Below are 57,671 nucleotides of genomic sequence, written 5' to 3'. Positions count from 1 at the left end.
AATGCCCAGGTTCGGCAGGGTGAGCACCGTGCCGGGCTGGGTGCCGGCGGGGATCTCCAGCTCCTTGCTGCCATCAACGGTTTCCACCTCAATGGTGTCGCCAAGAATCGCCTGGAGGTAGCTGACCTTGACCTCCGAGAAGATGTTCAGTCCATCCCGCTGCAAGCGCGGGTGATTGCGAACGGTGAGGAACACGTAAAGGTCACCGGACGGGCCTCCCCGGGGTCCGGCGTTGCCTTCGCCGGTCACACGCAGCCGTGTTCCGGTGTCCACCCCGGCAGGGATGTTGATCCGCAGCTTCTTGCGCACCTGTTTGACACCCTGGCCACCACAGGACCCGCAGGGATCCGAAATCACCTGGCCCGTGCCTCCACAGTTGGGGCACTCGGCGACCTGAGTGAAACTGCCGAAGGGAGTTCGGGTGGCACGGCGCACCTGCCCGGCGCCGCCACAGGTGCCGCAGGTGGTGGGTCCACTGCCCGCTTTGGCACCGCTGCCGCCGCAGGTGTCGCAGGTCTCCAGATGCGGGATCTTGATCTCCTGCTCCTGACCGAACACCGCCTGCTCGAAATCAATCGTCAGGTCGTAACGAAGGTCATCCCCCTGCTGAGGGCCCTGACGCCGCGGCCGAGCAGCTCCAGCACCCCCGGGTCCACCAAAGCCCTGGAAAAACGTCTCGAACAGATCCGCGAATCCGCCCATGTCCCCCATGTCGGGGGCACCGGCCGCACCACCAAGTCCGGCTTCGCCGAACTGGTCATAACGGGCCCTGGTCTGGGGATCACTGAGCACCTCGTAGGCGCGGCCGATTTCCTTGAAACGGTCTTCAGCTCCCGGATCCTTGTTGATGTCGGGGTGGTACTGACGCGCCATGCGCCGATAAGCCCGCTTGAGGCTGTCGGGATCGACATCCCGGCTGACACCGAGCAGGTCGTAGAAGTCGGCCATCAGGCCTCCTCCGCCGTCTGATCCGGTGCCGCTGCGGTCTCAGCGGGCGCTGACGCCGGATCGGATGGTCCTGGACCCATCGACACCTTCACCATGGCGTGGCGCAGCACACGCCCGTCGCGGTGGTAGCCGCGCTGGAGCTCCTCGCAGACCACATCCTCAGCGAACTCGCTGCTTTCCTCCCGGAGCACGGCCTCATGCAGGTTGGGATCGAACTCCTGGCCAACCACTTCCATGCGGGCCACCCCCTGCTGCTTGAGCACCTCCACCAATTGCTTATAAAGACCCTGGTAACTGCGGTGCAGCGCCTGGGCCTCCTCACCTTCAGGATTCAGCTGCTGACGGGCCCGCTCGAAGTTGTCGACGACGGGCAGGATCTCCGTGAGGGTCGAGCAGACCAGCTGCTGACGCATGTCGTCCTGGTCGCGGCTCTGGCGCTTGCGGAAGTTGTCGAAATCCGCCGCAATGCGCATGTATTGGCTGTTGAGCGTCTCGTGCTCCTGCTTCAACGCGCTCAACTCCTGCTCGAGCTGCTGCATCCGATCCGCCGGATCCACCGCTGCAGGAGCCTGTTCAGACGTCACCTCGGGCGCATCAGAAGCGGACTCCGGCGTGGCTGGAACAGCACCGGACTCAACGGTCTGGTCCTGCTCTGGGGTGGAGGCTTCGCCGCTCATGCTGACCGCTCAGGGATTGCTGTCTAGACATGTTGAAGGGCAACGCTGACCTCCCACAAGCTGCGGAAGCCCGCACCTCGTTCGCCATCTATGACTCTGACGCTGCCCACCCCCGATGCCGGCGACACGGCACGGCAGCGTTTCGCCCTTGAATTGCTGTTGCAGCAACCGGTTCCGGGCCCAGAGCAACTGCTGGCAAGCCGCATCTGCTCAGCGACGCCCTCCCGGACGTCAGCCCGGATCAATGGCAGGCACTGCAGGCCATGCCGATCGCCATCGGTGCAGACCACCTGGACATCGCGATCCCCAGCCAGTGGCGAGACCAGGAATGGCAATACCTGATCGATCAGCTGCCGGACCAACACCGCACGATCCGCCTGCACCCCGCCATCGAGGCGGATCTGCAGCGGGCCTTGGCCACAAAAACAGAGCAACCAACGACGGAACCAAACCCGCCAACCGCAGAACAAGCCAAAGAAGAGTCGAGCAACCCTGCTCCAGCAGAGACAGCAATCACTCTCGATCTGAATGCTGAGTCGTTTCTTCACGACTTCAGCCCCGATGAGGTGTTGGAGAGCGAGGAAGACAGCGACGCCCAACTGGCCAGGGATGCCCTTGACCTTGAGGCCAGCCTCAACGATGCAGAAGCCTCACCCGTGGTGACGCTAGTGGACCGAATCCTGCTGCAGGCGATGTCAGTGGGAGCCAGTGACATCCACGTGGAGCCACAGCAGAAGGGGTTGCGTCTGCGTTTCCGCCAGGACGGTGTGCCGATCCTGATGTCGATGGAGATCTCGAGCGAAACCGCCGGCAACGCGATCATTTCCGATGCCATCCTTGCCTCGCGGGGCATGGTTCAGGAGGGGGTGCTCCTGAGCAATGCGCTGATCCGTCAAAAGGTGCTGCCCGACATGGCCCTGAACATGCTGGCCATCGGCGAGGAAACCGGCGAGATGGACAAAATGCTCAGCAAGGTGGCGGACTTCTACGAAGACGAAGTCGGCGCCATGGTCAAGGCGCTCACCTCGATGCTGGAGCCCGCGATGATTGTGGCGGTGGGCGGAATCGTGGGATCCATCCTGCTGGCGATGTACCTGCCGATGTTCACCGTGTTTGATCAGATCCAGTGAGCACTGCAGCAATGGCCTGGCCCGCCAACCAACCACCGCTCCAGCAAGCCTGAAAGTTGAAACCGCCGGTCACCCCATCCACATCCAGCAGTTCACCCGCCAGGTAAAGACCGGGACAGCGCCGGCTCTCCATCGTGGCCAGGTTGACCTCCCCCAAGGCGACACCGCCGGCGGTGACGAACTCCTCCCCAAAGGGTCCACGTCCCTGGATCGGCACACGCTGCGCACAGAGCAGCTCCACGAATCGACGCTCCGCCTTGATTGGCAGATCCGCCCAACGGCGCTCTGGCTCCACCCCAGCCATGGTCAAAAAGGCTTGCCACAACCGCCGCGGCAAATGTTCGAAGGGCTTCGCGGCTGCAAGGGTTCGCCGGGCATGCTCCTGTCGCCATTGCTGAAACCGCTCGGTCAGCCCCGACCGTCCCAACCCTGCGCTCCAATCCAACTTCAGCTCACCCCTGTAGCGGTTCTGATGCAGGGCCCTGGCGGCAAAGGCTGAGAGGCGCAACGTGGCGGGTCCACTCAGACCACGGTGGGTGATCAGGACCCGCCCGGTCTGGCGGAAGCGCTGATCGCCCAGCTTGAGATCAAGACCCACATCGTCGATGGCAATGCCACTGCAGGCCGAAAGGGCCGGTGCCTGCAGGGCAAGGCTGAACAGCGATGGCACCGGCGGCACCACCTGGTGGCCGAGGGCTGCCGCCAGGTTTCGGCCACTGGGATGCCCACCCGTGGCCAGCATCAAGCAGCCCCCATGCAAAGGCTCGAGGCCGCGGCCCTCGAGCACAAACCCCCCCTCAGGGTGAACGCGCACCTGCTGAACCATGGCCTTCGTGCGCAGCTGAACACCCGACGCCCTTGCCGCTTTCTGCAGGCACTGAATCACAGCCTCGGAACGGTTCTGCTGCGGGAACATCCGTCCATCGGGTTCCTCCACCAGCGTGAGCCCATGCTCGTCAAACCAGGCGATCGCATCGCCGCAGGCGAAGCGACTGAAGGGACCCCGCAGAGGTCGACTGCCACGGGGGTAATGGGTTGCCAATTCACGGGGGTCCCAGCAGGCATGGGTCACATTGCAGCGACCGCCGCCGCTGATGCGCACCTTCTGGAGAGGCTCAGGGGTGCCTTCCAGCACCAGCACCCGCCGAACCCCCCGCTCGGCTGCAGTGATCGCCGCCATATAGCCGGCAGGACCACCGCCAACAACGATCAGATCAAGCGGGCTGGAAGCGGAGGGCGACACCGTTGTTGCAATAGCGCTTGCCGGTGGGTCGCGGTCCGTCATTGAACACGTGGCCCTGATGCCCACCACAACGGCTGCAGTGGTATTCCGTGCGCGGCAGTATCAGTTTGAAATCTACTTTCGTGGCGATGGCTCCATCCAGGGGCTGCCAGAAGCTGGGCCAGCCGGTGCCGCTGTCGAATTTGGCCTCCGACGAAAACAAGGCTGCATCACAACCAGCGCAGTGATACGTGCCGGAACGCTTCTCCCCATTGAGCGGACTGGTGAAGGGGCGCTCCGTTCCCTCATTGCGCAACACGTCATAGGCCTGGGGAGACAACCGCTCACGCCACTGGTCAGCCTTGAGATCCCACGAGGGATCGCCAGCTTTGGATGCGGCCAGCACAGGCTGAGGTCTCCATAGACTGCCAAAGACCCCTGCCATTGCCGCCAACAGCAACGATCGACGGGACAGAACGGCGACACTCAAGCTCATCGGTGCTGAAGCGGGAATCTCGGGCGGTTCTAATGGATTGATGACTGCCTCCGGATCCACCGCTGCCTACCGCTTCAGTGTGGCCCCGATGCTGGATTGCACCGACCGCCACTTCCGGGTGCTGATGCGGCAGATCAGCCGCAGGGCCCTGCTCTACAGCGAAATGGTGGTGGCCCAGGCGCTGCACCACAGCAAGCGACGCAACAAGCTGCTGGACTTCGATCCTGTGGAGCATCCCATCGCCCTGCAGGTGGGGGGGGACGACCCAGCCCTGCTGGCCGAAGCGGCACGACTGGCGCAGGACTGGGGCTACGACGAGATCAACCTCAATGTGGGTTGCCCCAGCCAGAAGGTGCAGGCCGGAAATTTCGGAGCCTGCCTGATGGCGGAACCGGATCTGGTCGCCCGCTGCGTGGAAGCCATGGTGGACGCAGGGGGACTCCCCGTGACCGTGAAGCATCGGATCGGCATTGACGATCTCGACAGCGATGCGCTGCTGACGAACTTCGTGGATCGGGTGGCGCTGGCGGGGGCCAGCCGCTTCGCTGTTCATGCCCGTAAGGCCTGGCTGGAGGGCCTCGATCCCAAGCAGAACCGGACGATTCCTCCGCTACAGCATGAGCGCGTGGTGGCGCTGAAGCAACGCCGCCCCGACCTGGTGATTGAACTCAACGGGGGGCTGGAATCCCCTGAAGACTGCCTTCAGGCACTGGAAGGGTGCGATGGCGCCATGGTGGGCCGAGCGGCTTACAGCCATCCACTGCGCTGGACCAGCGTCGATGCCCTCATTTTCGGGGAGGAATCACGCCAGATCCTGGCGTCAGACGTTGTGAACGGACTGCTTCCCCATGCGGCCGCCCATCTGGAGCGAGGAGGCCGAATCTGGGACCTCTGCCGTCACCTGGTGCAACTGGTGGAAGGCGTCCGAGGAGCGCGGCACTGGCGCCGGGAGCTGGGAGAGAAAGCCCAGCGCCCCGGGGCAGATCTGGATGTGCTGCTCAATGCCGGGCAGCAGCTCAAGAACGCAGGGCTCTGATCAACGGCTGAGGTCAGCCCTCAGCTCCGCCGTAACCGGAATAGTCATCGCCACCGCCACTGGACGATCCACGGCGACGACGGCTGCGACCTTCGTCGTAAGCATTACCCTCACCAGCGTTATCGCGGGCGCCATAGCTGCGGTCTTCCCAGCCCCGTGCACCGGAGGGACGATCGCCACCGCCACCGCCGTAGCCACCGCCGCCGTAGCCACCACCACCACCGCGATAACCGCCACCACCGCCGCCGTAGCCACCGCCGCCGCCACCGCCATAGCCGCCGCCACGACGGGGGGCGCTGCCGCGGGGCTCCGCTTTGTTGATCCGCAGAGGACGGCCCATCAGTTCGGCACCCTGCAGCCCCTCAATCGCTGCCTCTTCGGTGGACTCATCGGCCATCTCAATGAAGGCAAAACCACGCTTGCGGCCTGTATCCCGCTCGAGGGGCAGCGCGCAGTTGGTCACTTCACCGAACTGGGCAAACAGTTCGATCACATCTTCCTGCTCAGCGCGGAAGGGAAGGTTGCCGACAAAAATGCTCACGTTTTGCGTGGACCGGGTACGAAACAGTGGACCGATAAGGCCTTGAACATTGCCATCGGGCCATGACTCCGGAACGAAGTGACATACCTCTGGCTGATCAAGCGTAGACCCGGTTATGGGTGAGAGTCATCCCACCGGCTGAGTTCCGTTGAAACGCTGTAACCAGCGCTGAAGCTGTTCATCAACACGCTCAAATCCTGTCCCCCCTTCACTGCGACGGGCGGCCACAACAGCACGGGGAGCCAAGGCGTCGTGCAGATCTGCCTCAAAGGCAGGGTGGAGTTTCTTCCAGGCACTCAGATCAAGGTCCCGCAACAGACATCCCTGCTCGAGACAGCGCCGGACGACAGCACCGACCAATTGATAAGCCTCGCGAAATGGAACACCGCGAGACACCAGATAGTCAGCAACATCCGTTGCGTTGGAGAAATCCTGCTCCACCGCTTCATTGAGGCGCTCGACCCTGAAATCAAGGCCTTCCTCAAACAAAATCGCCATCGCCTCAACACAATCACGGGTTGTGCGGAAGGCATCAAACAGCGCCTCCTTGTCTTCCTGAAAATCCTTGTTGTAAGCCAGAGGAAGACCCTTGATCATGGTCAGCAATCCCTGGAGATGTCCGAAGACCCGTCCGGTCTTGCCCCGAACCAACTCAGGCACATCGGGATTCTTCTTCTGGGGCATCAGGCTGCTGCCCGTGGCACAGCGGTCGCTGAGCCGCACGAAGCCGAATTCCTCGGATGCCCAGGCGATCACCTCTTCCGCCAGACGGCTGAGGTGCACCATCACCAAGGAGGCGGCAGCGGAGAACTCAACGCAGAAATCGCGGTCACTGACCGCATCGAGGCTGTTGGCATAAACCGCTGAAAAACCGAGCTCCTTCGCGGTGCGCTGGCGATCAATCGGGACCGGCGTGCCCGCCAGGGCGGCAGCGCCAAGCGGGCAGATGTTCACGCGTTTCCGCACATCCTGAAGTCGCTCACGGTCGCGCTCCAGCATCTCGACATAGGCGAGCAGGTGATGGGCGAGACAGAGCGGCTGGGCCCGCTGCAGGTGGGTGTACCCAGGAATCATGGTGCGGCGATGGCGATCCGCCTGGGTCAACAACGCCCCCTGCAACCGCTGCAGATCCTGATCCAGGCCATCCAGCCGTCGCCGCAGCCAGAGGCGGAGGTCAGTCCCAACCTGATCGTTGCGGCTGCGTCCGGTGTGCAACTTCTTGCCCACGGGACCGAGCAAGGCAATCAGCCGGCGTTCCACGGCGAAATGAACGTCCTCATCTGCCAGGCCGGGCTGGAAACTGCCGGATGCCGCCTCAGCACGAACGGTCTCCAGACCCTCCACCAGCTGCTCAGCCTCCGCTTCCGTGATCACTCCCACGCTGGCGAGCATCCGGGCATGGGCGATCGACCCATCAAGATCCTCCTGAAGAAGGGTCAGGTCAAAACCGATAGAGGCGTTGAACGCCTCGATGAAGGGATGCAGACCCTGCTCAAAACGATCGCTCCAGGTGCCTGCTGCACCACCGGTCACCCCACCAGCCATCAATTCATCCGTCGATTTCCTCAGCTTGTCAGGCGATTGACCGTCCCTGCACACTCGGCAACGTGACCGCCTCCGGAACTTTCAGCACCACAAGCGACGCGTCGTCCTCCAGCTGACGATCCGGACCAACAAAACGGTCCAAGCGTTCAAACAGGCTTTCAAGAATTCCCTGCGCTCCCTGACCACTGCGACAGGCCGTTTCAAGGGCATGAATCAGCCGCGCTTCGTCGAAACGATCGCCCGTGATCCCCGGTGCTTCGGTGACGCCATCGGTGTAGTAGAGCAACACGTCTCCCGGTTCAAGGCGAATCTCGCCAAGGGCGAACTCAGCTTCGGGTTGGAGACCGATCAGCAGCCCAGCCGCATCGAGCCGCATGATCAACCGTCGCTCGGCACGCCAAAGCAGGGGCGGGTTGTGGGCCGCATTGGCATAACGCAGCCGCAGCGTGCGCGGATCCAGGTCGGAATAAAACAGCGTCACAAACCGGTGCGACTGCGCAAGGTCTTCCTGCGCCAGCTGGTTGAGGTCGTGAAGAATCCGATCCGGTGGCAGACCGCTGAGAACCTCCGCGCGCAGCATCCCGCGCAACATCGTCATCAACAGACCAGCAGGCACGCCCTTGCCCATGACATCACCCATCACCAGGGCCCAGCGACCCCGCTCACGGCGTCGACCGATGAGTTCCGGACGGGTGGGGATGAAGTCGTAGTAGTCACCGCCCACCTGAAATGCAGGCCGACAGCGCGCGGCCAGATCAACACCCTCGATCACGGGGCAACGGTCCGGCAACAACTGGGCCTGAATCTCTGCACCGATGCTGAGTTGTCGATCCACCCGCTCATGGCGGCGGGCGTCCTGCAGCATCTGATCGTTTTCGATCGCAACGCCAGCAAGATCCGCCACCAACTGAACGTGCCGACGGTGCACCTCGGTCCAGACCATCGAGCCGTTGCGGGCGTACACGTAAAGGCGGCCCCGCGTCAGACCACGAGCCGTCAGAGACGTGGCAAACAAAGCCGCTTTGGGAAGGCAGCGTTGCACCAGCCGGTCGAGCGCCAGCTGCTGCTGATCGTCGCTGCCGAAGCCCACGGCAGAGCCGGGTTCAAAGGCTGCCAAACGCCGCAGCAGATCCTGGGACGGCTCTGCTGGACTCCCCTGCAGCTGATCACGCCAGAGGCGACCATCCGACTGAAACGGAACAAGCAAGGACCCCTCTACACCCACCAGACGCGATGCCACCACAGGCACAAGCTCAAGAAAGCGCTGGAGGTTGGTGAAGCTGCGGAGGGCAAACCCCAGGGAGACCAACAGATCCTGATTGCGGCGCTGTTCGCTGCTGAGGCTGTCAAACAGCTGACGCAACGAGGCCATCGCCTCTGGCGAGGGGTTCCCGGTCCGCTGCGCAGAGCTGGGATGACGTCCGGGCGGCTTGCTGCTCAACCTCGCACCCCCAGGGTCCGCAAGGTAGCAACGCTTCAGCGTCCAGCCAGCAGAGCCTCAACGAATTCAAAACTGTTGAAGGGGCGCAAATCGCGAATCCCTTCCCCAGCACCGATAAAACGAATCGGCAATCCAGCCTCAGACGACACCGCCAGCGCGACGCCGCCACGGGCCGTGCCATCGAGTTTGGTGATCACAACGCCGGTAAGACCGGCCGCCTGGGCAAAGGCCATGGCCTGGCGAAGCCCGTTCTGACCCTGACTGGCATCAAGAACCAGCAGGGATTCAACCTTCGCCTCCGGCGCCAAACGGTCGATGATCTTTCTGACTTTTTGGAGTTCCTCCATCAGGTTGTGCTTGGTCTGCAAGCGTCCGGCGGTGTCCACCAACAGCAGATCAGACTTGCGCGAGCGAGCGGCACCAATCGCGTCGAAGACAACGGCAGCGGGGTCAGCATTACTGCTGGGGTTGGACACCACTGGAACATCACTGCGCTCTCCCCAGACCTCAACCTGCTGGACAGCTGCAGCCCGGAAGGTGTCGGCGGCCGCGATCAGAGCTGAATAGCCGCTGCGAACAGCAAGGTTGGCAAGTTTTCCAAGGGTGGTGGTCTTACCAACCCCATTCACCCCCACCATCAACCATATGTTGAGGCGATCCCGTTCGGGCGCCAGAAGAGGAACACCACTGGCCTGGATCGGGGCATCCAGCAGGCCACGCAGTTGATCCTTGAGGAAGCGAATACCCTCCGCAGGATCCACCACCTCCTCATTCATCCGCTGTCGCAAGGCATCCAGCACCTGATCGGTGGCCTGGACGCCAGCGTCCGCCCTCAGCAGGAGGGTTTCGAGATCATCGAGAACCTCCGGCGTCAGCGGGTCGTCACCGAGATTCTCCAGAAGGCTGGTAACAAAGCCCTGACGGGTCTTTTCAAGACCGCGGCGAAGCCGACCCAACCAATCGATTTCCTCGAGGGAAACTTGATCGACGCGACGGCCCTGGGCTGCAAGCACTTCGGCAGACCAGGTGAAATCCTGATCAAAGTCACCCAACTGCGGCTCTTCTGAGTCGACAGCTGGCGCAGGGGTGGGAGCCGGCGTGGGTGCAGGGGGAGCCTCGAGAGCCCGTTCATCCAGATCCTGCTGACGCTGCTGGCGTTGAGCCGCGGCCTGCTCCAACAGCGACAGTCCAGGGGCTGGTGCTGGAGACAGCGTGGGTAGAGGTAATGGAGACGGCGTTGCTAACGGTGCCGGTCCTGGAGTTGGGGTTGGTGAAGGTGTAGGCGCTGGTTCTGGACTGGGCTGGGGGGCCGCTTCGGCGAGAGAGGACGCGGCCTGTTGTTGAGCCTTCAGCCGGGCATAGGCCTCACGGGCCCAAACCAGAGCCTCATCCTCTTCCTCACTGGCTGCAGGAGCTGGAGTCGGCTCCGGCGCCGCTGAAACGGGGGCATCAGTCCCACCAGCCATCGGTTCCGGCGTCGGCACGGGGGTGGGCGTCGGCTCCGGCGTCGGTGACTCCTCAGCCTGTCGTTCGAACCAGTTGAACACCATCAGGCCGATGCTTTCGATTGAGCGTCATGGAAGCGACGCAACACACCATTGATCATCCGGCGACCCTGCTCATCGCTGTAACGGTTGGCCAGCTCAACCGCCTCGTTGAACGCCACCGGAGCGGGAGTACGCAGGCTTTCCAAGTCAACGACAGCCAACCGGAGGATGTCTCGATCGATCCGCGGAAGCCGGGTCAGTCTCCAGCCCTCCATCACGTGATCCAACCGTTTGTCGATGCCCTCGCGCTGGGTGAGCACCTTCTGAACCCGCTCCATGGCGCCGCGGCGAATCTGCTCCTGGTCGCCAAGCAGCAACAGCCGAGGCAACTCAAGACTGGCGGACAAACCATTCAGCACTTGTTCAGCGGAACTCAAAGAGGCGCGCAGATGGGTGCGGACGGTGTCATGGGTTCCTGGTTCGCCCTGCTGTAGCTCGCTGTCCAGCAGGGACTGCTGCGCCTGATCGAGCTCTGCAGCACTGGCATCAAGCGACTCACGCCAGTGCTGGGTGAGGGTGTCGAGGGCCTGGTCCAGGATCGAATCAAGGGCCAGGTCAGCGACTGAGGCTGACTTCTGTTCCGGCACCTGACCAAGCACCAGCAAGGCCAGCTCGCGTGTAAGGGATCGTGTGGCCATGACTCAGCTGGAAGGAGATGCAGAAGCCCGTAACTGGGCTATGAGGCTGGAGAAACTCCGATTCACAGGAGCTTCACGATCATCGGGGTTGACGATGCCGGCCGAAATAATCGTTCGGAAAGCTTCTTCAACGCTGATCTCAAGCTCTCGGACGGATCCAGCTGGAACAAGGGTGTACCAACCGGTGGTGGGATTCGGAGCGGTGGGAATGAAAACACTCAACAGGGGCTCCTTCAGATCGGATTGAAGGGAAGGCCCCACCTCCCCGGTGACAAAACCAACGCTGAACAATCCCTCCCGTGGGTACTCAACGAGAACAACACGACGGAAGCGGGAGGAGTTGTCGCGGAAAAAGGTCTCAAGCAGCTGCTTCAGCGTCTTGTAAACCGATCCAGCCAGGGGAATCCGGCTCAAGGTGCCTTCACCGAACTCCAACAGCCAGCGACCAACGATGTTTCGGGCCATCAGGCCGATCAGAAGGATGCCCATCAGAGGCACCGTGAGACCGAGAGCCAGATTGATCAGATCCTGAAGCAGTGGATTCAGGGTGATGAACGGATTGAACTGCTTCGGTATCGAGGTCAGGAACGCCAGAACAAAGCGACTGACGATCGTTGACAGCCAAATCGTTGTCGCCAGCGGGATGACCACCAGCAACCCTGCAATCAGGTCGTTTTTCAGATCCTGCCGAAGCCTTGCGGACAGCGGCAGATCAGGTCTGGGATTGGACTGGACCAAGGAGCTACTGCGCCCAGCTTTGAGTGAAGTCTGCCTAACCTAACCAGCGGTCAGAGCACTGCCGTGAACGCAAGGAGCGCAAAGGCAATCGCAAGAACCACAGCCGTGATGGTTCCACCGATGAACCTCTGCTGGGATTCACGGGCCTGGCCAGCCTCAACGGTCTTGAGCTGGGTCTCCATCTGGGCGATCTGATCGTCCACCATCTTTTGTGCCGCCCGCAGCTTGTCGTCCTCGGTGGCATCGGCAGCGAGTTGACCGGCCTGGGCCAGCTGCTCACCAAGGGAGGTGACCTGCGCTGCATCGGCTCGGAAGGCTCGAGCATCCTTCAGCGCTTCGCGGCCCTGATCCAGATTGCGCTGACGGGCCACGTCACCCGCACCCCCATCCAGGGACATGGGCACGGCAATCACCATGCCGAGGGCCAACAGCGCTGAAAGGACGGCGATCAGCAGACGCAAAGGAGTGCGCTGCTGATGGGGGTGATCCAGCCGTGATCCGATCAGGCAGATCAACAAACCGGCAAATCCCAGAGGAGCAAGGGCCACAAGCGGTCCGGTGACCTGCGGGCGTGGAGCATCCGCACCCCAGTCGACACCGACAAGAACAGCCAGCATCTGCAGGACGAGGATCACCACGAGGGTCAAACCAAGCCAGCGCAGCAAGGGAGCAAGCCGTCCTGTCTCAGTGCCGGTCACAGAGAAGATGCTGATAAGCGCCCAACCTTAAGGTCGATGCAAGGGCATGTCACCGATCAACAAACTCGTTTAAGCAAGGCTCTGAAGCGCCGCGCCGCTGAGGAAGGGTTCAATCCCGTTGGCATTGCCAGAATCCCGGGAAGTCCTCGGCTGCAGCTGCGCACCAAAGCTCTGCAGCGCTGGTTGGACAATGGTCATCAAGCTGACATGGCCTGGATGGCCGCCCCCCGTCGGCGAGACCCCAGGCTGCTGTTGGACGGAGCCAACAGCCTTCTCGCCGTTGGCCTCAACTATTACGTCGACGCTGAACCCTCCCCCGGCTCCCTCAAAGTCGCCCGTTACGGCTGGGGGCGTGACTATCACCGGGTTGTGGATCAACGGCTGCGACGGATCGGTCGCTGGCTTTCGGAACAACGGCCCGACTGCGGTTGGCGCGCCTGTGTTGACGCCACACCGCTGCTGGACAAGGCCTGGGCTGAGGAAGCCGGCCTGGGCTGGATCGGCAAACACAGCAACCTGATTCACCCCGAACGGGGCTCCTGGATGGTGATCGGCCATCTGCTGACAACGGAGCCCTTGAACGCCGACCCACCAGCCCGCAGCCTCTGTGGACGCTGCAGCGCCTGCATCGATGCCTGCCCCACGCATGCGATCCGTGAACCTTTTGTGGTGGATGCAAGGCGTTGCTTGGCCTTTCACACGATCGAAAATCGTGAGGACGACTTACCGGAAAACATTCGCGCCGCCCTTGGAGCGTGGGTGGCGGGCTGTGACATCTGCCAGGACGTCTGCCCCTGGAACCACCGAAGCTTGCCCCAAAGCAGTGATCCCGAGGTGCAGCCACGCCCATGGCTACTGAATCTGCAAAAGGAGCAGATCCAGAGCTGGGACGACAGCGTCTGGGACCAAAACCTGCGGGGATCTGCGTTGCGACGGATCAAACCCTGGATGTGGCGTCGCAACGCCGCTGCAGCACAACCGGATCCCACGCCTACGCTTTAGCGACTCCACCCTCGCTCCAGTGCTGCGTCGAATTGGCTTGCGTCGAACGCTGGCGGCTGCACTGGTCGTTCTGGGGGGTTGGTTCGGCGCCCCGGCAGCCAACGCCCTGATCCCCTACGTCTATCTGCCCACCGAAGCGGAACTCAAGGGCTCATCGATCGGCATCGGTCGGACCGCTGCACAGCTGCTTCAGCTGGGGCAGGCCAAGGACGCAGCACGACTGGCGGCTCTGGCGGTGCGGCTCAACCCCAATGACGAACGGTTCTGGTCGATCCTTGCGGAAGCTCAACTGCGCAACAACGACCTCAAGGACGCAAGCCGATCTCTGGCCCGGGCCAAGCAGCTGAATCCTGAAAAAGCCGGCTTGTGGTTCGCCGAAGCAGCGATCGCCCTGCGGGCAGAGCGACCGGACGATGCCGTTCCCTTGATTACCCGCGGACTCCAATTGGATCCGAACAACGCTTCGGCCTATTTCGACCTCGGCAACGCCAGGATCATGCAGGGCGAACTCCCTCTGGCCCTGAAGTCGTTCGAACAAGCCACGGCCCTGAAGCCGGAGTTCTGGGAAGCCCTGAACAACCAGGCCCTGGTGCTTTTTGAGATGGGCCAGCGGCAGGAAGCCGTGCGGCGTTGGCGCCGGGTGTTGAAGCTGGAGACCAACGCAGAACCGATGCTGGCCCTGGCCGCAGCGCTGCATCAACAGGGTGAGCAGACCGAGGCGATCCAGCTGGCATCCACAGCATTGGCCAAGAACCCCAACTACGTTCTGCCCCTGCATCAAGCCGAACAGCTTTGGGGTGTGCGCATCCGTGAGGCGACGGCAGAATTGCTGAGCGAGCCGCAGCTCACCAACAGCGTGGAACGAGCCCAAGCCAACGCAACGTGGAAGAAAAGCCAGTGATCATCTGTAGGCTGAGCGCCTTCCGGTCGGAGAGCGACAGACCGAATGGCTGAGGAGCGCGTTGAACCGATCGCCCTGCATCAGGAGATGCAGCGCTCCTACCTCGAATACGCGATGAGCGTGATCGTGGGTCGGGCGTTGCCCGATGCCCGCGATGGTCTCAAACCCGTCCAGCGGCGGATTCTGTACGCGATGCAGGAACTGGGGCTCACCCCAGACCGTCCCTATCGGAAATGCGCGAGGGTTGTCGGTGACGTCCTCGGCAAATATCACCCCCACGGTGATCAGGCCGTTTACGACGCCTTGGTGCGGCTTGTTCAGAGCTTCTCCAGCCGTCATCCACTGCTCGACGGCCATGGCAATTTCGGCTCGGTGGATGACGACCCACCGGCGGCCATGCGGTACACCGAAACCCGCCTGGCGCCGATCTCTCACCAGGCGATGCTGGAGGAGATCGGTGAGGACACGGTTGATTTCGCACCGAACTTCGATGGGTCCCAACAGGAACCCACCGTTCTTCCAGCCCAGCTTCCCTTCCTGCTGCTGAACGGCTGCTCCGGCATCGCCGTTGGCATGGCCACCAGCATTCCCCCGCACAACCTGGGAGAGGTGGTGGATGGCCTGATCGCCCTGATCCGCAAACCGGAGCTGAGTGACGAAAAACTGCTGGAGCTGATCCCAGGTCCCGACTTCCCCACAGGCGGTGAAGTGCTGATCAGCTCGGGCCTGCGGGACACCTACCTGCATGGACGCGGCAGCATCCCGATGCGCGGCGTAGCCCACACCGAAGAGGTGCAACCGGGCAAAGGACGCCACAAACGCAATGCCGTGGTCGTCACCGAATTGCCGTACCAGCTCAGCAAGGCCGGCTGGATCGAAAAACTGGCGGAGTCCGTCAACGACGGAAAAATCGGCGGAATTGCAGACATCCGCGATGAAAGCGATCGCGAAGGCATGCGTGTGGTGGTGGAGCTGCGTCGCGATGCAGATCCGGAGAAGGTGCTGAAGGATCTGCAACGGCGAACGGCACTGCAGAGCAACTTCGGAGCCATCCTTCTCGCCCTGGTGGATGGACAACCCCAGCAACTGTCGCTGCGCCAACTGCTGCAGACCTTCCTCGATTTCAGGGAACTGACCCTGATCCGGCGCACCAGTCATGCCCTGCGCAAGACCGAAGACCGGCTTGAGGTGGTGGAAGGACTGATCACAGCCCTGAACAATCTTCAGGCTGTGATCGCCATGATCCAGGAGGCGAATGACGCCGCCTCAGCCCGCGCCAGCCTGATGGTGCGCCTCGACCTCAGCGAACGGCAGGCGGATGCGGTGTTAGCCATGCCCCTGAGGCGCCTGACCGGACTCGAACAGGAAAGCCTGCGCCAGGAGCTGGATGAGCTTCGAGCGGAACGTCAACGCCTGAAGTTGCTCCTAGACAACCGGGATCAGCTGCTGGACGCGATGGTGACAGAGCTCAAGGCGTTGAAAAAACGCTTCAGCACACCGCGTCGAACCCGTCTGGTGGAGGGCGGTGATGCCCTGATGGCCGAACGGGCGGCCAGCCAACGGCCGAACACGGAACTGCTGCGTCAGCAGGCCCTGGCTGCACTGCCCGGAGATGGTCGGGTGCTGATCCAGGCCGATGGCCAAGTGAAGATCGTCACCCCCCAGGTGCTGGGCCGACTGCACCTCAATGATCCTTGCCCCATTGGTGATGCACCATCTCCGGCACGGGTGATCCTTCCAATCGAGCCACCACCACGACTGTTGGCGGTGAGTGCGGGAGGACGCATCGCCCAGGTGCGCTGGGAATTTGCTGGACAGCAACCCGGCCCGATTGACCGATTCCTACCCACGGGCCTCGACGGGGACCCCATCGTTTCGCTGCTGTCGCTGCCCAGCCAGAACATCGAGGACCTGAGTCTGGGCTTGCTCAGCAGCGATGGACGCTTTAAGCGGCTCCCCCTCAGCGACGTGGTGGACCTTTCCGGTCGAGCCACCAGCGTTCTCAAGTTGAAAGAAGGAGTCGAGCTCAACAGTGCAGTGATCTGCCGCGATCAGGGAACACTGGTGCTGATCAGCGACATCGGTCGCCTTCTACGACTGCGAGTCACTGAAGATTCACTTCCGTTGATGGGTCGATTGGCACAGGGACCCATGACCATGCGATTGCTCCCCGGGGAACAGATCGTTGGAGCCGTCTGCACGGAACAGGCACCACTGATGCTGATCACCAGGCAGGGAATGATCGGGCGAATCGACTGTTCAGGCCTGCGCTACAACCAGCGGGGCGATCTCGGTAGCATGGCGGTGCAGATTGATGCGGAATCTGATCGCCTGGTGGGCATCAGCACTGGACCCGGTCTTGTTGGTGTACGCACCAGCAAGGATCGTCACGGGCGCCTGGATGCGGACAACATCAAGATCTCAAAACCCGGAGACAAACCCACGGAACAGGCGTCTCTTCAGAAGGGAGAGGCCATCGTTGATGTGATCAACGCCATTCAACCGAATCCCTAAGCCCCGATCCGATCAGGAGCGGCAATTCTGCTCCAACCACTGGAAATAATCTTCATCGATTCCACCGGTCACATAGTGGCCGTCGAAACAAGACATCTCGAGATCCTTGATCTCAGTGTTCTCCACAATGCTTTCCAACAGGTTCTCAACGGTCTGATAAACAACATGATCGGCCCCGAGAACATCTGAGATCTGCTGACTGGTTCGGCCGTGGGCAAGGAGTTCCGCCCGGGTTGGCATGTTGATCCCATAAACATTGGGATAGCGAACCGGTGGAGCAGCCGAGGTGAATGTCACCTTGTTTGCACCAGCGCTGCGTGCCATCTGAACAATCTCGCGGGATGTTGTTCCACGAACAATAGAATCATCGACAATCAGAACATTCTTCCCGGCGAATTCAGTTCCGAGAGCATTAAGCTTCTGCCTCACTGACTTCTTCCTTTCAGCTTGACCCGGCATGATGAAGGTGCGGCCGACATAGCGGTTTTTGTAAAACCCTTCTCGATACTCAAGACCCAATTGCTTGGCCACCTGCATCGCCGAAGGTCTTGCTGAATCAGGAATCGGCATCACAACATCAATATCACCAGCAGGCAATGTTTCAGCGATAGTTTGAGCCAGACGATCACCCATCCGTAGACGCGACTCGTACACCGATATGCCGTTCATAACGGAATCCGGCCGCGCCAAATAAACGTACTCAAAAGCACAGGGAATCAAACGAGGAGACTCAGCACACTGACGCTGGTGCAAGTTCGAATCAGCGTCGATGAACACCGCCTCGCCGGGATCAACATCGCGAATGATCTCGTAACCACTGTTTTCAATCACAAGCGATTCGCTGGCGACAATCCACTCCTCACGACCCTGGTCGGACAACCGCCTGCCGAGAATCAGGGGACGAATTCCATAGGGATCCCGGAAGGCCAGCATTCCGTGGCCCGCAATCAAAGCAATCGCCGCGTAGGAGCCCTGAACGCGGTGATGGAGTGACGCCACCGCATCAAACAACTGATTCGGTGTTAAATCACGTCCTGTCAGTTGAGATTGAATCTCCGTGGCCAACACATTGACCAGCATCTCCGTATCGCTGGTGGAATTGGTGTGACGACGATCAATCTTGAACAGATCCTGCTCAAGCTGAAGGGTGTTGGTGAGATTGCCGTTGTGAACGAAAGTGATGCCATAGGGGGCATTTACATAAAACGGCTGAACTTCCTCTTCTGACGCAGCAGCTCCACGGGTGGCATAACGAACGTGACCGATCCCGGCATTGCCAAGCAGCTTTCGCATGTCTCTTGTGCGAAAGGCTTCACGCACACGTCCCCTTTGTTTGTGCACGTGGAAGGTGTGATTGTCCATCGTGACAATCCCTGCCGAGTCCTGACCGCGGTGCTGAAGCAGAAGCAGATTGTCGTAGATCTGTTGGTTGACCGAGTCAACACAGAACATTCCGATAATGCCGCACATGATGAATCCGAAGTCAGAGAGATAAGGAAGAGAAACGACCGTCAGGCAACGCCTGACTCAATCACTCCGAATGCATCCGTCGGGGCAACGCATCACGGAAAACAGCAGCACAGCGTTGCACCTCAAGATCAAGCTGAACGGCTGATTCGGATCGGATCACCAATCGAGGCTCCGCCGTCACACTGCCCAGCTGGGTGACGTAAAGCGCTGGCTTGGATCCGCTCAACTGCTCCCATGCAGGGAGGGATGCTGCATTCACCGACACAATCACCCGGCTGCCACCTTCGGCGAACAGAACCCGCTCCAGGCGCGCTGAGCCTGTGGACAAGGTCACGCTGATACCCAGATCAGAAGCGATGCAGGATTCGGCCAACGCCACGGCCAAGCCTCCATCACTGCAATCGTGAGCTGAGGCCAACAAACCTTGAGCAATGGCCTCACGCACCAAATGCCCCACCGCTGCTTCGAGGGCAAGATCGGGCTTGGGCGGTCGTCCGGCCAAGGAGCCAAGGGTCTGCTGCTGATAGGCACTGCCGGCCAAACCAAGGCTGGGATCGGCACCATCCTCCGGGGGAACACCGATGAGGAAGATCGCATCGCCGGGCTGTTGCCAGGCCAAGCCAGTCACACGGCTGATGTCATCCACACCACCAACCATGCCGATCACCGGCGTGGGGTGGATCGGTTGCATCGTGCCGTCGTCCTGTTTGGTCTCGTTGTAGAGCGAGACATTGCCTCCAGTAACGGGAGTGTTGAGGGCACGGCAGGCATCGGAGATCCCGCGGCAGGCCATGGCCAGCTGCCAGAAGCCCTTGGGTGTTTCCGGTGACGGGAAATTGAGGTTGTCGGTCACCGCCAGGGGCTCCGCCCCCACACAACTCAGGTTGCGTGCCGCTTCGGCAACGGCCGCCTGAGCGCCGCGTTCGGGATCCAGGGCAACCCAACGGTTGGGGCAGTCCACCGTGGCAGCAACACCACGATTGGATGCGGCCATGGATCCATCGCCTTGCTGAGGTCTCAACCGCACCACGGCGGCATCAGCGGCTCCAGACGAGACCACCGTGTTGGCCAACACCTGCTGGTCGTACTGACGGTGAACCCACTGCTTGCTCGCAATGGTGGGGTCATCCAGAAGCTGAAGCAGGGCTGCCGCTGCATCACTCAGCTCCGGAAGCTCCTGCTCGGTCCAGCTCCAGAGCGCCTGAAGGTCTGCCGGGGGCTCCTGCAATAGGGCATGTTTTTCGATTGGGGTGTCGTCGGCAAGAGCCGTGGCCGGCACCTCAGCGGCGACGGCACCGTGATGCAACACCCGCACAATCGGTTCCTGAAGCACCTTGCCCACAACCGCCGCCTGCAAGCCCCAGCGACGGAAGCGCTGCATCAAGGCGTCCTCCCGACCGGCCTTCACCACGAACAACATCCGTTCCTGGGATTCCGACAACAGGAACTCGTAAGCCGTCATCCCGGTTTCACGGGCCGGAACACGGTCCAGATCCAGTTCCACCCCCAGGCCCCCTTTGGCAGCCATTTCCGAACAGCTGCAGGTGAGACCAGCGGCGCCCATATCCTGCGCTGCCACCACATCACCACTGGCGAAGGCCTCAAGGCAGGCTTCGATCAGCCCTTTCTCCAAAAACGGATCGCCCACTTGCACGGCAGGACGATCATCCAAGGAATCTGCACTGAGCTCAGCACTGGCAAAGCTGGCTCCCCCCATGCCGTCCCGACCGGTGGTGCTGCCCACATACACCACAGGATTGCCGACGCCGATCGCACCGGATTTGACGATCTCCTCGGTCTCCATCAGGCCAAGGGCCATGGCATTCACCAGCGGATTGCCGGAATAGGAGGGATCAAAAGCCACCTCGCCACCCACCGTCGGCACCCCAACGCAGTTGCCGTAATGGGCAATGCCGGCCACAACGCCTTCCATCAGGCCAACGTTGGCAGGATCCTCAAGAGGGCCGAAGCGCAGAGCGTTCAGCAGCGCGATCGGACGGGCCCCCATCGTGAAGATGTCACGCAGGATGCCGCCAACCCCTGTGGCCGCCCCCTGAAAGGGTTCGACGGCGGAGGGGTGGTTGTGGCTTTCGATCTTGAAGGCCAACCGATGGCCCCCACCGAGATCCACCACACCAGCGTTTTCGCCGGGTCCCACAAGGATGCGTGGTCCCTCCGTGGGGAAGCCACTCAGCAAAGGCCGGGAATTGCGATAACAGCAGTGTTCGGACCACATCACGCCGAACATGCCCAGTTCGGCTCGATTCGGCTCGCGGCCGAGACGCCGACAGATCTCATCCCAGTCACTGGGCTTGAGCCCTTCCTGCTTCAAGGCTGCAGCTATGTCGTACGCAGGGGAGGAAACCACGAATCGCGGAGCACCTCCCCCCAGTGTTGCCGACCGCCCGTCAGACCCAGGGATCTTCGTCCTCGCGACGGCGGCGAGAGGGGGGCTCATCCCAGCTTTCGTCGTCCCAGACTTCAGGTCCAGACACCTCTCTTGGTTCGTCCTCGTCGTCGGATCTGAAGCGCACGCTTTCCGATCGCAGCTCATCGATGGGCGAGTCGTCCAACCAACCCTCCAGGCGATCGCTGGCCCGATCACCCATGGAACGCAACTGGTCCCGCCAGTGTTGGGTGCGTTGGAGCAGATCGTGCCGAACGCTGGCGCGGGCCATGGGCAGATCGTCCAATCCCATCAGGCCGGTTTGGATCTGACCCGGTTGTTGATCAAGGATGCGATCGGGAGCCAAACGCCATCGGGAACTCCCCGGCAACCGCGGGTCGCTGCGGGCGATCAGGTAGTGAAGAATCGCGCCATCGGCAGGTCGAAAATCAAGGTCCACAACGCTGCCGATCCGCTCACCGTCACGGTCCAGCAAGGCTGCATCCATCAGCGTGGGCAAGCGCTCCAGGGTCACCTGATCGGTGACTGCCGGCTCGCCACGGACAAACACCTGTTGATCGCTCAAACCACAACACTGGTTCAAACGCCAGACATCCCGTGACATGCGCAGGGCTGATGGACGGCTGACCCAGCCCAGAAGACGATGCACCGGCGGATGCATCCAGGCCATGACCCCAGGCCCGTGATCCAGACCCAGATCACAACGAACCGTATGACTCAGAAGATCACTGAGGAGCAGCTGATCTGGTAGCGACACATCAGGAACGAATCTGAACAGGCATCACCAGATAGGTGAAGGCTTCGGACGCTTCCTCGGAACGGAGCACAGCCGGCGTGGTGGGCGCGTTGCAATGCAGAACAATCCGATCAGAGCCCATGGCTTTCAGGCCATCCAGCAGATAGCGAACATTGAAGGCGATCTGCATGGCGTCACCCTCCAAGTTGGAGGGAAGCGATTCAGAGCCACTGCCCACATCCTGCGCATCAGCACTGATCTGGACAACACCGTCCTCGGGCTGACTGCTGAATTTCACAACGTTGTTGTGTTGATCAGCGAGAACAGCAATCCGCTCCAAAGCAGCGATCAGGGCGCGACGGTCCATTCCAAAGGTGCGGGTGAAACCATCGGGGATCAGCTGGCCGTAATTGGGATAGGTGCCTTCCAAGGTGCGGCTGGTGACCATTTGATCGGCCGCTAGAAACACCACTTGGCCGCGATCACAGAACAAACTGACCGGTTCATCGGACCGCCAGGACGCCATCAGCCGCTCTACTTCCCGCAGTGAGCGCGATGGAAGCGTCACGGCGAACCCCTCGTCGTCCACCGCATCGGTCAAGGCCGCATCCTGCAGGGCATCCTCAACATTGAGCACGGCAAGGCGGTGACCATCGGTGGCAGCCGCTTCCAGAGCCCGCTGGTTGAACTTGAGATGCACGCCGGTGAGCAGTTGCTTCGCTTCATCAGCACTGCTGGCAAACAGAGTGCCTTTGAGGGCCTGCACCAACCGTTCAGGTTGCAGCTTGAGCGTCATGCCGCTCTCCACCATCGGAAGATCGGGATAGTCGTCAGCGCTCATGCCGCGCATCTGATAGCTACCGCTAAGGCTGGTGAGCTGAACCTGCTCACCGGAATCGTCTACGGCGAGGGTGACCGGAGAATCGCTGGACAAGCGCGACACGATCTCTCCCAGCAGCCGGGCCGGCAGTGTGATGGCCCCGCTGGTTTCCACACTGGCGGCGAGGGACGTCTGAATTCCCAGGCTCAGGTCAAAACCGGTCAGGCTGAGGCGGTTGCTGCCGGCATCGGCTGTGAGCAAGACATTGGCCAAAACCGGGTGCGTGGGGCGTGTGGCAACTGCACGGCTCACCAATTGCAGAGCGCTATTCAGTTCGGACTGTGAACAGACCACCTTCATCGTCCTGAAGACCTGCGCGCGCTGAGGTGTCCCACGGTTTCACAGGCTGAGGGGAAGTGCAATGGCCAACGGTTCGGGAGCCTCTGTTCGGCTGTTTAGTTCTTATGGATTTAAAAAATAAAAAACAAAAACAGCAGTCGTAGGGCCTGGGGAAAAGGGGGAAAGAACCTCAGAAACCAGTGTTCATCACAGTTCTCGATGAGCCAGGGCTGAGGAGAATTTTTCACAGGACGGGGAGTGAGGCTTCGTTTTCCACCTCTTCACAGCGGGTGGAAAACTCGCGCGACAAACGAGTGGATAGTTCCCGCCTGTTTTCCACAGCGTGTTGGGATGGTTTTCGGGCGTCTTCCGCAGCCGCTTTGTCGGTTGGTTTTGTCTTGCGGCCACAAAAAAGCCCCCTGACGGGGGCAGAAGTGCGTTGATGCAAGGCGGTGTGTCAGAAGCCCATCACACTGGCGACGGTGCCCAGATCAGGATTGAGGTCGGTGTGGAAGGCGGCGTCGTTGTTGCTGATGGCGCAATCGGGATCCTTGAGGCCGTTTCCGGTCAGAACGCAGACCACCGTGGCGCCGGCTGGCACTTCATCTTTGCGTTTGAGCAGGCCTGCCACAGAGGCAGCACTGGCGGGTTCACAGAAGATTCCCTCCTGGCCGCCTAGAAGCTTGTAGGCCGCGATGATCTCCGCGTCGGTCACATCCAGGAACGCGCCATTGCTGGCTTCGCGTGCTGCCAGGGCTTTGGCTCGGTTGACCGGGTTGCCAATGCGGATGGCGGTGGCGATGGTTTCGGGGTCCGTCACCGTGGTGTTGTTCACCAGTGGGGCGGATCCGCTGGCCTGGAATCCCATCATTCGGGGCAGGCTGCGGCTCCGGCCGGCCTGTTGATATTCCTGGAAACCCATCCAATAGGCGGTGATGTTTCCGGCGTTGCCCATGGGAATGCACAGCCAGTCGGGTGCATCACCGAGGGCATCCACGATTTCGAAGGCCGCCGTTTTCTGGCCCTGCAGCCGGTAGGGATTCACCGAGTTCACGAGGGTGACGGGATACTTCTCGGCCGCTTCCCGAACGATGTCGAGGGCGCGGTCGAAGTTGCCGCGGATTGCCAACACCTCAGCGCCGTACACCAACGCCTGAGCCAGTTTTCCCTGGGCGACATAGCCATCCGGGATCAAGACGAAGGCACGCATCCCACCCCGCCTGGCGTAGGCCGCAGCCGCAGCACTGGTGTTGCCCGTGCTGGCACAAATCACCGCTTCACAACCGGCTTCCTTGGCTTTGCTGATGGCCATGGTCATGCCCCGGTCCTTGAAGGAACCTGTGGGGTTCAGGCCGTCGTATTTCACGAACACCTTCACCCCCTTGCCGATCTGTTCCGCAACCGATGGCACGGGGATCAGAGGGGTCGCGCCTTCACGCAGGCTGATCACGGGCGTCGCATCGCTGACGGGCAGCCAGCTGCGATAGGCCTCAATCAGTCCAGGCCAGTCCTGCATCACAGGGGTGGCAGTGAAACGCCGACGGAGGTTCTGAAACAGGGACACCGGCTGGGATGGGGGGATTGCCGGAATCTAGGCGGCGTCCGTTCAGGGCTTGGTCAGGGTCGCGCTTCCTTCAATCCGTCCAAGGGGGAGTCGGAGAAAAACTGCACCAGACCGGCGATGGATTCCGCTTTTTCGATCACTCCAAACAGAGCCGGAAGATTCACCGCCATGACGGCATTGGGGTAGCCCTTCAAAAAGCTCACTGCCGTGAGGCCATCTTCGCTCTGCAATCCACTGATCACTCCGGCGCGGATCGCCGGAACACTCACCTCAGGTTCCGGTGTGTAGATCGGATGAATGATGCGTGCGACACGACGCAGGATGGCTTCGCCGATTCGTGTGTTGATCAGACGGCTTGTGAGCACCAGGGGAAGCTCGAGGCTCTGGTTGAGCATCTGCGCCACCTCGTTGGGGTCCTGCCCGGAGAGCTCCAGTAGGTCCTCCAGCAGACCAGTGGCATCCCCGGTTTCGGCGAGGTGTTCGATTTGTTTCACTGGAATGGAGCGGCGGAAGGCACCACTCACCAGGGCGACCTCCGTGGCGGCATGCAGGGGTTGCATGACGCAGCTCAAACTCAGCCCAAGCCCTGCCGCCACGGCCAGCAGAGAGGAACGGGTGAAGGGCTTGGGGAGCATCACACTGAGGGTGTTGGCCGGAAGTTAGGCCGGAACTCCAGCGGCGACCCGCACCAGGCGGACAACTCCCCGTTCGGCCAGCCCCTGAGCCACTTTGAAGCCCATCCGCCGGGTGTCTGGTTCATTGAGCACCCTTGGCATTCGACGCAGCAGAAGCTCTGGTGTGAATCCCGGCAACGATTGCAACACCTGAATCAACTCCCGCACCGGTTCCAGTTGCATCAGTGGGTCCGAGAGCCCGGGAGGTGTCTGGGCAAGGGCGGAGGGTTGCAGTCGTTTGGGGAGGCGTCGACCCAGGCGTTGCATCGTCGACCAACCCAGAGCATCCAGCCGATCAACCGTGGCGGTCACCAATTGATCTCGAAGCAGTCCTGCCTTGGGTGAGAACAGGAAGTCGAGCAGTTGATCGAGCAAGGCCTCCAGATCCAGCTGTGCCTGGCTCGCAGCGCTGGACACCAGATTTTCCAGACGGGTCCAACGGAATGCGTCCCCGTCGAACAGCATCTCCTTAAGGCTCTGACGCAACTGGGGATCGGGATCCTCCATCAGCCGTCTGGCGAAGTAGGGGTAGGCAGCACCGAGGATTTTGAAGTTCGGATCGACACTCAGTGCGATGCCCTCCAGGGTGACCAGTGATCGAATGATCAGGGCGTAATAAGGCGGCACCCGGAAGGGGAATTTGTACATCACACCGGACATGTCGTCGGTGACTGCTTTGAAATCCATGCGGTTGACGCCGGCTTCCAAGGCCTGGCTGAAGACCTTTTCAAAGGCGGGAACAATCGGTTCCAGGTTCACGTCTTCCGCCAGGAACCCCAGGGTGACGAAGTCTTTGGAGAGCTTCCCGAAGTTTCGGTTCACCAAATGAACCACCGCCTGAATCAAGCCGGTGCGTGACTCGCGGCTCACTTCGCTCATCATCCCGAAGTCGAGATAACAGAGGCGACCGTCCTCCAGAGCCAGGAGATTGCCGGGGTGGGGGTCGGCATGGAAGAAGCCATGCTCAAGCAACTGTTGAAGGCTGCAGTTCACGCCCACTTCCACCATGTCGTCCGGGTCCACACCGAGCTCGCGAACCGCATCAAGGTTGGTGAGCTTGACGCCGTCGATCCACTCCATCGTCAGCACCCGGCGACTGGTGGCGTTGCGATAAATCGTCGGAACAGCGATGCGAGGGTTGTGTTGATGCAGCTCAGCGAAGGTCTCAGCGTTCGAGGCCTCGTTGAGGTAATCCATCTCTTCGAACACCCGTCGCCCCAGTTCATCGATCAGGGCGACGAGGTCGCTGCGGATCAATCCGATGTTGCTGTTCAACCAGGCGGCGATGTTGCGCACGATGTACAGATCCAGGGTGATCTGTTCGCGCAGCCCCGGGCGCTGCACCTTCACCGCCACCTTTGCGCCACCCTTGAGGGTTCCCTTGTGCACTTGACCCAAGGAGGCGGCTGAGATCGGTTCCCGGTCCAGCTGCTCGAAAATGTCATCCACTGGTGCGCCCAGGTCTTCCTCGATGCAGGCCATGGCCAGGCCGCTGTCGAAGCCGGGCAGTTGGTCCTGGAGCTGGGCCAGTTCCTCAAGCAGCAGCGGGGGGACGATGTCCGGTCGTGTGGAGAGCGCCTGGCCGGCCTTGATGAAGGCGGGACCAAGATCCACGAGAAGTTCAGCGCATTCGCGAGCTCGAGCCCGGGCCCGTTCCTCATCCTTCAGCAACTGGAAGATCCAGTCGAAGGCGACGCCCAGCAGCAATAGGCCGATGGGTACGAGGGTTTGCCAGAGCCGGCGGATCAGCCGCTGGGGATGGCCGGCATAAATACGTGTGATGGCGGCGGGGTCGTACTCGAGCAACCCTGCGGCTTCGATGAAATCCCCGAGCTCCTGCGCCATCAATTCATCGGGATGTCAGACACCCCTTCTAAACGAACCGAGCTGCCGCTACGGTCGGCATCATCACAGGGCTGGACGTGCTCACCGGTCTGCTGCTGCAGAACATCGCTCTGATTGAGAGTCTTGAACTGGAGTTCAGCTCGGGTTTCACGGTGCTCACCGGCGAGACCGGCGCCGGTAAATCGATCCTTCTTGATGCCCTCGATGCGGTGCTGGGTGGAGCGCAGGGTTCCAGCGGCGTTCGTCTGCTGCGGACGGGTTCGGATCGCGCCAAGATCGAGGCTGCCTTCCAACTCAACCCAGCCCTAGAGCAGTGGTTGATTGCGGCGGAGTTTGATCCCGAAGAGGAGCTTCTGATCAGCCGGGAATGGAAACGGCAGGAGGGTGATCGTTATTCCAGTCGCTGTCGGCTGAATGGTTCCACAGTGAACCGTCAGCAGTTGCTTGAGCTGAGGCCGCTGTTGATTGATCTCACGGTTCAGGGACAGACCCAGCTGTTGTCGCGGGCGGGGCAGCAACGGCTCTGGCTTGACCGTCTCGGTGGATCTGCATTGGCTGAGCTCAAAGTTCAGGTGGCTGATGCCTGGACCGAATGGCGCCAGGCTGCAGATGCCCTGACGGCACTTGAGCAGGAGCAGCAGCGCTCCGAACAGGAGCAGGCTGAACAGGAAGAGCAGCTGGAGCAGCTGCAAGCTGCCGATCTCGACGACCCCGACGAGCAGCAGCGGCTGGAACAGGATCAAGACCGCCTCGTCCATGGCGTGAGGCTGCTGGAGGGTTTGGCCTTGCTGTTTGGGCGTCTCCGCGACGGTGTGGATCAGGCGCCTTCTCTGCAAGATCATTTCGCGGCGTGCATCCAGGAGCTGCAGGCCATGGCGCAGCTGGATGGTTCGCTTGAGCCCCTGCGTGATCAGGCGCTGGATCTCGAAGCAGGTGTGGACGGTTTGTTGCGCTCCCTGGATCAATACGGCCTGGCGCTGGAGAGCGATCCAGACCAGCTGGAGCGGATTCAGGAGCGTCTGTCGGTTTTAAAACGGCTGCAGCGCCGTTATGGCCTTGATCTGGCCGGTTTGATTCAGCGGCGCGACGAGCTGCTGCATCGTTTGGGATCGGAAGGCTTCGCGGCGGATCTCGCCCGCCTGCAACAGGCCGAGACCGTCCGTCGCCAGACGCGTGATCAGGCCAATGCGGCCCTGTGTCGCGAGCGGTTTAAGGCGGCGGAGGCCTTAGGAGCCTCGTTGCTGAAGCTGTTGCCACCCATGGGCCTGGCCAACGTGCGCTTCAAGGTGGATCTCACCCCCTGTGATCCGGCTGAGCATGGGGCGGACGCTGTTCAATTCCTGTTCTCCGCCAATCCCGGCCAACCGATGGCACCGCTAACGGAGGTGGCCTCCGGCGGTGAGATGTCCCGTTTTCTGCTCGCGCTCAAGACCACCCTTGCCGCTGTGGATGGCTCCAGCACGCTGCTGTTCGATGAGATTGATGCCGGCGTCAGCGGACGCGTCAGTGGAGCGATGGCCGATCTGCTTCAGACCCTGGCCCGTCAGCGTCAGGTGTTCTGCGTCACCCACCAACCGCTCGTGGCGGCAGTGGCCGATCACCATTTCCGGGTGAGTAAGCATGTGGAAGACGGCACCACCCATTCGCGAGTGTCCCGACTGCGGGACACTCAGGAACGCCGCCAGGAGCTGGCAGACCTCGCTGGTGGCGATCAGGCTGATGCCTATGCAGCAAGCCTGCTGGACCAGCGAACAGCTTGAAGGCTTCGGTTCTTCCTAAGCTCTTGAGCTTTCCAACGGGTCCTGATGGCGCGAGCTGCTGCCAAGATCGCTGACTCAGCTGGCCCGCTGGCGACTCAGGACGATGTGATTCGAGTGAGGGGTGCGCGGCAGCACAATCTCAAGAACGTCGACGTCACCATTCCCCGCAACAAGCTGGTGGTGTTCACCGGGGTGAGCGGCAGCGGCAAGAGTTCACTTGCCTTCGACACGATCTTTGCGGAGGGACAGCGCCGCTACGTCGAAAGTCTTTCGGCCTATGCCCGCCAGTTTTTGGGGCAGGTGGACAAGCCCGATGTTGATGCCATCGAGGGCCTGTCTCCGGCGATTTCGATTGATCAGAAATCCACCAGTCACAACCCACGTTCCACTGTGGGCACGGTCACGGAGATTCAGGACTATCTCCGTCTGCTGTTCGGCCGTGCCGGCGAGCCGCACTGCCCCAAGTGTGGCCGTTCGATCAAGCCGCAGAGCATCGACGAAATGGTCGATCAGATTCTGCTGTTGCCGGAGGGAACCCGCTATCAGTTGTTGGCGCCGGTGGTGCGCGGCAAGAAGGGCACCCACACCAAATTGATCAGCGGTCTTGCGGCGGAAGGTTTCGCCCGCGTGCGCATCGACGGCGAGGTGCGCGAGTTGGCCGACAACATCGAGCTTGACAAGAACCACAGCCACAACATCGAAGTGGTGGTCGATCGTCTTGTGGCCCGTGAGGGAATCCAGGAACGGCTGACTGATTCGCTGCGCACGGCCCTCAAACGCGGCGATGGTCTGGCATTGGTGGAGGTGGTGCCCAAGAAGGGGGAAGAGCTTCCCGAAGGCGTTGAGCGGGAGCGTCTTTACTCCGAGAACTTCGCCTGCCCCGTGCACGGCGCTGTGATGGAGGAGCTGTCACCGCGACTGTTTTCGTTCAATAGCCCTTACGGCGCCTGTGAGGCTTGCCATGGCATTGGCCATCTGCGCAAGTTCACAGTGGACCGGGTCATTCCGGACCCAACGCAGCCGGTGTATTCAGCGGTCGCTCCCTGGGCGGAGAAAGACAACAGCTACTACTTCTCCCTGCTGTATTCAGTGGGCGAGGCATTCGGCTTTGAGATCAAGACCCCATGGAATGAACTTACGGATGAACAGCGGGATGTGCTGCTCAATGGAAGCCGCGAACCGATTCTGATCCAGGCCGACAGCCGTTATCGCAAGGGGCAAGGGGGGTACACCCGGCCCTTCGAAGGCATTCTTCCGATCCTCGAGCGGCAGCTCCGCGATGCCAGTGGTGAAGCCCAGCGCCAGAAGTTGGAGAAGTATCTCGAGCTGGTTCCCTGTGAAGCCTGTGGCGGACAGCGGCTCCGCCCTGAAGCCCTGGCGGTGAAGGTAGGGCCGTACCGGATTCCAGAACTCACGGCCGTCAGCGTCGGCCAGACCCTGGAACGGATCGAAAAACTGATGGGTGTGGGCGCCTACGAGGGTTCAGAGCCCTTGCTGAATGCCCGTCAGATCCAGATCGGTGATCTGGTGCTCAGGGAAATCCGCCTGCGTCTGAAATTCCTGCTGGATGTTGGTCTCGACTATCTGAGCCTGGATCGACCGGCGATGACACTCTCCGGTGGTGAAGCCCAGCGCATCCGCCTGGCGACCCAGATCGGTGCTGGTCTCACCGGGGTGCTGTACGTGCTGGATGAGCCGAGCATCGGTTTGCATCAGCGGGACAACGACCGTCTTCTGAACACCCTGGTGCGGCTCCGGGATCTCGGAAACACTCTGGTGGTGGTGGAACACGATGAAGACACCATCCGTGCTGCCGATCACGTGGTGGACATCGGCCCTGGCGCCGGCGTCCATGGGGGCCACATCGTTGCGGAGGGCAGTTTCGATGACCTGGTGGCGAGCAGCGAATCCCTCACCGGCGCCTACCTGAGTGGCCGTCGCTCGATTCCAACGCCGGCCGAACGCCGCCAGAGCGGTTCGCGCTCACTCAAGTTGATCGATTGCAACCGCAACAATCTCAAGAACGTTTCGGTTGAGTTCCCCTTGGGCCGTTTGGTGTCGGTCACCGGAGTGAGCGGCAGCGGCAAGAGCACCCTGGTGAATGAGCTTCTGCATCCCGCCCTGGAGAACGGCCTGGGTCTGAAGGTGCCTTTTCCGCAGGGTCTGGGGGAGCTGCGTGGGTTGAAGTCGATCGACAAGGTGATCGTGATCGACCAGAGCCCGATTGGACGCACGCCCCGCTCCAATCCAGCCACCTACACCGGTGCCTTTGATCCGATCCGTCAGGTGTTCGCCGCCACGGTGGAGGCCAAGGCTCGCGGTTACCAGGTGGGTCAGTTCAGCTTCAACGTGAAGGGTGGCCGCTGTGAGGCTTGCCGTGGTCAGGGCGTGAACGTGATTGAGATGAACTTCCTGCCGGATGTGTACGTCCAGTGCGACGTCTGCAAGGGCGCCCGGTTCAACCGCGAAACCCTGCAGGTGAAATACAAGGGCCACACCATCGCGGATGTGCTGCAAATGACGGTGGAGCAGGCCGCTGAGGTGTTTGATGCGATTCCTCAGGCGGCCGATCGCTTGCGCACCTTGGTGGATGTGGGCCTGGGATACGTGAAGCTCGGCCAGCCGGCACCAACCCTCTCGGGGGGAGAGGCCCAGCGGGTGAAGCTGGCCACGGAGCTGTCACGGCGGGCCACTGGCAAGACCCTTTATCTGATTGATGAGCCCACCACCGGCCTCAGCTTCTACGACGTGCACAAGCTGATGGATGTGATGCAGCGGTTGGTGGACAAGGGCAACTCGATCATCTGCATCGAGCACAATCTTGATGTGATCCGTTGCAGCGACTGGATTATTGATCTCGGGCCCGAAGGCGGCGATAAGGGTGGCGAGATCCTGGTCACCGGTACTCCAGAGGAGGTCGCCCAGCACCCCACCAGTCACACTGGCCGCTACCTCGCAAGGGTTTTGGAGCAGCATCCACCCGAACTGCCCGTTCCCTTGGCGGCTTGAGGTGACGGCTCCGTAACCTTCTCTGAGGGTGGTTGGGTTGTAGAGCAGGGCAGCCTTGACTTGTTGATTTGAGCGATTGACTCTGACGTTGCTGGCTTGTTACATCAAGCCGGGGGCATGACTTTTACCTCTTGGGCCGGGATCCTTTGCAAGGCAGGGTGACTCGGCTTTTTAGATTGGTTCTACTTTCCAGCCTTCTAAGGTTTTTTTTATTTTTAACCCCTTCTTCCGCCTCTAAAGAAAAAACAACGGCACCGAATCTGTGTCCCGTTGTTGTTTGTGAGGGGAGTGAATGGGGATCCGGTTGTTGCATCTGCACCTTCACGGTCTGTTTCGTTCCCATGAGCTCGAACTGGGGCGGGATGCTGATACCGGTGGTCAGACGTTGTATGTGCTGGAGCTCGTGCGCAGCCTTGCGCAGCGGGCGGAGGTTGAGCAGGTTGATGTGGTCACCCGGCTGATTCAGGACCGTCGGGTAGATCTCGATTACAGCCAACGGGTCGAAGCCATTGCTCCAGGGGCCCGCATCCTGCGCTTTCCCTTCGGACCCAAGCGGTATCTGCGCAAGGAGTTGCTTTGGCCCCATCTCGAGGAGCTGGCTGATCAGCTGGTGGAACATCTGAGCCAGCCCGGCCAGAGGGTGGATTGGATTCATGCCCATTACGCCGATGCCGGTCTGGTGGGTGCTCTCGTTAGTCAGCGGTTGGGGATTCCACTTGTTTTTACGGGTCATTCCCTCGGCCGGGAGAAACAGCGTCGTCTCCTGGCTGGTGGCTTGGATCGCTCTCAACTTGAGCAGACCTATGCCATCAGCCGGCGCATTGACGCCGAAGAGCGTGCTCTCGCCCAGGCGGATCTGGTGATCACCAGCACCCGTCAGGAGGCGGATCAGCAGTACTGCCGCTACGGCCACTTTCAGGCGGATCAGGCGTCGGTGGTGCCCCCTGGCGTCGATGCATCCCGGTTCCATCCCCACGGTTCATCGCAGGAATGCTCCGCGTTGCAAAGCCTGTTGCAGCCTTTCCTCAGGGAGCCGGATCGTCCGCCCCTGCTGGCGATTTCTCGTGCGGTGCGGCGCAAGAACATTCCCGCTCTGGTGGAAGCCTTTGGTCAGTCGCCGGTGCTGCGGCAGCGTCACAACCTGGTGCTTGTGCTGGGCTGCCGGGATGACCCGCGTGAGCTCGAGAAGCAGCAGCGCGATGTGCTCCAGCAGGTGTTCGATCTGGTGGATCGCTTTGATCTCTATGGCCAGGTGGCCTATCCCAAACAACACAGCCGTGCCCAAATCCCTGCCCTTTATCGCTGGGCGGCGCGTCGTGGGGGGTTGTTTGTGAACCCGGCGTTGACCGAACCCTTCGGACTCACCCTTCTGGAAGCCGCGGCCTGTGGTTTGCCGATGGTGGCCACCGACGATGGCGGTCCACGGGACATCCAACACCGTTGCGACAACGGTCTTCTGGCAGATGTCACCGATCCCGGGGCACTTCAAGAGGCCCTGGAATTGGCCGGCAGTGATCGCTCCCGTTGGCGCCGTTGGAGTGACAACGGGGTTGAGGCCATCAGTCGGCATTTCAGCTGGGATGCCCATGTGTGTCAGTACCTCGCCCTGATGCAGCAGAAAGTTCGCGTGTCACCTGTGCGTGGAATGTCGGTGGTGCGGCGGCCCAGCCCCGTCTCAAGGCTGTTGGCGCTAGATCTCGACAGCTGCTTGGAGCTGCCGGAGGAACGCTCCCTGGCGCATCTGCGCGATCGGCTTCAGGCCCAACCCTTCGCCGCGTCGACAGGTTTGGTGATTCTCACGGGGCGGTCGCTGGATCAGGCGCGCCAGCGCTACCAGGAGTTGCACCTTCCCGACCCCAAGGCCTGGATCTGTCGGGCTGGAACCGAGATTCACCACAACTCCGATTGCGCGGAAGATCCCGTGTGGGCGAAGCGCATCAGCCAAGCCTGGGATCGCGACGCTGTGCTCGCAGCGATGGCTCAACTCGAGGAACATCTTCAGCTTCAGGACCCGGATCATCAGAGTCCCTTCAAGGTCAGCTACCTGTTGCGTGCTTCCAACCGCGGCCTGATTGGTTTGGCCCGTCAGTGCCTTCGCCGCCATGGTCTGCAGGCGGAACCTCAGCTCCGTTGCCATTGGTTCCTGGATGTTCTTCCCCAACGCGCGTCCCGCAGTGAGGCCATCCGTTTTCTGGCCCAGTCTTGGCAGCTCCCCCTGCAGCAGGTTCTCGTGGTGGCCAGTCAGCAGGGGGATGGAGAGTTGCTGGATGGTTTGCCCGCCACGGTGGTTCCTGCGGATCACGATCCCTGCCTGTTGGGCCAGCGGACCCAGCAGCGGGTGTATGTCTCGAAACGCCCCAGTGTTGGAGCCGTGCTGGATGGCTTAACCCACTACCGGTTTTCAGGCAGCCGTTGATCCTGGAATCACGGTCACACAGGCGGCTGCCCTGTCGGCCTTCGCTTGTGCTTCCTTCCGATCTCCTCCCCTTGCCAGGGCCACACCCATGCGGCGACCGGGGCGGGCAGTGGGCTTGCCGAACAGCAGCACTTGGGTGTCAGCTTCCATGAGCGCTTGTTCGACCCCTTCAAAAGCCACGGAGTCCATGTTGGTTTGGGCCAGGATCACGCGGCTGGCGGCCGCATCAGCTGCCGTGATGGTGGGGATCGGCAGACCGAGAACAGCCCGCAGGTGCAGTTCGAACTCGCTCAGGTTCTGGCTGATCAGGGTCACCAGGCCAGTGTCGTGCGGCCGGGGCGACAGTTCAGAAAAAATCACCTCATCGCCACAGAGGAAAAATTCCACCCCGAAGAGACCGGCACCGCCCAGGTTGTCGGTGACGGTTTTGGCCATGGCCTGGGCCTGACGCAGTTGTTGGTCGCTGAGTTGAGCGGGCTGCCAGCTGCATTGATAGTCCCCTCCTTCCTGCTCGTGGCCGATCGGTGCACAGAACAGGGTTTCGCCATTGCGCTGACGGATGGTGAGCAGGGTGATCTCCAGATCGAAATGGAGAAATTCCTCCACGATCACCTGGGTTGAGGTGCCCCGTGCACCGGCCATGGCGGCCTCCCAGGCCTTGGGCAGATCGTCTGCACAGGTCACCACGCTCTGGCCTTTGCCGGAGGAACTCATCACCGGTTTCACCACGACGGGCCAGCCCAGTGGTTCCGCCACTGCTGTGAGTTCTTCAGCACTGGAGGCATAGGCGAAGCGGGCGGTGCGGAGACCGAGTTCGCCGGCCGCCAGGTCGCGGATGCGGTCTCGGTTCATCGTGACGGCCGTTGCGCGGGCCGTGGGAATCACGGTGATTCCCTCTTGTTCAAGTTCCGCCAGGGCATGCACGGCGAGTGCTTCGATCTCCGGGATCACCACGTCGGGTTGGTGGCGCCTGACCACCTCCAGCAAGGCATCGGCATCGGTCATCGGCAGCACTTCGGCCACGTCAGCGATCTGCATGGCCGGGGCAGCGGCATAGCGATCGCAGGCGATCACCCGGCAGCCAAGCCGTTGGGCAGCAATGGCCACCTCCTTGCCCAGCTCCCCGCTGCCCAGCAGCATCACGGTGCGTGGAAACGACGGCATGGTCATCCTTGTATGGCCTGCCTGCATCATCAATCAACGGAAGTCCTGAGACTTTCCGCAGCCTTGGGTGCAGTGGTCGGTGGAAGCGAGCCTCTTGGGGCTCAGTTCGAATCGGTGCTGCTCTGACGGCGCACTTCGCCGATCAGCCACACGCCCATGAATCCAAGCGACGACACACCGAAGTAGATCAGCACCCACCGCAGAACCCGGTCAGGATCCGCAGCGGCGTTGGCGAGCAGCTCAGCGGTTTTGGTAAGCAGGTTGTCCATCAGTTCTGAAGATCGGGGATCAGCGTGAGTTGGCGGACCGGTGATTCTTCGCTGACGAAACCCCAGGCTTCAAAAACGGTGGGATCGGGATGCGTGATGCGCTGCTCCGTTCCATGGCGCTCCAGTTGGAACCCTTCGCTCGACATGCGTCGCATCAAACTGGCCGACTCTTCAAAGCGTGCAGCCATCGCCTCGAGGCTTGAGCAGTCAGCTGTGAGACCGGATTCACGCCAGGTGAAGTAGGTCATCCTGCCTTGCCACCCAAAAACGCGACTTTAAGGGATGTGAGCGGCGCGAAGCGTTCGTTCTGGATATCCAAAATCCACTGAGTACCGGTTATGTTGTTTAGGCCTCTTTTTATTAAGGTCACTGTGCTGTGGTCACTCTAAATTCTTAAAACGTCGGTCATTTTTGTGAATCAGCGTCAATCTTTATGAGAAGGATTGACTTTGTGAGGAGTGAACAAAGTTCAATCTCATTGGTGGGTGATCTGAATCGCTGCACCCTCGAGATCGCTTCGACATGAGGTTCCACAGGATTGGATCAAAGATCAGCGCTCAGGGACGCAGCACCAGTCCGAGGAGGACAAGCCCTGCTGTGACCAGCCAGAACGCGGGCACCACACTTCGCTCATCGGTGCCGCCCAGCTCAAAGTGGTGATGCAGCGGCGCCATGCGGAACAAGCGTCGCCCCTGACCATCAGCTCCTTTCGTGGCTTTGAACACCCAGACCTGGATGATCACTGAGAGGGATTCGGCGACGAAGACGCCTCCCATCACCAGCAGGGGCCAGAGGCTGTTGGACAACAGAGCCACACCGCTAAGGGCGGCTCCCATCGCCAGGGATCCCGTGTCGCCCATGAAGGCCCGAGCCGGATTTCGGTTGTGCACCAGAAACCCAAGCCATGCCCCGGCCATGGTCATGCAGAAGCCAGCCAAGGCGGGATCTCCGTTGTCTCCCCGGAGCATCAGTTGAAGTGCCAGACCGGTAAACACCAGTGCTCCGCAGCCGCTGGCCAAGCCATCCAGGCCATCGGTGAGGTTGGTGGCGTTGCTCTCCGCCAGAACGACAAACAGCCCCAGCGGCCAGATCAGAAGCCCTAAGGGCAGTTCAAGGCCAAAGGGCAGGGCAATGCTGCTGCTGATCCAGCCCTGCCAGGCAGCGATCGCCAGAAAGGCTGCGGCTGCCATGGCTTGCAGCAGCAATTTTCCTCGTGCCGTCAGGCCAGCATTGGTGTGTTTGGTGAGGCTGCTCCAGTCATCGATGCCGCCGATCAGCATGAACGCCAGGGTCAGGGCTGCCAGGCTGAGCAGTTGTTGTGACGCTACGGCGTCCCGAGTGATCAGGCTCCCGAGAATGACCCCGACGGGAACCACCAGAAGCCCCCCCATCGTTGGTGTTCCCGCCTTGCTCTGATGGGCTTTGGGGCCTTCCTCACGGATGAACTGCCCCATCTTCAAGCGCCGCAGAAGGGGAATGCCCAAGGCTGCAGTCGCTGTTGCGCAGACCGCTGAAATCAAGAGCGGCAGGCTCAGTTGCGCATTGGTGATCCACTTGTCGGCTGCAAAGCTGGTCATCAAGACCACCAGCATCAGCAAGCTGGCACTCAATGAGCCGTTCTCCCACCAAGGGCGGTGGTTCGAATCCGTGGATTGCAAAGCTGCACTGGACTGGTCGCTGGGACCCTAGGTGAGTCGCTCAGTGGCGACCAGTCAGTGCTTGAGGGACGTCAGTCCTCCCACTGCTCCTCGTTTTGCTCGTCATCCTTGTTGTAATCCTCTTTCTCACCCATGAGCGCGGAGAGTTCCTCCTCTTCGACGGTGCTCACCTCAGGTGAACCGGATTCTTCGTCGGCAACGAGACGGCCGCTGGTTTCCAGCCAGGACAGAAGGTCAGGCTCCTCACGCAGGGGCAGCACGGGTGCAGGGTCGCGGCGCCCGTAGCGGGTGAGGGACGGGTTGACGCTGTCCAGGGCGTTTGAATCAACCAGAGCGCTCATGCAGGGAGGGACGCGGGCCAATCAACCAAGATAGACCATGTGCTGTTTTTGACCCTCCACTGAACAAATCTGCGCTGCTCGTTCTTCTGTGGGGTCTGGCCCTGATCATCAGCTCTGGTCTGCATTGGTGGGGTTTGCAGCGGCCTGAACCGTTGCAGACCTCCTGGACCCTGGCGCTGCTGCTGGTCTTTGTTCCGGCTGCGGCGTTGGCTGCATGGTTGCTTGCGGCTTCTCCACAGGTGGCGGCCGGCGAGACGAGAGAATCAGACGATTGTGATCAGGAGACCCATTGATGGGCCGCGCCAAGAAGGTGGTACTCGCCTATTCCGGGGGAGTTGATACCAGTGTCTGCATCCCGTACCTCAAGCAGGAATGGGGTGTTGAGGATGTGATCACCTTTGCCGCTGATCTCGGCCAGGGCGATGAGCTGGAGCCGATTCGTCAGAAAGCGCTGGATGCGGGTGCCAGTCAGTCGCTCGTGGGAGATCTGATTGAGCCCTTCATCAAGGATTTCGCTTTTCCGGCGATTCGTGCCAACGCCCTCTACGAAGGCCGTTACCCCCTCTCCACGGCCCTGGCGAGGCCTTTGATCGCGAAGCGCCTGGTGGAGGTGGCCCGGGAAGTGGGTGCCGATGCTGTTGCCCATGGATGCACAGGCAAGGGCAATGATCAGGTGCGTTTCGATGTGGCCATCGCTGCGTTGGCACCGGACCTCAAGGTGCTCACCCCAGCCCGTGAGTGGGGCATGAGCCGTGAGGAGACCATCGCCTACGGCGAACGCTTTGGTCTGCCCGCACCGGTGAGCAAGAAGTCGCCTTACTCGATCGATCTCAATCTGCTGGGCCGCAGCATCGAAGCCGGACCCCTTGAAGACCCGATGGTGGCTCCGCCGGAGGAGGTGTTTGCGATGACGCGATCGGTGGAGGCGGCTCCGGATGCCTCTGAAGAGATCGAGATTGCCTTTGAAGCAGGCAATCCTGTGGCGATCAACGGTCAGCAGCTGGACCCGGTGGCCTTGATCCGTGAAGCCAACCGCCTGGCGGGCACCCATGGCATCGGCCGTCTCGACATGATCGAGAACCGTGTGGTGGGGATCAAATCCCGGGAGATCTACGAAACGCCTGGCCTTTTGCTGTTGATCCAGGCCCACCAGGAACTGGAAAGCCTGACCCTGGCCGCCGATGTGCTGCGCAGCAAGCGGCAATTGGAAATGCAGTGGGCCGATCTCGTCTACCAGGGCCTTTGGTTTGGCCCTCTCAAGGATGCTCTGGACGGCTTCATGGACCGCACCCAGACCACCGTCAATGGTGTCGTTCGTCTCCGGCTGCACAAGGGAACGGCCACGGTCACCGGCCGCGGTTCAGCCGACAGCAGCCTGTACGTCCCCGAAATGGCTTCTTACGGCAGTGAGGATCAGTTCGATCACCGCGCTGCAGAGGGCTTTATCTACGTCTGGGGTCTGCCGACCCGACTCTGGTCAGCATCCCAGCGCCGTTCAAGCTGAGCGCTGCCGCTTCTGCAGGAAGTTGAGAAGCCTCAGGCCCGGAAAACGCACAACGTTGTCCGGTTCTGAGCTTCCAGGCAGGGCTGGCTGAGGCCGTTCGATCCGGTCTTGATCAACCTGTTCAGCCAGCAGTTGATAACGCTCCATCAACGGCTCAAGCCGCTGTTGGAAACGTCGTTCAAAGACGTCCGGCAGTTCGGCCAGAAGCTCGTTGTAGGCCTCGATCTCGCCCTAGAGCTCGGAAATTCTCTGTTTCAGCAACCGAATCACTTCAGCGTCGCCATGACGCTCGTTCCAAACAGGTTCGGTTGGTTGAGGGTGGTCGTGTTTCGAATCCATGGGCGGACGGTATCGCCCACCCACGAATCCAACAATGCTGATCAGTCAGCTGATGCAGCGGCTTCGGCCTGTTGCTGTTGAGCAGCTTCGCTGCCCGGCATCACCCGAGGTGCGGGAAGGGGACCTTCCTGCTTCACGGTTAGATAGCGGATCACATCCTCACTGAGGCGCATTGCCTTCTCGAGAACAGCAACGTGCTGGCCATCGCCGTTGTGGCTCAGTTGCACGTAAATGCCTTCCTTGTGCTTCGCAATCGGATAGGCCAGACGGCGCTTGCCACGCATCTGGTTGTCCAGCACGTCGGCACCAGCTTCCACGAGCATGTCGCGATACTTGGTGAGATGGCTTTCAACTTCCTCCTCCGGAATGTCCGGACGAAGGATGTACATGGTTTCGTAATACGGATCGTGCGTCATGGGCAGCACCGAAGGGGCATCAGGCTCACCGAAGTGAGCGACGGATCCAACACCATATCCCCTGGCGTGCCCCTGAAGCTTCAGTAGAGCTGCATGCGCACGGCCTGGCTGATGCCGGGCAGATCCGGTTCGCGACCGCGCCAGCACTCCACCAGGGCGAACAGAAGGATCGCCAGCACCGCCACCACAACCGTGCTGGACAGGGTGCTCAGCAGCAGGCTGCCTCCGGCAATCGGTTGGAGAAGGATCCCAAACGCGAAGCTCAGCACAACGATGACGATGTCGGTGAGCAGGGCCTGCAGGGTGTTGAAGCGCAGGAAGTAGGGAACGGCCGGATTCCGCACCACCGCAAGAAACAGCACGAAGAACAGCAGCAGGCCACCGAAGGGAACCCCCCGATCCAATTGGATCAGCGGCACTGCAGGAACGATCAGCAGCCTCAGCAACGGGATCTGGTTGAACATGCCGTCAGCCCCGAGGCCAAAGGGAATGGCATCACTCCAGGGGAGCAGGTACACCAGCGGTGCAAGCAGCCGCTGCCAGAGGGGAATCTGCACGGTGGAGCTAGGGATTGTTTGGACCTTAGGTCGCAAGAGCAGTCGCGGCGGCGCTCCGCATCGCCTCGACAGGAACGTCATCGCGTCCACTCCAGAGCCGCAGCGAGGCAGCGCCCTGCTGCACCAGCATCTCAAGACCATCGATGCAGCGATGGCCCCGTTGTTGCCCAGCGGCGAGCCAGCTGGTGGGCTTTGGTGTGTAGATCAGGTCGTACAGCACCGCTTCTCCGTTCAGGTTTGTCCAGAGCTCGGCCCCCAGTGGCATCGCCTCGGGGTTACCGTGCTGGGCCATTCCCACCGGGGTGGTATTCACCACGAGAGCCGCTTGAGCCACGCTCTCGTTGAGCTGAACAGCGGTGTCGAGACAGGCCGTCAGGGGGGCGTGGCTCTGCTGCAGATCAGTGATGAAGGCTTGCAGTGCCTCGCTTCGCCGTCCAACAACGGTGATGCTGCTGAGGTTCAGGGTCTGCAGACCGGCGACCACGGCTCGAGCTGATCCGCCGCAGCCGATCACCACGGCATGGCGTCCTGCCCAGGTGTCGTTGGTACCGAGGGGTGCCAGAAAGCCCTCCACGTCGGTGTTGGTGCCGAACCAGCCACCGCCCGCTCCCGGAATCAGGGTGTTGACGGCACCGAGCCGTTTCGCCAGTGGGCTCAGCTCCTCGCAGAGCTCGGCGATGGCTTGTTTGTGGGGGATGGTGACGTTGAGGCCCTGGCAGCCAACGGCCCTGAGACCGTTCAACACCTGATCAAGGTTTTCGCTTGTGCAGGGCAGGGCCAGGTAGCGCCAGTTGAGCCCCATGCTTTCGATGGCGGCGTTCTGCATCACCGGCGAAAGCGAGTGGCGCACTGGATTGCCAAGCAGGCCCACAAGGCTGGTGTCGCCGTTGATCATTGCCAGGGCCGGATCGCTCCACCAGCCTGCCTGTTCGGGAACCACACCTCGCCTGTCACCGGGTCTCCTGTGGAGGATGAGCCCATTCAAATCATCATTTCTGGAGGTGGGCACCGATGGGCAAGGTTGTCGGCATTGACCTTGGCACCACGAACAGCTGTGTTTCCGTGATGGAGGGCGGCAAGCCCACCGTGATCGCGAACGCCGAGGGCTTCCGCACTACGCCCTCCGTGGTTGCTTACACCAAGAACCAGGATCAGCTGGTGGGTCAGATCGCCAAACGTCAGGCGGTGATGAACCCGGATAACACCTTCTATTCCGTCAAGCGTTTCATCGGCCGTCGGGTTGATGAGGTGAACGAGGAATCGAAAGAGGTGAGCTACGGCGTCGAAAAGGCCGGCTCCAACGTGAAGGTGAAGTGCCCGGTTCTCGACAAGCAATTCGCGCCTGAAGAGGTGTCCGCCCAGGTGCTGCGCAAGCTGGCCGAGGACGCCGGTAAGTACCTCGGTGAAACCGTCAGCCAAGCGGTGATTACCGTTCCCGCCTACTTCAACGACTCCCAGCGCCAGGCCACCAAGGACGCCGGCAAGATCGCTGGCCTCGAGGTGCTGCGCATCATCAACGAGCCCACCGCTGCGGCTCTGGCCTACGGCCTCGACAAGAAGAGCAACGAGCGCATCCTGGTCTTCGACCTGGGTGGCGGCACCTTCGACGTGTCCGTTCTGGAAGTTGGCGACGGCGTGTTTGAGGTGTTGTCCACCGCTGGTGACACGCACCTCGGTGGTGACGATTTCGACAAGGTGATCGTTGATCACCTGGCCGAGACCTTCAAATCCAACGAAGGCATCGATCTGCGTCAGGACAAGCAAGCCCTGCAACGCCTCACCGAAGCCGCTGAAAAAGCCAAGGTTGAGCTGTCCAACGCCACCCAGAGCGAGATCAACCTGCCGTTCATCACAGCCACGCCTGAGGGTCCCAAGCACCTGGATCTCACCCTCACCCGCGCCAAGTTCGAGGAACTGGCCTCCAAGCTGATCGACCGCTGCGCCATGCCTGTGGAGCAGGCGCTCAAGGACGCCAAGCTGTCCTCCGGCGAGCTGGACGAGATCGTGATGGTGGGTGGTTCCACCCGCATCCCGGCCGTGCTTGAACTGGTGAAGCGCATCACCGGCAAAGACCCCAACCAGACGGTGAACCCCGATGAAGTGGTGGCTGTCGGTGCTGCCATTCAGGGCGGTGTGCTGGCCGGCGAGGTGAAGGACATCCTTCTGCTCGACGTCACGCCCCTCTCCCTGGGTGTGGAAACCCTCGGCGGTGTGATGACCAAGATGATCACCCGCAACACCACGGTTCCCACCAAGAAGACCGAGACCTACTCCACGGCTGTGGATGGTCAGACCAACGTGGAAATCCACGTGCTCCAGGGTGAGCGCGAGATGGCATCCGACAACAAGTCGCTTGGAACCTTCCGTCTCGATGGCATTCCCCCGGCTCCCCGGGGCGTGCCTCAGATCGAAGTGACCTTCGATATCGACGCCAACGGCATCCTCAGCGTCACCGCCAAGGACAAGGGCAGCGGCAAGGAGCAGTCCATCTCGATCACCGGTGCGTCGACCCTCTCGGATTCCGAGGTCGACAAGATGGTCAAGGACGCCGAGGCCAACGCCAGTGCTGACAAGGAGAAGCGCGAAAAGATCGACCTCAAGAACCAGGCCGAAACCCTCGTCTACCAGGCTGAAAAGCAGATGGGAGAACTGGGCGACAAGGTTGATGCTGACGCCAAGGCGAAGCTGGAAGAGAAGCGCCTCAAGCTCAAGGAAGCCACCGAGAAGGACGACTACGACGCGATGAAGACCCTGCTGGAGGAACTGCAGCAGGAGCTCTACACCGTGGGCGCATCCGTCTATCAGCAAGAAGGGGCTGCAGCTGGTGCTGGTGCGCCTGGTGCTGACGCCGGTGCCGGAGCCAACGCCGGTGGTGGCGATGCCAGTGACGACGTCATCGACGCGGAGTTCACCGAGACCAAGTGAACGGGTGATTCCCTTACGCACTAGGGCCCTGAGGGGCCCTTTTTTTATGCCTGCTCAAGTGATCTCTGCTCGAGTTCAGCGGCGACCCACTCGGCGGTGCCAGGCGTGAGCAGAACGCCGTTGCGATAGTGCCCACTGGCCAGGATCAACCCGGGTTCCAGCTCTTCTAGCAGAGGGGCCGGGCGATCCACGGGCCGGGCCCGTAGGCCACTCCAATGGCCAACCACCTTGGCTGAGCGCAGCCACTCCGGTGCTCGCTCATTCAGGTTGCGCATCAGCGTCAGAGGATCCTCGGAAGCGCGATCGCCCGGTTCCACGGTGGCTCCGAGTAGCAATCGTCCGGGTGCGGTTGGAATCAGGTTGAAGCCCTGATCCACCAGCACCGAGGGCCAGTTGTTCCACGTTGTCGGACCCGTTGTCAGTTCCAGTGACAGGGCCTGGCCCAACACCGGTGTCATCGGTCGGGCCTGGCCCAGCGGTTCCAGCAAGACGTCCGAGCTCAGGGCCGTGCAGAGCACCACAAGCTTGTGAACGGAGCTGTCTCTATCGGCGCGATGCACATGCCAGTGGTTGTCGTTGCGCTCCAGATGGACCACCGCCGTGGCATTCAGCTCCACGCTTTGCTTTGCCAGCGCCTGTCGCAGGGCCCGTTGCAGTAGCAAGGGATCCACACGACCGTCGTGGCGCGAGTGCAGGCCACCGTGCCTGGCCGTCGGCCAGACCGCTGCCAGGTCGGCGTTGGTGACCATCTCCAGGCCCAGGTCAACGCGCTGGGCGGCCAGCGCTTCCATCCGCTTAGCCGCTTGTTCGTCCTCGGCGATTTGCAGTAAGCCCGGATGGAGTTTGAGCTCTGGTTGGTGAGCCTGCAGCGTTTCGATCCACTGCGGCCAGAGCTCCATGCTCCGGCGGCGCAGCCTCCAGCCCCGCCCGCTGCTGCGTCGAAACACGTGGCCCATCAGCACCCCGAGGGATGCAGAGGTTCCACTCAAATCGTTTGCTGATCCCTCGCGATCAACGCACTGGTTCAGGCGAGGGTCGTAAACAGAAACATCGTGCCCTTGCTGGGCCAGATGCCAGGCGGTGCCGAGGCCGATGGCCCCGGCACCAATCACTCCAATGGAGCGGTTCAGTTGAAGGCCTCTGCGGGGATCAGATCGCTGTAGGCATCAAATCCGGCAGCCACGGCGCTGTAGGACTTCTGCAGACGGCTGAAGTCCTGCAGGCGTGCCGCTTCATCCAGATCAGCCAGAGCTTCTTTCAGGGAGCGGGCCACCTTGGTGGCTTCCTTACGCTCGCTCTTGTCGAGGCGCTGATTGATGTAAAGCATTTCCCGGCTCACTTCCTGCATGGGGCCATGCAGGAGGTTGCGGGTGAATACCCAATCCTTTTCACTCACCAGCCGGGCCAGATCAGGCAGACGGGACTTTGCGTCTTCAAAGGCTGCGGCCTGGCGGCGGATCACGCCCAGGTCGTCAGGACTGATGCCGGCAGCATTGGCAGCAGCCGGGGCCATCAGACCCAGGCTCAAAGCGACGCAGAGGCAGAACGCGGCAAGGCGGCTCAGAGCCTTCAGCATGGTGATCGAAAATTTCCCTGCGACTTTAACCAGCCCCTCCTGCGCGGGAGAATTTTGTTTTTCAAAGCGTTGTTGTGAGTGACGCCACCGTCATCCTTCAGATGATCTGCCCCGATCGGCCGGGCTTGGTCAGCGAATTGGCGGGTTGGGTGGCGGCCAACGGCGGCAGCATTTGTCATGCCGATCACCACACGGATGCGGGGGCTGGGTTGTTTCTCAGCCGGATTGAGTGGCAGCTCCATGGATTCGGCATTCCCCGCGATGTGCTTCCTGAAGCGGCTCAGGCTCTGGGACAGCGGCTTGGTGGCGAAGCGCAGCTTCACTTCTCAGACGAGTATCCGCGTGTGGCGATTTTTGCCAGCAAGCAGAGCCACTGCCTGCAGGATCTGCTCTGGCGGGTTCAAAGCGAGGAGCTGCCGATGCAGGTTCCCCTGGTCATCGCCAACCATCCGGATCTGGAACCCCTGTGTGCATCCTTTGAGATTCCGTTTGTTTGTGTTCCCGTCAGTCGGGACACCAAAGCGGAAGCGGAGCAGCGGATCCTGGAGCTGCTTGAACAGAACAAGGTTGAACTTGCGGTGCTGGCCAAATACATGCAAGTGCTGAGCAGTGATTTCCTCGAGCGTTTCCCCCAGGTGATCAACATCCACCATTCGTTTCTGCCAGCGTTCAAGGGTGCTCAGCCGTACCACCGGGCCTGGGATCGTGGGGTCAAGCTCATCGGCGCTACAGCCCACTACGTCACCGAAGATCTGGATGACGGCCCGATCATTGAGCAAACCACCGTTTCCGTCAGCCATCGGGACGAAGTGGAGGATCTGATCCGCAAGGGCCGTGACACGGAACGCCTTGCCTTGGCGCGGGCCCTTCGCTTGCATCTGCGCCGTCAGGTGATGGTCTATCGCGGGCGTACCGCTGTTTTTGCATGACGGCACGTCTGTACGCATGGCTGAGAGGCGACTGTCCGGTCGCCGCATCCCCCTGGGGTTGGTGCTTGTTTCAGCTCGGACTGCTGTTGCTTCCCTCGTCGGTGTTGCTGGCAAGCCTGCTGTTTGTGCCGGCCTTGGTCCTGGGCAGCCTCCGTCGTGAATGCGCCTACTGGCATGACCGCTGGAACTGGCCGCTTCTGTTGGCTGGCGGGCTCATGTTGCTCGGCTGTTTCAGCGCCTTGCGTGCTGACCTGGCTTGGGCAGGTCTGGCTAATTGGCTTCCTTTCTTTTGGGGATTCTGGGGGTTCCAGCCCTATGTGGCGGAGGCGGGGGCGCGCCGCCGAACGGCGCTCTGGATGGTGGCGGGCACGGTGCCTGTTGTGGTGACTGGATTGGGTCAGTTGTGGTTGGGTTGGCAGGGCCCCTGGCAGTTCTTGGGGGGCCTGGTGATCTGGTTCATGGCTCCTGGAGGTGAGCCGGAGGGCCGGCTGTCGGGTTTGTTCGATTACGCCAACATCGCCGCGGCCTGGTTGGCGCTGGTGTGGCCGTTGATGCTGGCGGCCCTGGTGCAACCCGGACTCGATCGCCGTCGTCGGAGTGTTGTGCTGATCCTGGCTGTCGCTTTGGTGACGGCTCTCGTGCTCACGGAGTCCCGCAACGGCTGGGGCGCGTTGGTGCTGGCGTTGCCCCTGGTGCTTGGACATGTGAGTTGGCCCTGGTTGCTACCCCTGTTGGCCCTGGGATTGATCCCTGTTCTGCTGGCGGTGTGGCCCGGTGTCCCGGAGCTGCTCCAGGACCCTGCCCGGGCATTGGTGCCTGAGTCGGTGTGGTCACGGCTCAGCGACAGCCGCTATGCGGGGGAGCGTGTCTTGGCCTCTACCCGTCTCAGTCAGTGGGGTGTGGCTTTGCAGTTAATCGCTGAACGCCCATGGCTGGGCTGGGGTGCTGCCGCTTTTTCTGTGCTGTACCCCTTGCGCACGGGCAAATGGCATGGCCATTCCCACAACCTGCCATTGGAGCTGGCGGTCAGCAGTGGGGTGCCGGCGGCGCTTGCGCTGGTGGGTCTGGTGCTGGTGTTGTTGATCGTCTCCTTGCGCTGCAGCCGCATGGGTTTGTTTGATCGTGCTTGGTGGGCTGCGGTGCTGGTGCTGGTGGTGCTTCACGGCACTGATATGCCGTTCTTTGACAGCCGCATAAACATTGCCGGTTGGATTCTGTTGGCCGGACTGCGCAGTTGGATTCGGCAGACCGAGACGGCAGCGTTCAGCCCAGGTTGAGGGCCTCTTGCCTGTGTTCCTGCAGCTTCTCCTGACTCAAGGGGCCATCGAGATGGCACCAGGGCAACACCGTGTCAGAGGCCCACTCGTCGTGCACCACGCTCTCCCAACTGGGAGGCAGCGGTAAGACAACGCCTGCGCTGCGGGCTTCAGGAAGTTCACCGGCCAGGGCCGCTCGGTAGGCCTTTTTCCAACCCCCCAGGCTTTCCTGGGAGCCGCGCACCGCAGCGATCACGGGGGCCAGGCGCCGGTCGCTTCGAGACAGCAGGGCCTGAATCACGCTCCAGCCATAGCTTTCCGGGCGCAGATCAATGCCTTTGGGTTTGAGACGTTTCGCCAGCAGCTTCAGGCGTTTTTCCGCTTCAGGGCGTACCCCTTGCCATTGGAACGGGGTGTGCGCCTTCGGCACAAAGGTGCTCACCCCCAAGGTGAAGCGCAGCCCAGGGGTGCCTTTCTTAAGGCTCAGCAGCAGCGCTGCGGTGCTTTCCACATCGTCGTTGTCTTCACAGGGAAGTCCCACCATTCCGTAGAGCTTCAAGGCCTTGAGGCCACCTTGCTTGGCATGGCGGGCGGCGGCTTCGATTTCTTCGCCGCTGAGCTTTTTGTTCACCACGCGGCGCATGCGCTCGCTGCCGCTTTCGATCGCGATGGTGAGGGATTTGCTGCCTCGTCCTGCCAACACTGCAGCCAGCTTCGGAGTGACCGTTGCGGCCCGCACGGAACTAACACTGACGCGTAGGTCATCGAAACGATCTTGGGCTAGCCAATGCAGTAGATCGCCGAACTGGGGGTGCTGGGTTACGGACGCTCCCAGCAGCCCGAGGCGTTTGGTGGCTTTAAGGCCTTTTTCCACGGCCGGGATCAGCCCGTCATCCAACGACGGTGTTCGGAACGGCAGGGTCAGATAGCTGGCCAGGCAAAAGCGGCACAGTTCCGGGCAGCTGCGCACCACTTCCACCATGTGGATGTCAGGCCAAGCCGCTTCCGGCGTGATCACCGTCGAGTGGCTGAGGCTGTTGCCGCGCCATGTCTGTTTGGCCACCCGTTCTGGAAGAGTTGCATCCACCGGTGCCACCCCCAAAAGGGTGCCGTCCGCTGCATAGCGGGGTGCATGGAGCTCAGGCACGTAGATCCCCGGCACCCGGGCCAGATGCTGCAGTTGTTCGGCTCGGGGTTGGCCCTTCACGCTCTGAAGGGCATCGATAAAGGCGGGCAGCAGATCCTCGCCATCGCCCAGCAGCACGACATCAAAAAATGGTGCAAGGGGCTCGGGATTGGCGGTCAGTACAGGTCCGCCACCAAACACGATTGGATGCTCGTCGGTGCGCGCGTGGCTCCAGATCGGGATGCGCTGCTGTTCCAGCAGATCGAGCAGGACTGGTCCGTCGAGTTCCCAGCTGAGAGAAAGCCCAAATAGGTCGCAGTGCCTGTGGGGTGGATCTCCTTGATCAGTGAAGAGCCGGCGCACGTCGACGTCGGACCGCATCGCCAGCGTGGACCAGACGATCTGATAACCGAGGCTGGTGATGCCCACGGTGTAGGTGCTGGGAAAGGCCAGCACCGTGCGCAGGGCTCCGGGTTCCGGTGTGGCCGGATCGAACAGCAGCGTTTCCTGGTTCAGCTGGGGCCTCCTGTTGGGCCTGATGGTGGGGTTGGCGGCGTGAACGGACGTCTGTAGCGATTGAGCTTCATGGCCATCCGATCTTCAGCGTCGAGTTCCATGGCCATCTGACGCTCGTAGATCGAGTGGGGGTGGAATAGTCGGGCGATCACAAAGCTGGTGAGACAGGCCACCAGGATCGGTTTGAGGATCAGCAGATCCTTGGTGAGGGCAAAGGCCAGGAACATCGCCGAGATTGGCGTGCGGGAACAGCCTGCAACGAAGGCGCCCATTCCCGCGAACACATAGGTGGTGGGCACATGGCCGGTGAGGGCCTCAACACCGGAACCACCGGCCAGGCCAATGGCCCCTCCCAGCGTCAGCATCGGCATGAACAGTCCCCCTGGCGCTCCTGAGCCCGCCGCCAGTCCGGTGCTGAAGAAGAGCACCACAAAGCTGGCGAGGGCCAGGCTGATATCAGCCTTGCCGGCTCCAATCAGGTGCTTCAGTTCGCTGGGGTTATGGAAGGCATCCGGCAGGGCTGCATAGACGCAGCCCAGCACGAGCCCGCTCACGGTCATGCGCAGGATCAGACGGTCTCCGAACCAACAGTTGCCCTGCCGCTGCATGGTGAGCACGTAGCGGGTGTAAAGCTCCGCCAGCACACCGATCACCACACCGAGAGCCACCAGATACAGCAGATCCACCGGCAGGAAGCGCACCAGGGGGGTGTACTCCCGTTCCAGTTGAAACCCGATGGTGCTGTTGAGCCCGCCGCCCCCGGGGTTGAGGCCGAGAAAGCCCAGCACATCCGCCAGGGTGTCGGCCGAGAAGGTGGTGATGATCACCAGCAGCAGCACCACGGGCCTGGCGGAGTGGAGCAGCTCCTCGATCGCGTAGATGAATCCACCGATGGGAGCACTGAACACGGCGGCAATACCGGCACCACCACCGGCGGCCACAATCACCCGGCGAAAGGCCACCGGTGCCCGCAGCCAGCGGGACATCTGCCAGGCCACGGAGCCGCCCATCTGAACGGCGGGGCCTTCCGGGCCCAGGGGGAAACCAGAGCCGATGGCAATGATGCCGGCCACCAGTTTCACCAGGCCCACCCGAAGCCCCATCGGAACCGATCGGTGGCGCAGGAAGCCCATGATGTGGGTGATCCCGGCTCCGCCAGCGGCTGGAGACAGGTTGGTGATCAACCAGGCCGAGACCATGCCGCCGATGGCGCCGAGGGCGGGGAGTACCACCCAGGCTGGAAATTCATCGAGCAGGTCGAGCCGCCAATCCCGCAGCAGGTTGATGCCGCTGGTGAACAGCAGGCCGGTGATGGCAGCCCCAAGGCCTGTTAGCGCCAGAGCCAGAACCACCACCAGCCAGCGGCGTTCCAACAACCTCCTGATGCTCCGGCTGGAGCCCAGGAGGTGGCGTCGTTGCTTGGGTTCGCTCAGGGATGGCACAGATGAGGTGATCCGGAATCAGGCCTGAGCCAGAACGGTTGCTTCGTCGTCAGCACTGACCACGCGCCCCTGGTCTTCAAAGCCGCTGATCTGATCGAAGTTCAGGTAGCGGTAGAGCTCGTCGGAGAGGGGATCGATCTTCTCGGCCGCAATGCTGCGGTATTCCTCCGGGGTGGGAATGCGTCCCAGCTGGGCGCAGACGGCGGCCAGTTCGGCACTGCCCAGGTACACCTGAGCACCCTTGCCCAGGCGGTTGTTGAAGTTGCGGGTGCTGGTGGAGAACACGGTGGTGTTGTCCTCCACGCGGGCTTGGTTGCCCATGCAGAGAGAGCAACCCGGCATCTCCATGCGGGACCCGGCGGCCTCGAAGGTGGCGTAGTAGCCCTCCTCTTTGAGGGTCTCTTCGTCCATCCGCGTTGGGGGACAGACCCACAGGCGCGCCGTGTTCTGGCCGGCGCCTTCCAGCACCTTGGCCGCGGCGCGGTAGTGGCCGATGTTGGTCATGCAGGAGCCGATGAACACCTCCTGCACAGGGTCACCAGCCACCTCGCTGAGCAGCTTCACGTTGTCGGGATCGTTGGGGCAGGCCACCACCGGTTCGGTGAGCTCGTCGAGGTTGATCTCCAGCACTTCCGCGTACTCCGCGTCTGCGTCAGCACTCATCAGCTGGGGATTCGCCAGCCAGGCCTCCATCTCCTTGATCCGGCGGGCCAGGGTGCGGGCGTCGCTGTAGCCGCGGGCAATCATGTTCTTCAGCAGCGCTACGTTGCTGCGCAGGTATTCGCTCACCGTGTCTTCGGAGAGCTTGATCGTGCAGCCGGCGCAGGAGCGTTCGGCGCTGGCATCGGTGAGTTCGAAGGCCTGTTCCAGCTTCAGGTCGGGTAGACCTTCGATCTCCATGATCCGGCCGTTGAACAGGTTCTTCTTGTTGGCCTTTTCAACGGTGAGCAGTCCCCGATGAATGGCCACCCAGGGGATAGCGTTCACCACGTCCCGGAGCGTGACGCCCGGTTGCAGGGATCCGCTGAAGCGCACCAGCACCGATTCAGGCATGTCCAGTGGCATGGCGCCGATGGCGGCTGCAAAGGCCACCACCCCAGAGCCGCCTGGGAAGGAAATGCCGAGGGGGAAGCGGGTGTGGCTATCGCCGCCGGTGCCGACGGTGTCGGGCAGAAGCATCCGGTTCAGCCAGCTGTGGATGATGCCGTCACCGGGCCGAAGGGCCACGCCACCGCGCTGGGCGAAGAAGTCGGGCAGTTCGTTCTGGGTTTGCAGATCCACCGGCTTCGGATAGGCGGCGGTGTGGCAGAAGCTCTGCATCACCAGGTCGGAGGAGAAGCCCAGGCAGGCCAGTTCCTTCATCTCGTCCCGCGTCATCGGGCCGGTGGTGTCCTGGGAGCCGACGGTGGTCATCAGCGGTTCGCAGCTGGTGCCGGGTCGGACGCCTGCAAGACCGCAGGCCTTGCCCACCATCTTCTGCGCCAAGGTGAAGCCCTTGCCGGTGTCTGCCGGGGCTGAGGGGCGGATGAACAGATCCGAAGGAGTGAGGCCAAGCTTGGCGCGCACCTTGTCGGTGAGGGCGCGACCGATCATCAGAGGGATGCGACCGCCGGCCCGCACCTCGTCGCTGATCGTGGTGGGCTTCAGCTCGAACCGACTCACCACCTTGCCGTCCCGTTCGATCGTGCCGGCGTGGGGGCGAATGGTGATTACATCACCGGTGTTCAGGTCGGTGACATCGCATTCGATCGGCAGGGCACCGGAGTCTTCAGCGGTGTTGAAGAAGATCGGGGCGATCTTGCCGCCGAGGATCACGCCGCCCGCCCGTTTGTTGGGTACATGGGGGATGTCATTGCCGGTGTGCCAGAGCACCGAATTGATGGCGCTCTTGCGGGAGCTGCCGGTTCCCACCACATCACCGACGTAAGCCACGGGATGGCCTTTCTCTTTCAGGCTCGCGATGGTCTTCAGGCCCTCCGGATCGCGGGTCTCGAGCATCGCCAGGGCATGGACGGGGATGTCCGGCCGGGTGGTGGCGTGGGTGGCCGGTGACAGATCGTCCGTGTTGGTTTCGCCTTCAACCTTGAACACCGTCACGGTGATGCTCTCGGCCAGTTCGGGTTTGGCGGTGAACCACTCGGCTGCGGCCCAGCTGTCCACAACTTGCTTGGCAAAGCGGTTGTCCGCCGCCAGATCCATCACTTCGTTGAAGGCGTCGTAGACGAGCAGCGTTCGGCTGAGTCCCTCAGCAGCACAGCCAGCCAGCGCAGCGTCGGAGTGCTTCAGCAGCTCAATCAGAGCGGCGACGTTGTATCCCCCCACCATCGTTCCCAGAAGACGGGTGGCCTCCAGTGCTGACACCAGGGGGCTCTTGGCGTCTCCCTGAGCCACGGCACTGAGCCAGGTGGCCTTCACGTAAGCCGCTTCATCCACACCCGGGGGGATCCGCTCGCTGAGCAGGTGCAGCAGGAACTCCTCCTCGCCGGCGGGAGGGTTCTGCAGCAATTCGGTCAGTCCCTGTGTCTGCTCGGCGTTGAGCGGAAGAGCGGGAACGCCCTGGGCTTCCCGGGCGGCGGCCAGCTCGCGGTACGCGCTCAGCATGGAGATCTCTGTTCAGGGATGACCACTATTCTTCCGGACCGTGTCTGTTGCCAGTGAGCGGGGTGCGTAGCCTTGGTCGGAGTCTCGCGTCCACTCATGGCCACCACCTCCGATTTGCATGTGGTGGAGACACGTCCCCTGGTGGCCCCTGCCGTGTTGCATCAGGAGCTGCCCATGGACGCGGCGGCGCTCGAGACCGTGGCGTCAGCCCGCCGGCGCATTCAAGAGATCCTCAGTGGCCGTGATCAGCGTCTGCTGGTGGTGGTGGGCCCCTGCTCTGTTCATGATGTCAAGGCTGCCCGGGAGTATGCCCAGCGCCTGGCTCCGATCCGCGAGCGCCTGAAGGATCAGCTCGAGGTGGTGATGCGGGTGTATTTCGAGAAGCCGCGCACCACGGTTGGTTGGAAGGGACTGATCAATGACCCCCATCTCGACGACTCCTACGACATCAACACCGGCCTGCGGCGGGCCCGGGGACTTCTGTTGGATCTCGCCCGGGAGGGGATGCCTGCTGCAACGGAACTGCTCGATCCCGTTGTTCCGCAGTACATCGCTGATTTGATCAGCTGGACCGCCATCGGTGCCAGGACGACGGAAAGTCAGACCCACCGCGAAATGGCCTCAGGGTTGTCGATGCCGATCGGTTACAAGAACAGCACCAACGGCAGCGCCAACATCGCGATAAATGCCATGCAGGCGGCAGCCAAGCCGCATCACTTCCTCGGCATCAATCGCGATGGTCATGCCTCGATCGTCAGCACCACGGGCAATCCCTACGGTCACCTGGTGCTGCGCGGCGGCAGCCAGGGCAGCAATTACCACTTGGAAGCTGTGCAGGAGTCCGCAGCCGAGTTGAGTAAAGCCGGTCTGCAGGATCGTCTGATGGTGGATTGCAGCCATGCCAACAGCAACAAAGACTTCCGCCGACAGGCGGAGGTGCTGGCCAGCGTTGCCGAGCAGTTGCGGGGGGGCTCCAATCACGTGATGGGCGTGATGATCGAGAGCCATCTGGTGGAAGGCAACCAGAAGCTCAACGCCGACCTGACGCAGCTCACCTATGGCCAGAGCGTCACGGATGCCTGCATCAGCCTCGAGACCACCGAAACCCTGTTGGAGGATCTGGCCGCGGCCGTGGCCAGTCGCAAACAGACGGTTACCGCCTGAGCATCAACGCCTTGGTTCAAACCACCAGTTGACTCCACAGCATCCCCACGCTGAGGGGAACGCTGAGGTTGTCGAGACCGCTCCAGCTGAGCTGCTCCAAACCGGTTGCCATGGCCACCATGCCAAGAGCTGCTGGCAGGGACAGGTCCGCCCCCGACCATCGCGCCAAGCCGATCAGCACCAGGCCTGAGACAACGGCCATGGTCATCGTGCCGATGCTTGATTTTGTCTGACCAAACAGAACCCACTTCGGGGACTCGACGTTGCGGCCGACCAACCCTGCAAGGCCATCCCCCAGCGCCATTACCAGAACCCCGGCGGACACCGCATCGGCTCGGGTTGGCCAGAACAGCAGAAGCAGCGTTGTGATTGAGATGCCATAGGCGATGGTGCCGTAGCTGTTGCGATCAACATCCTCAACGGCGGGGATGAAGCGCCATTGGTGGTTGATCGTCGTTACAACGGTGATCACCGCCGCAACAGGCAGGGCAACAACGAAGGGAATTTCAAAGAACCAGGCCAAAGGAACCACGGCTCCGGTTCCGATGTGCACAATTTTTCGGCTCAGTTCCCGTTGGTTCGGCCGAAGCCGACGGCACAACACCGCGCCAGCTATCACCATCACCATCCAGGTCAGGATGGCGATGGGTCCGGTGATGGAAAGCAAGTGGCTTAGGCGGCTTGTTGGTGGTTGGTCATGGCGCGCAGCTTGAGAATCGCTTTGGCCTCCAGCTGTCGGACGCGCTCACGGGACACATTGATCTGACGACCGATCTCCGCAAGGGTCAGAGGCTCTTCACCACCAAGACCGAACCGCAACTTCAGAATCTTCTGCTCGCGTTCGTTCAACTGCGAGAGCCAGCCCCCCAGATGTTCCTTCTGGATGCTGCGATCCATCCCCTCCATCGGTTCTTCACCGTTGGGATCCGGGATCAGTTCACCCAGGGTGCTGCGATCTTCCTCGCCACGGGCATGGGCATCCAGCGATGCACAAGGTGCGCTCTGGGAGATCAGATCCTCCAGTTCCCGGGGCTCGATGCCCATGGCACTTGCCAACTCCAGTCGATTCGGTTGACGACCGAAGCGGTGGGACAGCTCCCGGGAGATGCGACGCATCTTGGAGAGTTTTTCGCTGATGTGGATCGGCAGGCGAATGGTGCGGGCGCTGTTGTCGATGGCCCGCGTCATGCCTTGACGAATCCACCAGTAGGCATAGGTGGAAAATTTGTAGCCCATGGCGGGGTCGAACTTGTCGACCGCGCGCTCCAGGCCGATGGCACCTTCCTGAACCAGATCGAGCAGCTCCAGGCCCTGGTTCTGGTATTTCTTCGCCACGCTCACCACGAGGCGGAGGTTGGCGGCCATCATCCTGTCGCGGGCCCGTTTGCCCATGCGGATCTTGTGGCGATGCCGGGAGGTCAGCTCCTCTTCCGGTAGCTCCTGAATTTGCTTCATCGCTTGCACATGGTGTGCAAGTTCGATTTCTTCAGCTGCCGTCAGCAAGGGGATACGTCCGATGCTGCTCAGATAAAAACCAATGGAGTCGGTGGCAAGCCGCCCTCCTTGTCGAGTTGATGGTTGACGTCCGGTGGACGGCAACGCAGGTTCCTTCCGGGACGACTGTTTTGTCGAACCGGAAGATTCCAGAGGGATCCCCATCACCCTGGTCTCCTGAATGAATTTGGGCTGAACTTAGCACCAGGCAACAGTGTTGACTGTTTCGAATCGAAAGAATTTCAGAAGCTGAATCTTTGGGCTTTCAAAACAACTGATTTGGCAGTGATCGTGCAGGCTTCAAGTTTGTTTTTGAAGGAATGTTGTATCGGATGTCACAGACGCAATCCCTTTGAAAACCAAAAGAATCACAAGGATTGGATGCCGTTGCTCCATTCCTTGATCAATTGAATCTGGGAATTGCGTTCCGAGGTGTCGTTTTCGGGTTTGCGCTGCACAAATGTGCCGTCGCTCTGCATGTCCCAGGCGGCCTGGTTGTCATTCAAGTACAGCTGCAGCAGGCGTTCCAGTTTCTGGCGATGCTCGGGGTCTTCGATCGGAGTGACTGCTTCAATGCGGCGGTCGAGGTTGCGGCTCATCCAGTCGGCACTACCGATATACACCTCCGGTGAGCCGCCGTTGGCGAACGAAAAGATTCTCGAGTGTTCCAGGAACGGGCCGATGATGCTGATCACACGAATGTTTTCACTCAGTCCTTCACAACCGGGATAGAGGCTGCACATGCCGCGAATGACCAATTCGATCGTCACTCCGGCTTGGGAGGCTTCATAAAGAAGCGCGATGATTGTTGGGTCCACCAGGGAATTCATCTTGGCTCGGATCACAGCCTCTCGGCCCTGCTGAGCATGTTCAATTTCGCGGCGAATTAACAGCTCCATGCCTTTCCGCAGGGTGACGGGGGCTACGAGCAGGCGACGAAAACTTTGCTGCTTGGAAAAACCAGTGAGGTAATTGAACAGTTCCACCAGGTCTTGACCCAGTTCCTGGTTGGCGGTGAGCAGGCCCAGGTCGGTGTAGAGCTTGGAGGTTTTGGAGTTGTAGTTGCCCGTGCCGATGTGCACATAGCTCTGCAGCTTGTCCTTCTCCTTGCGCACCACCAGAACAATCTTGGTGTGGGTTTTCAGCCCCAGTACCCCGTAGACCACATGCACTCCGGATTGCTCCAGGTGCCGGGCCCATTGGATGTTGTTGTCTTCGTCAAATCGTGCTTTCAATTCCACCAGTGCCATCACCTGCTTGCCGTTTTCGGCGGCACGGATCAGTGCAGCGATGATCGGCGAGTCTTTGGAGGTGCGGTAGAGCGTCATCTTGATGCCCATCACCTGGGGATCGTCCGCTGCCTGGTTGATGAACTCTTCGACGGTTGTCGAGAAGAGGTCATAGGGATGGTGCAGAAGGATGTCCTGACGGCGAATCACCGAGAAGATCGATCTGAACTCATCCGGCTTGATTGCTCCCTCGTCAAGCAGGTGTTGCTGACTGCGGGCTAGCACCGTCGGTGTCTGACCTCCGTGGCTTTGGCTCTTGAGTTTCGGCAGCGGTAGGGCAGTGAGGCTGAGCAGGTCGTCCAGGCCCAGAGGACCATCAATCACATAGAGGTCTTCCTCTTCAACGCTGAGACCTGTCATAAGCATCTCCACCACGTCCTGAGGCATTTCGTTGGGCACCTCGAGGCGCACCACCTCACCGCCCATGCGTCGCTTTCGCAGTCCCTGTTCCAGGGCCAGCATCAGGTCATCGGCTTCCAGATCCCTCAGTTCCAGATCCGCATCCCGCGTCACGCGGAAGAAGTAGTGCCCCTCGATCGTCATGCCAGGGAACAGCTCCTTCAGGTTGAAGGCGATCACCTGCTCGAGGGCGATGGCGGTGTGAACGGGTTTGTGCTCCTGGCCGCTCAGATTCGAGGGGATGGCGATGAAGCGAGGCAGATTTTTCTGGGGAACTTTGACTCGGGCAAATTGCCGTTGTCCTGTTTCCGGATCAACAACCACGGCCGCAACGTTGAGGCTCAGGTTGCTGACGAAGGGGAACGGATGGGCCGGGTCCACAGCCAGCGGTGTGAGCACCGGAAACACCGAGGTCTGGAAGGTGTCGTCAACCCATTGGCGTTGGTCGTCGTTCAGCTGTTTGTAATCGAGCAGCTCAACCTTGTGTTCCAGCAGCTTCGGCCTCAGGTGCTGGCGGTAATGCACCTGTTGCTCTCGTAGTAGGGGAATCAGCCGTTCTCGGATCGCCAGCAGCTGCTCCAACGGCGATTTG

Annotated in this window: 48 protein-coding genes and 1 pseudogene (2 of these 49 cut by a window edge); 14 read left to right on the top strand and 35 right to left on the bottom strand. The window is 61.3% G+C overall.

Going from position 1 to position 57,671, the window contains the following annotated elements; translation table 11 throughout:
- Together dnaJ and grpE are read right to left on the bottom strand one after the other, a co-directional pair.
- Window positions 1-948: the 5' portion of a molecular chaperone DnaJ gene (gene dnaJ, locus DXY33_RS01425; protein ID WP_115131437.1), read on the bottom strand. 189 nt of this gene lie to the left of the window's left edge; only the first 948 of its 1,137 coding nucleotides appear in the window; the start codon lies at window positions 946-948; the stop codon falls past the left edge of the window.
- Entirely contained in the window at window positions 948-1,625 is a 678-nt protein-coding gene (grpE, locus tag DXY33_RS01420) for a nucleotide exchange factor GrpE (protein WP_115131436.1), read from the bottom strand. Before grpE ends, dnaJ begins: the two co-directional genes overlap by 1 nt.
- 764 nt (window positions 1,626-2,389) lie before the next feature.
- Here grpE and DXY33_RS01410 point away from each other — a divergent pair.
- A pseudogene (locus DXY33_RS01410) lies at window positions 2,390-2,755 on the top strand (type II secretion system F family protein); the annotation flags it as partial.
- Here the strand turns inward: DXY33_RS01410 and DXY33_RS01405 are convergent.
- Window positions 2,730-3,998 (bottom strand): NAD(P)/FAD-dependent oxidoreductase, encoded by a 1,269-nt coding sequence (locus tag DXY33_RS01405; protein WP_115131435.1) that lies wholly within the window; start codon window positions 3,996-3,998, stop codon window positions 2,730-2,732. The pseudogene DXY33_RS01410 and the gene DXY33_RS01405 sit on opposite strands and share 26 nt — an antisense overlap.
- Window positions 3,970-4,473: a peptide-methionine (R)-S-oxide reductase MsrB gene (gene msrB, locus DXY33_RS01400; RefSeq protein ID WP_115131434.1), complete on the bottom strand. Its 504-nt coding sequence runs from the start codon at window positions 4,471-4,473 to the stop codon at window positions 3,970-3,972. Before msrB ends, DXY33_RS01405 begins: the two co-directional genes overlap by 29 nt.
- A 40-nt stretch (window positions 4,474-4,513) precedes the next feature.
- Between msrB and dusA the strand changes: the two genes are divergently transcribed.
- Entirely contained in the window at window positions 4,514-5,509 is a 996-nt protein-coding gene (gene dusA / locus DXY33_RS01395; protein WP_115131433.1) for a tRNA dihydrouridine(20/20a) synthase DusA, read from the top strand.
- A 13-nt stretch (window positions 5,510-5,522) separates the two neighbouring features.
- On the opposite strand, the gene DXY33_RS01390 is transcribed toward dusA, so the two are convergent.
- The 7 genes from DXY33_RS01390 to DXY33_RS01360 all read right to left on the bottom strand — a co-directional run bounded on the left by DXY33_RS01390 (window position 5,523) and on the right by DXY33_RS01360 (window position 12,657).
- Window positions 5,523-6,050, bottom strand: a complete 528-nt coding sequence (locus DXY33_RS01390) for an RNA-binding protein (protein ID WP_115131432.1) — start codon at window positions 6,048-6,050, stop codon at window positions 5,523-5,525.
- A 126-nt stretch (window positions 6,051-6,176) separates the two neighbouring features.
- On the bottom strand, window positions 6,177-7,595 hold the full coding sequence (gene argH, locus DXY33_RS01385) for an argininosuccinate lyase (RefSeq protein ID WP_115131647.1): 1,419 nt from the start codon (window positions 7,593-7,595) through the stop codon (window positions 6,177-6,179).
- Window positions 7,596-7,623: 28 nt separating this feature from the next.
- On the bottom strand, window positions 7,624-9,036 hold the full coding sequence (locus DXY33_RS01380) for a PP2C family protein-serine/threonine phosphatase (protein ID WP_115131431.1): 1,413 nt from the start codon (window positions 9,034-9,036) through the stop codon (window positions 7,624-7,626).
- A 35-nt stretch (window positions 9,037-9,071) separates the two neighbouring features.
- The gene (ftsY, locus tag DXY33_RS01375) at window positions 9,072-10,586 is read right to left on the bottom strand and encodes a signal recognition particle-docking protein FtsY (RefSeq protein ID WP_115131430.1); all 1,515 of its coding nucleotides are present in this window, start codon (window positions 10,584-10,586) and stop codon (window positions 9,072-9,074) included.
- Entirely contained in the window at window positions 10,586-11,221 is a 636-nt protein-coding gene (nusB, locus tag DXY33_RS01370; RefSeq protein ID WP_115131429.1) for a transcription antitermination factor NusB, read from the bottom strand. Before nusB ends, ftsY begins: the two co-directional genes overlap by 1 nt.
- 3 nt (window positions 11,222-11,224) lie before the next feature.
- The gene (locus tag DXY33_RS01365) at window positions 11,225-11,959 is read right to left on the bottom strand and encodes a DUF502 domain-containing protein (RefSeq protein ID WP_115131428.1); all 735 of its coding nucleotides are present in this window, start codon (window positions 11,957-11,959) and stop codon (window positions 11,225-11,227) included.
- Window positions 11,960-12,009: 50 nt separating this feature from the next.
- The gene (locus DXY33_RS01360) at window positions 12,010-12,657 is read right to left on the bottom strand and encodes an HpsJ family protein (RefSeq protein ID WP_115131427.1); all 648 of its coding nucleotides are present in this window, start codon (window positions 12,655-12,657) and stop codon (window positions 12,010-12,012) included.
- 36 nt (window positions 12,658-12,693) lie between these two features.
- On the opposite strand from DXY33_RS01360, the gene queG reads away from it, so the two are divergent.
- From queG to DXY33_RS01345, 3 genes are read left to right on the top strand one after another with little or no spacing between them, the layout of a single operon-like run.
- Complete coding sequence (gene queG / locus DXY33_RS01355) at window positions 12,694-13,659, top strand: tRNA epoxyqueuosine(34) reductase QueG (RefSeq protein WP_115131426.1); 966 nt, start codon at window positions 12,694-12,696, stop codon at window positions 13,657-13,659.
- 37 nt (window positions 13,660-13,696) lie between these two features.
- Window positions 13,697-14,560, top strand: a complete 864-nt coding sequence (locus DXY33_RS01350; protein ID WP_244275803.1) for a tetratricopeptide repeat protein — start codon at window positions 13,697-13,699, stop codon at window positions 14,558-14,560.
- Between the two features lie 45 nt (window positions 14,561-14,605).
- On the top strand, window positions 14,606-17,074 hold the full coding sequence (locus tag DXY33_RS01345) for a DNA topoisomerase (ATP-hydrolyzing) subunit A (protein ID WP_115131424.1): 2,469 nt from the start codon (window positions 14,606-14,608) through the stop codon (window positions 17,072-17,074).
- A 12-nt stretch (window positions 17,075-17,086) separates the two neighbouring features.
- Here DXY33_RS01345 and purF read toward each other — a convergent pair whose 3' ends face one another.
- The 7 genes from purF to DXY33_RS01310 form a co-directional block, all read right to left on the bottom strand.
- Complete coding sequence (purF, locus tag DXY33_RS01340; RefSeq protein ID WP_115131423.1) at window positions 17,087-18,544, bottom strand: amidophosphoribosyltransferase; 1,458 nt, start codon at window positions 18,542-18,544, stop codon at window positions 17,087-17,089.
- Between the two features lie 61 nt (window positions 18,545-18,605).
- On the bottom strand, window positions 18,606-20,912 hold the full coding sequence (gene purL, locus DXY33_RS01335; RefSeq protein WP_115131422.1) for a phosphoribosylformylglycinamidine synthase subunit PurL: 2,307 nt from the start codon (window positions 20,910-20,912) through the stop codon (window positions 18,606-18,608).
- A gap of 40 nt (window positions 20,913-20,952) precedes the next feature.
- The gene (locus DXY33_RS01330; protein WP_115131421.1) at window positions 20,953-21,708 is read right to left on the bottom strand and encodes an RNA methyltransferase; all 756 of its coding nucleotides are present in this window, start codon (window positions 21,706-21,708) and stop codon (window positions 20,953-20,955) included.
- 1 nt (window position 21,709) lies between these two features.
- Window positions 21,710-22,867 carry a DNA polymerase III subunit beta gene (dnaN, locus tag DXY33_RS01325; RefSeq protein ID WP_115131420.1) on the bottom strand — a complete coding sequence of 386 codons (1,158 nt, stop codon included), beginning with the start codon at window positions 22,865-22,867 and terminating at the stop codon, window positions 21,710-21,712.
- A gap of 436 nt (window positions 22,868-23,303) precedes the next feature.
- Complete coding sequence (thrC, locus tag DXY33_RS01320) at window positions 23,304-24,362, bottom strand: threonine synthase (RefSeq protein WP_115131646.1); 1,059 nt, start codon at window positions 24,360-24,362, stop codon at window positions 23,304-23,306.
- Window positions 24,363-24,463: 101 nt separating this feature from the next.
- Window positions 24,464-25,045 carry an alpha/beta hydrolase gene (locus DXY33_RS01315; RefSeq protein ID WP_115131419.1) on the bottom strand — a complete coding sequence of 194 codons (582 nt, stop codon included), beginning with the start codon at window positions 25,043-25,045 and terminating at the stop codon, window positions 24,464-24,466.
- A gap of 24 nt (window positions 25,046-25,069) precedes the next feature.
- On the bottom strand, window positions 25,070-26,929 hold the full coding sequence (locus tag DXY33_RS01310; RefSeq protein ID WP_115131418.1) for an AarF/ABC1/UbiB kinase family protein: 1,860 nt from the start codon (window positions 26,927-26,929) through the stop codon (window positions 25,070-25,072).
- A 77-nt stretch (window positions 26,930-27,006) separates the two neighbouring features.
- On the opposite strand from DXY33_RS01310, the gene recN reads away from it, so the two are divergent.
- The 3 genes from recN (at window position 27,007) to DXY33_RS01295 (ending at window position 34,114) form a co-directional block, all read left to right on the top strand.
- Window positions 27,007-28,689: a DNA repair protein RecN gene (recN, locus tag DXY33_RS01305; protein ID WP_115131417.1), complete on the top strand. Its 1,683-nt coding sequence runs from the start codon at window positions 27,007-27,009 to the stop codon at window positions 28,687-28,689.
- 45 nt (window positions 28,690-28,734) lie between these two features.
- Entirely contained in the window at window positions 28,735-31,698 is a 2,964-nt protein-coding gene (gene uvrA, locus DXY33_RS01300) for an excinuclease ABC subunit UvrA (RefSeq protein ID WP_115131416.1), read from the top strand.
- Between the two features lie 292 nt (window positions 31,699-31,990).
- Window positions 31,991-34,114 carry an HAD family hydrolase gene (locus DXY33_RS01295; RefSeq protein ID WP_115131415.1) on the top strand — a complete coding sequence of 708 codons (2,124 nt, stop codon included), beginning with the start codon at window positions 31,991-31,993 and terminating at the stop codon, window positions 34,112-34,114.
- Here DXY33_RS01295 and purT read toward each other — a convergent pair.
- The 5 genes from purT to DXY33_RS01275 form a co-directional block, all read right to left on the bottom strand.
- A complete protein-coding gene (gene purT, locus DXY33_RS01290; protein ID WP_115131645.1) occupies window positions 34,100-35,278 on the bottom strand; it encodes a formate-dependent phosphoribosylglycinamide formyltransferase in 1,179 nt (392 codons plus the stop codon). The two genes, DXY33_RS01295 and purT, sit on opposite strands and share 15 nt — an antisense overlap.
- A 101-nt stretch (window positions 35,279-35,379) precedes the next feature.
- Window positions 35,380-35,547: a hypothetical protein gene (locus DXY33_RS12130; RefSeq protein WP_170950891.1), complete on the bottom strand. Its 168-nt coding sequence runs from the start codon at window positions 35,545-35,547 to the stop codon at window positions 35,380-35,382.
- Window positions 35,547-35,795: a hypothetical protein gene (locus DXY33_RS01285; protein ID WP_115094718.1), complete on the bottom strand. Its 249-nt coding sequence runs from the start codon at window positions 35,793-35,795 to the stop codon at window positions 35,547-35,549. Before DXY33_RS01285 ends, DXY33_RS12130 begins: the two co-directional genes overlap by 1 nt.
- A 309-nt stretch (window positions 35,796-36,104) precedes the next feature.
- Window positions 36,105-37,139: a phospho-N-acetylmuramoyl-pentapeptide-transferase gene (gene mraY / locus DXY33_RS01280; protein WP_244275833.1), complete on the bottom strand. Its 1,035-nt coding sequence runs from the start codon at window positions 37,137-37,139 to the stop codon at window positions 36,105-36,107.
- A gap of 137 nt (window positions 37,140-37,276) precedes the next feature.
- Entirely contained in the window at window positions 37,277-37,546 is a 270-nt protein-coding gene (locus DXY33_RS01275) for a DUF3134 domain-containing protein (RefSeq protein WP_114988803.1), read from the bottom strand.
- Window positions 37,547-37,698: 152 nt separating this feature from the next.
- On the opposite strand from DXY33_RS01275, the gene DXY33_RS12125 reads away from it, so the two are divergent.
- Both DXY33_RS12125 and DXY33_RS01270 read left to right on the top strand, forming a co-directional pair.
- Window positions 37,699-37,839 (top strand): hypothetical protein, encoded by a 141-nt coding sequence (locus tag DXY33_RS12125; protein ID WP_170950881.1) that lies wholly within the window; start codon window positions 37,699-37,701, stop codon window positions 37,837-37,839.
- Window positions 37,839-39,050 carry an argininosuccinate synthase gene (locus DXY33_RS01270; protein WP_114988802.1) on the top strand — a complete coding sequence of 404 codons (1,212 nt, stop codon included), beginning with the start codon at window positions 37,839-37,841 and terminating at the stop codon, window positions 39,048-39,050. The genes DXY33_RS12125 and DXY33_RS01270 overlap by 1 nt, the downstream gene beginning before the upstream one ends.
- Here DXY33_RS01270 and DXY33_RS12120 read toward each other — a convergent pair.
- From DXY33_RS12120 to DXY33_RS01255, 4 genes are all read right to left on the bottom strand, one after another.
- Entirely contained in the window at window positions 39,042-39,197 is a 156-nt protein-coding gene (locus tag DXY33_RS12120) for a hypothetical protein (protein ID WP_170950890.1), read from the bottom strand. The two genes, DXY33_RS01270 and DXY33_RS12120, sit on opposite strands and share 9 nt — an antisense overlap.
- Window positions 39,198-39,430: 233 nt before the next feature.
- A complete protein-coding gene (gene rpsF / locus DXY33_RS01265; RefSeq protein ID WP_114988800.1) occupies window positions 39,431-39,805 on the bottom strand; it encodes a 30S ribosomal protein S6 in 375 nt (124 codons plus the stop codon).
- 80 nt (window positions 39,806-39,885) lie between these two features.
- Window positions 39,886-40,398 (bottom strand): Tic20 family protein, encoded by a 513-nt coding sequence (locus DXY33_RS01260; RefSeq protein WP_115131413.1) that lies wholly within the window; start codon window positions 40,396-40,398, stop codon window positions 39,886-39,888.
- Window positions 40,388-41,257 carry a shikimate dehydrogenase gene (locus DXY33_RS01255; protein WP_115131644.1) on the bottom strand — a complete coding sequence of 290 codons (870 nt, stop codon included), beginning with the start codon at window positions 41,255-41,257 and terminating at the stop codon, window positions 40,388-40,390. Before DXY33_RS01255 ends, DXY33_RS01260 begins: the two co-directional genes overlap by 11 nt.
- Before the next feature lie 116 nt (window positions 41,258-41,373).
- Between DXY33_RS01255 and dnaK the strand changes: the two genes are divergently transcribed.
- The gene (gene dnaK, locus DXY33_RS01250) at window positions 41,374-43,287 is read left to right on the top strand and encodes a molecular chaperone DnaK (protein WP_114988798.1); all 1,914 of its coding nucleotides are present in this window, start codon (window positions 41,374-41,376) and stop codon (window positions 43,285-43,287) included.
- Window positions 43,288-43,331: 44 nt separating this feature from the next.
- Here the strand turns inward: dnaK and DXY33_RS01245 are convergent, their stop codons facing one another.
- Complete coding sequence (locus tag DXY33_RS01245; RefSeq protein ID WP_115131412.1) at window positions 43,332-44,399, bottom strand: FAD-binding oxidoreductase; 1,068 nt, start codon at window positions 44,397-44,399, stop codon at window positions 43,332-43,334.
- Window positions 44,400-44,413: 14 nt separating this feature from the next.
- Window positions 44,414-44,863 (bottom strand): photosystem II protein PsbQ, encoded by a 450-nt coding sequence (psbQ, locus tag DXY33_RS01240; protein ID WP_115081364.1) that lies wholly within the window; start codon window positions 44,861-44,863, stop codon window positions 44,414-44,416.
- A gap of 74 nt (window positions 44,864-44,937) precedes the next feature.
- On the opposite strand from psbQ, the gene purU reads away from it, so the two are divergent.
- Both purU and DXY33_RS01230 read left to right on the top strand, forming a co-directional pair.
- Window positions 44,938-45,792, top strand: a complete 855-nt coding sequence (purU, locus tag DXY33_RS01235) for a formyltetrahydrofolate deformylase (RefSeq protein ID WP_115131411.1) — start codon at window positions 44,938-44,940, stop codon at window positions 45,790-45,792.
- Window positions 45,789-47,069: an O-antigen ligase gene (locus DXY33_RS01230; protein ID WP_115131410.1), complete on the top strand. Its 1,281-nt coding sequence runs from the start codon at window positions 45,789-45,791 to the stop codon at window positions 47,067-47,069. The genes purU and DXY33_RS01230 overlap by 4 nt, the downstream gene beginning before the upstream one ends.
- On the opposite strand, the gene DXY33_RS01225 is transcribed toward DXY33_RS01230, so the two are convergent.
- Genes DXY33_RS01225 through acnB form a run of 3 tightly spaced genes read right to left on the bottom strand, consistent with a single transcriptional unit; the run spans window position 47,056 to window position 52,733 of the window.
- Window positions 47,056-48,630 carry a radical SAM protein gene (locus tag DXY33_RS01225; RefSeq protein WP_115131409.1) on the bottom strand — a complete coding sequence of 525 codons (1,575 nt, stop codon included), beginning with the start codon at window positions 48,628-48,630 and terminating at the stop codon, window positions 47,056-47,058. The genes DXY33_RS01230 and DXY33_RS01225 overlap by 14 nt on opposite strands.
- Window positions 48,631-48,686: 56 nt before the next feature.
- Window positions 48,687-50,132 (bottom strand): ClC family H(+)/Cl(-) exchange transporter, encoded by a 1,446-nt coding sequence (locus DXY33_RS01220; protein ID WP_115131408.1) that lies wholly within the window; start codon window positions 50,130-50,132, stop codon window positions 48,687-48,689.
- 18 nt (window positions 50,133-50,150) lie between these two features.
- Complete coding sequence (gene acnB / locus DXY33_RS01215) at window positions 50,151-52,733, bottom strand: bifunctional aconitate hydratase 2/2-methylisocitrate dehydratase (RefSeq protein ID WP_115131407.1); 2,583 nt, start codon at window positions 52,731-52,733, stop codon at window positions 50,151-50,153.
- A 96-nt stretch (window positions 52,734-52,829) separates the two neighbouring features.
- On the opposite strand from acnB, the gene DXY33_RS01210 reads away from it, so the two are divergent.
- On the top strand, window positions 52,830-53,897 hold the full coding sequence (locus DXY33_RS01210) for a 3-deoxy-7-phosphoheptulonate synthase (protein ID WP_115131406.1): 1,068 nt from the start codon (window positions 52,830-52,832) through the stop codon (window positions 53,895-53,897).
- A gap of 16 nt (window positions 53,898-53,913) precedes the next feature.
- Here DXY33_RS01210 and DXY33_RS01205 read toward each other — a convergent pair whose 3' ends face one another.
- From DXY33_RS01205 to ppk1, 3 genes are all read right to left on the bottom strand, one after another.
- Window positions 53,914-54,564, bottom strand: coding sequence for a diacylglycerol/polyprenol kinase family protein (locus DXY33_RS01205; RefSeq protein WP_115131405.1), 651 nt, complete (start codon window positions 54,562-54,564; stop codon window positions 53,914-53,916).
- Between the two features lie 5 nt (window positions 54,565-54,569).
- The gene (locus DXY33_RS01200) at window positions 54,570-55,556 is read right to left on the bottom strand and encodes an RpoD/SigA family RNA polymerase sigma factor (RefSeq protein WP_115131404.1); all 987 of its coding nucleotides are present in this window, start codon (window positions 55,554-55,556) and stop codon (window positions 54,570-54,572) included.
- Between the two features lie 203 nt (window positions 55,557-55,759).
- Window positions 55,760-57,671, bottom strand: partial view of a polyphosphate kinase 1 gene (gene ppk1 / locus DXY33_RS01195; RefSeq protein ID WP_115131403.1) — the 3' portion only. The gene runs 227 nt beyond the window's last position; the window shows 1,912 of its 2,139 coding nt (coding positions 228-2,139); the start codon falls outside the window, past its right edge; its stop codon occupies window positions 55,760-55,762.

Source organism: Synechococcus sp. N26 (assembly GCF_900473975.1).
Taxonomy (GTDB): Bacteria; Cyanobacteriota; Cyanobacteriia; order PCC-6307; family Cyanobiaceae; genus Parasynechococcus.
Note: the sequence above shows the minus strand (reverse complement) of the source record. Positions and strands in the feature narration are given on the sequence as shown.

Bases quoted from the DNA above. Each gene is read 5' to 3' on its own strand.
- grpE (WP_115131436.1), bottom strand. From the start codon at position 1,625: ATGAGCGGCGAAGCCTCCACCCCAGAGCAGGACCAGACCGTTGAGTCC.
- msrB (WP_115131434.1), bottom strand. From the start codon at position 4,473: ATGAGCTTGAGTGTCGCCGTTCTGTCCCGTCGATCGTTGCTGTTGGCG.
- dusA (WP_115131433.1), top strand. From the start codon at position 4,514: ATGACTGCCTCCGGATCCACCGCTGCCTACCGCTTCAGTGTGGCCCCG.
- argH (WP_115131647.1), bottom strand. From the start codon at position 7,595: ATGGCTGGTGGGGTGACCGGTGGTGCAGCAGGCACCTGGAGCGATCGT.
- ftsY (WP_115131430.1), bottom strand. From the start codon at position 10,586: ATGGTGTTCAACTGGTTCGAACGACAGGCTGAGGAGTCACCGACGCCG.
- nusB (WP_115131429.1), bottom strand. From the start codon at position 11,221: ATGGCCACACGATCCCTTACACGCGAGCTGGCCTTGCTGGTGCTTGGT.
- queG (WP_115131426.1), top strand. From the start codon at position 12,694: ATGCAAGGGCATGTCACCGATCAACAAACTCGTTTAAGCAAGGCTCTG.
- DXY33_RS01345 (WP_115131424.1), top strand. From the start codon at position 14,606: ATGGCTGAGGAGCGCGTTGAACCGATCGCCCTGCATCAGGAGATGCAG.
- purF (WP_115131423.1), bottom strand. From the start codon at position 18,544: ATGTGCGGCATTATCGGAATGTTCTGTGTTGACTCGGTCAACCAACAG.
- dnaN (WP_115131420.1), bottom strand. From the start codon at position 22,867: ATGAAGGTGGTCTGTTCACAGTCCGAACTGAATAGCGCTCTGCAATTG.
- thrC (WP_115131646.1), bottom strand. From the start codon at position 24,362: ATGCAGGACTGGCCTGGACTGATTGAGGCCTATCGCAGCTGGCTGCCC.
- DXY33_RS01315 (WP_115131419.1), bottom strand. From the start codon at position 25,045: ATGCTCCCCAAGCCCTTCACCCGTTCCTCTCTGCTGGCCGTGGCGGCA.
- DXY33_RS01310 (WP_115131418.1), bottom strand. From the start codon at position 26,929: ATGGCGCAGGAGCTCGGGGATTTCATCGAAGCCGCAGGGTTGCTCGAG.
- uvrA (WP_115131416.1), top strand. From the start codon at position 28,735: ATGGCGCGAGCTGCTGCCAAGATCGCTGACTCAGCTGGCCCGCTGGCG.
- DXY33_RS01295 (WP_115131415.1), top strand. From the start codon at position 31,991: ATGGGGATCCGGTTGTTGCATCTGCACCTTCACGGTCTGTTTCGTTCC.
- purT (WP_115131645.1), bottom strand. From the start codon at position 35,278: ATGCCGTCGTTTCCACGCACCGTGATGCTGCTGGGCAGCGGGGAGCTG.
- DXY33_RS12130 (WP_170950891.1), bottom strand. From the start codon at position 35,547: ATGGACAACCTGCTTACCAAAACCGCTGAGCTGCTCGCCAACGCCGCT.
- DXY33_RS01285 (WP_115094718.1), bottom strand. From the start codon at position 35,795: ATGACCTACTTCACCTGGCGTGAATCCGGTCTCACAGCTGACTGCTCA.
- mraY (WP_244275833.1), bottom strand. From the start codon at position 37,139: ATGCTGGTGGTCTTGATGACCAGCTTTGCAGCCGACAAGTGGATCACC.
- DXY33_RS01275 (WP_114988803.1), bottom strand. From the start codon at position 37,546: ATGAGCGCTCTGGTTGATTCAAACGCCCTGGACAGCGTCAACCCGTCC.
- DXY33_RS01270 (WP_114988802.1), top strand. From the start codon at position 37,839: ATGGGCCGCGCCAAGAAGGTGGTACTCGCCTATTCCGGGGGAGTTGAT.
- DXY33_RS12120 (WP_170950890.1), bottom strand. From the start codon at position 39,197: ATGGAGCGTTATCAACTGCTGGCTGAACAGGTTGATCAAGACCGGATC.
- rpsF (WP_114988800.1), bottom strand. From the start codon at position 39,805: ATGACGCACGATCCGTATTACGAAACCATGTACATCCTTCGTCCGGAC.
- DXY33_RS01255 (WP_115131644.1), bottom strand. From the start codon at position 41,257: ATGATCAACGGCGACACCAGCCTTGTGGGCCTGCTTGGCAATCCAGTG.
- dnaK (WP_114988798.1), top strand. From the start codon at position 41,374: ATGGGCAAGGTTGTCGGCATTGACCTTGGCACCACGAACAGCTGTGTT.
- psbQ (WP_115081364.1), bottom strand. From the start codon at position 44,863: ATGCTGAAGGCTCTGAGCCGCCTTGCCGCGTTCTGCCTCTGCGTCGCT.
- DXY33_RS01230 (WP_115131410.1), top strand. From the start codon at position 45,789: ATGACGGCACGTCTGTACGCATGGCTGAGAGGCGACTGTCCGGTCGCC.
- acnB (WP_115131407.1), bottom strand. From the start codon at position 52,733: ATGCTGAGCGCGTACCGCGAGCTGGCCGCCGCCCGGGAAGCCCAGGGC.
- DXY33_RS01210 (WP_115131406.1), top strand. From the start codon at position 52,830: ATGGCCACCACCTCCGATTTGCATGTGGTGGAGACACGTCCCCTGGTG.
- DXY33_RS01200 (WP_115131404.1), bottom strand. From the start codon at position 55,556: ATGGGGATCCCTCTGGAATCTTCCGGTTCGACAAAACAGTCGTCCCGG.